The 57,671-nt window shown below is 71.7% G+C and carries 46 protein-coding genes and 2 pseudogenes (2 of these 48 only partly in view); 23 read left to right on the top strand and 25 right to left on the bottom strand.

Annotated features, from left to right (window positions below):
- Together NOO62_RS06460 and NOO62_RS06455 are read right to left on the bottom strand one after the other, a co-directional pair.
- On the bottom strand, positions 1-149 hold the 5' portion of the coding sequence (locus NOO62_RS06460; protein WP_268769947.1) for a hypothetical protein. 898 nt of this gene lie to the left of the window's left edge; the window shows 149 of its 1,047 coding nt (coding positions 1-149); the start codon lies at positions 147-149; its stop codon lies off the left edge, out of view.
- 73 nt (positions 150-222) lie between these two features.
- The gene (locus tag NOO62_RS06455; protein ID WP_268769946.1) at positions 223-1,272 is read right to left on the bottom strand and encodes a hypothetical protein; all 1,050 of its coding nucleotides are present in this window, start codon (positions 1,270-1,272) and stop codon (positions 223-225) included.
- Between the two features lie 81 nt (positions 1,273-1,353).
- On the opposite strand from NOO62_RS06455, the gene NOO62_RS06450 reads away from it, so the two are divergent.
- From NOO62_RS06450 to NOO62_RS06435, 4 genes are all read left to right on the top strand, one after another.
- Positions 1,354-1,812, top strand: coding sequence for a DUF4442 domain-containing protein (locus NOO62_RS06450; protein WP_268769945.1), 459 nt, complete (start codon positions 1,354-1,356; stop codon positions 1,810-1,812).
- A 376-nt stretch (positions 1,813-2,188) separates the two neighbouring features.
- Positions 2,189-4,675: a beta-glucosidase family protein gene (locus tag NOO62_RS06445; protein WP_268769944.1), complete on the top strand. Its 2,487-nt coding sequence runs from the start codon at positions 2,189-2,191 to the stop codon at positions 4,673-4,675.
- Positions 4,672-6,276 (top strand): carboxylesterase/lipase family protein, encoded by a 1,605-nt coding sequence (locus tag NOO62_RS06440; protein ID WP_268769943.1) that lies wholly within the window; start codon positions 4,672-4,674, stop codon positions 6,274-6,276. Before NOO62_RS06445 ends, NOO62_RS06440 begins: the two co-directional genes overlap by 4 nt.
- An 88-nt stretch (positions 6,277-6,364) precedes the next feature.
- Positions 6,365-7,060, top strand: a complete 696-nt coding sequence (locus tag NOO62_RS06435) for a DedA family protein (RefSeq protein WP_268769942.1) — start codon at positions 6,365-6,367, stop codon at positions 7,058-7,060.
- A gap of 16 nt (positions 7,061-7,076) precedes the next feature.
- Here the strand turns inward: NOO62_RS06435 and NOO62_RS06430 are convergent, their stop codons facing one another.
- Entirely contained in the window at positions 7,077-7,610 is a 534-nt protein-coding gene (locus NOO62_RS06430) for a gamma carbonic anhydrase family protein (RefSeq protein WP_268769941.1), read from the bottom strand.
- 154 nt (positions 7,611-7,764) lie between these two features.
- On the opposite strand from NOO62_RS06430, the gene NOO62_RS06425 reads away from it, so the two are divergent.
- Together NOO62_RS06425 and NOO62_RS06420 are read left to right on the top strand one after the other, a co-directional pair.
- Positions 7,765-8,502: an acyltransferase gene (locus NOO62_RS06425; RefSeq protein WP_268769940.1), complete on the top strand. Its 738-nt coding sequence runs from the start codon at positions 7,765-7,767 to the stop codon at positions 8,500-8,502.
- Between the two features lie 131 nt (positions 8,503-8,633).
- Complete coding sequence (locus NOO62_RS06420) at positions 8,634-9,218, top strand: helix-turn-helix domain-containing protein (RefSeq protein WP_268769939.1); 585 nt, start codon at positions 8,634-8,636, stop codon at positions 9,216-9,218.
- A gap of 16 nt (positions 9,219-9,234) precedes the next feature.
- On the opposite strand, the gene NOO62_RS06415 is transcribed toward NOO62_RS06420, so the two are convergent.
- Entirely contained in the window at positions 9,235-10,437 is a 1,203-nt protein-coding gene (locus NOO62_RS06415) for a CaiB/BaiF CoA transferase family protein (RefSeq protein ID WP_268769938.1), read from the bottom strand.
- 140 nt (positions 10,438-10,577) lie between these two features.
- Here NOO62_RS06415 and istB point away from each other — a divergent pair, with 140 nt between their 5' ends.
- The 5 genes and pseudogenes from istB to NOO62_RS06390 all read left to right on the top strand — a co-directional run bounded on the left by istB (position 10,578) and on the right by NOO62_RS06390 (position 15,919).
- Positions 10,578-11,828, top strand: a complete 1,251-nt coding sequence (istB, locus tag NOO62_RS06410) for an IS21-like element helper ATPase IstB (protein ID WP_268775489.1) — start codon at positions 10,578-10,580, stop codon at positions 11,826-11,828.
- Between the two features lie 248 nt (positions 11,829-12,076).
- The gene (locus NOO62_RS06405) at positions 12,077-12,829 is read left to right on the top strand and encodes a GNAT family N-acetyltransferase (RefSeq protein ID WP_268769937.1); all 753 of its coding nucleotides are present in this window, start codon (positions 12,077-12,079) and stop codon (positions 12,827-12,829) included.
- Complete coding sequence (locus NOO62_RS06400) at positions 12,826-13,647, top strand: lysophospholipid acyltransferase family protein (RefSeq protein WP_268769936.1); 822 nt, start codon at positions 12,826-12,828, stop codon at positions 13,645-13,647. The genes NOO62_RS06405 and NOO62_RS06400 overlap by 4 nt, the downstream gene beginning before the upstream one ends.
- Before the next feature lie 150 nt (positions 13,648-13,797).
- A pseudogene (locus NOO62_RS06395) lies at positions 13,798-15,225 on the top strand (alpha-amylase); the annotation flags it as partial.
- Positions 15,226-15,556: 331 nt separating this feature from the next.
- On the top strand, positions 15,557-15,919 hold the full coding sequence (locus tag NOO62_RS06390) for a hypothetical protein (protein WP_268769934.1): 363 nt from the start codon (positions 15,557-15,559) through the stop codon (positions 15,917-15,919).
- On the opposite strand, the gene NOO62_RS06385 is transcribed toward NOO62_RS06390, so the two are convergent.
- Genes NOO62_RS06385 through NOO62_RS06315 form a run of 14 tightly spaced genes read right to left on the bottom strand, consistent with a single transcriptional unit; the run spans position 15,890 to position 34,496 of the window.
- Positions 15,890-16,840: an FAD-dependent oxidoreductase gene (locus NOO62_RS06385; protein ID WP_268769933.1), complete on the bottom strand. Its 951-nt coding sequence runs from the start codon at positions 16,838-16,840 to the stop codon at positions 15,890-15,892. The genes NOO62_RS06390 and NOO62_RS06385 overlap by 30 nt on opposite strands.
- 37 nt (positions 16,841-16,877) lie before the next feature.
- Positions 16,878-17,945 carry an ROK family protein gene (locus tag NOO62_RS06380; protein WP_268769932.1) on the bottom strand — a complete coding sequence of 356 codons (1,068 nt, stop codon included), beginning with the start codon at positions 17,943-17,945 and terminating at the stop codon, positions 16,878-16,880.
- Positions 17,926-18,345 (bottom strand): cupin domain-containing protein, encoded by a 420-nt coding sequence (locus tag NOO62_RS06375; RefSeq protein WP_268769931.1) that lies wholly within the window; start codon positions 18,343-18,345, stop codon positions 17,926-17,928. The genes NOO62_RS06380 and NOO62_RS06375 overlap by 20 nt, the downstream gene beginning before the upstream one ends.
- The gene (locus NOO62_RS06370; RefSeq protein ID WP_268769930.1) at positions 18,338-19,534 is read right to left on the bottom strand and encodes a sedoheptulose 7-phosphate cyclase; all 1,197 of its coding nucleotides are present in this window, start codon (positions 19,532-19,534) and stop codon (positions 18,338-18,340) included. The genes NOO62_RS06375 and NOO62_RS06370 overlap by 8 nt, the downstream gene beginning before the upstream one ends.
- Positions 19,512-21,638: a 4-alpha-glucanotransferase gene (gene malQ / locus NOO62_RS06365; protein WP_268769929.1), complete on the bottom strand. Its 2,127-nt coding sequence runs from the start codon at positions 21,636-21,638 to the stop codon at positions 19,512-19,514. Before malQ ends, NOO62_RS06370 begins: the two co-directional genes overlap by 23 nt.
- The gene (locus NOO62_RS39090) at positions 21,635-24,838 is read right to left on the bottom strand and encodes an HAD-IIB family hydrolase (RefSeq protein WP_321170555.1); all 3,204 of its coding nucleotides are present in this window, start codon (positions 24,836-24,838) and stop codon (positions 21,635-21,637) included. The genes malQ and NOO62_RS39090 overlap by 4 nt, the downstream gene beginning before the upstream one ends.
- Positions 24,839-24,853: 15 nt before the next feature.
- The gene (locus tag NOO62_RS06350; RefSeq protein WP_268769928.1) at positions 24,854-25,780 is read right to left on the bottom strand and encodes a carbohydrate kinase family protein; all 927 of its coding nucleotides are present in this window, start codon (positions 25,778-25,780) and stop codon (positions 24,854-24,856) included.
- Positions 25,777-26,913 (bottom strand): sugar phosphate nucleotidyltransferase, encoded by a 1,137-nt coding sequence (locus NOO62_RS06345; RefSeq protein ID WP_268769927.1) that lies wholly within the window; start codon positions 26,911-26,913, stop codon positions 25,777-25,779. Before NOO62_RS06345 ends, NOO62_RS06350 begins: the two co-directional genes overlap by 4 nt.
- Complete coding sequence (locus NOO62_RS06340; RefSeq protein WP_268769926.1) at positions 26,906-29,053, bottom strand: glycosyltransferase; 2,148 nt, start codon at positions 29,051-29,053, stop codon at positions 26,906-26,908. The genes NOO62_RS06345 and NOO62_RS06340 overlap by 8 nt, the downstream gene beginning before the upstream one ends.
- Positions 29,047-30,537 carry a phosphotransferase gene (locus NOO62_RS06335; RefSeq protein WP_268769925.1) on the bottom strand — a complete coding sequence of 497 codons (1,491 nt, stop codon included), beginning with the start codon at positions 30,535-30,537 and terminating at the stop codon, positions 29,047-29,049. Before NOO62_RS06335 ends, NOO62_RS06340 begins: the two co-directional genes overlap by 7 nt.
- A 5-nt stretch (positions 30,538-30,542) precedes the next feature.
- The gene (locus NOO62_RS06330; protein ID WP_268769923.1) at positions 30,543-31,355 is read right to left on the bottom strand and encodes an ABC transporter permease; all 813 of its coding nucleotides are present in this window, start codon (positions 31,353-31,355) and stop codon (positions 30,543-30,545) included.
- Positions 31,352-32,176: an ABC transporter permease gene (locus NOO62_RS06325; RefSeq protein ID WP_268769922.1), complete on the bottom strand. Its 825-nt coding sequence runs from the start codon at positions 32,174-32,176 to the stop codon at positions 31,352-31,354. The genes NOO62_RS06330 and NOO62_RS06325 overlap by 4 nt, the downstream gene beginning before the upstream one ends.
- On the bottom strand, positions 32,173-33,195 hold the full coding sequence (locus NOO62_RS06320; RefSeq protein ID WP_268769921.1) for an ATP-binding cassette domain-containing protein: 1,023 nt from the start codon (positions 33,193-33,195) through the stop codon (positions 32,173-32,175). Before NOO62_RS06320 ends, NOO62_RS06325 begins: the two co-directional genes overlap by 4 nt.
- Positions 33,192-34,496 (bottom strand): aspartate aminotransferase family protein, encoded by a 1,305-nt coding sequence (locus tag NOO62_RS06315; protein WP_268769920.1) that lies wholly within the window; start codon positions 34,494-34,496, stop codon positions 33,192-33,194. The genes NOO62_RS06320 and NOO62_RS06315 overlap by 4 nt, the downstream gene beginning before the upstream one ends.
- Positions 34,497-34,744: 248 nt before the next feature.
- Between NOO62_RS06315 and NOO62_RS06310 the strand changes: the two genes are divergently transcribed.
- Positions 34,745-35,812 (top strand): glucose-1-phosphate thymidylyltransferase, encoded by a 1,068-nt coding sequence (locus tag NOO62_RS06310; RefSeq protein ID WP_268769919.1) that lies wholly within the window; start codon positions 34,745-34,747, stop codon positions 35,810-35,812.
- Positions 35,809-36,813: a dTDP-glucose 4,6-dehydratase gene (gene rfbB / locus NOO62_RS06305; RefSeq protein WP_268769918.1), complete on the top strand. Its 1,005-nt coding sequence runs from the start codon at positions 35,809-35,811 to the stop codon at positions 36,811-36,813. The genes NOO62_RS06310 and rfbB overlap by 4 nt, the downstream gene beginning before the upstream one ends.
- Positions 36,814-36,848: 35 nt before the next feature.
- Here the strand turns inward: rfbB and NOO62_RS06300 are convergent, their stop codons facing one another.
- Positions 36,849-37,868 carry a LacI family DNA-binding transcriptional regulator gene (locus NOO62_RS06300; protein ID WP_150182517.1) on the bottom strand — a complete coding sequence of 340 codons (1,020 nt, stop codon included), beginning with the start codon at positions 37,866-37,868 and terminating at the stop codon, positions 36,849-36,851.
- 371 nt (positions 37,869-38,239) lie between these two features.
- Between NOO62_RS06300 and NOO62_RS06295 the strand changes: the two genes are divergently transcribed.
- The 7 genes and pseudogenes from NOO62_RS06295 (at position 38,240) to pulA (ending at position 48,606) form a co-directional block, all read left to right on the top strand.
- Positions 38,240-39,511: an extracellular solute-binding protein gene (locus NOO62_RS06295; RefSeq protein WP_268769917.1), complete on the top strand. Its 1,272-nt coding sequence runs from the start codon at positions 38,240-38,242 to the stop codon at positions 39,509-39,511.
- A 23-nt stretch (positions 39,512-39,534) separates the two neighbouring features.
- Entirely contained in the window at positions 39,535-40,545 is a 1,011-nt protein-coding gene (locus NOO62_RS06290; RefSeq protein ID WP_268769916.1) for a carbohydrate ABC transporter permease, read from the top strand.
- Complete coding sequence (locus NOO62_RS06285) at positions 40,542-41,405, top strand: sugar ABC transporter permease (protein WP_268769915.1); 864 nt, start codon at positions 40,542-40,544, stop codon at positions 41,403-41,405. The genes NOO62_RS06290 and NOO62_RS06285 overlap by 4 nt, the downstream gene beginning before the upstream one ends.
- A gap of 110 nt (positions 41,406-41,515) precedes the next feature.
- A complete protein-coding gene (locus NOO62_RS06280; RefSeq protein WP_268769914.1) occupies positions 41,516-43,165 on the top strand; it encodes a glycoside hydrolase family 13 protein in 1,650 nt (549 codons plus the stop codon).
- Positions 43,162-44,217: a LacI family DNA-binding transcriptional regulator gene (locus NOO62_RS06275; protein ID WP_268769913.1), complete on the top strand. Its 1,056-nt coding sequence runs from the start codon at positions 43,162-43,164 to the stop codon at positions 44,215-44,217. Before NOO62_RS06280 ends, NOO62_RS06275 begins: the two co-directional genes overlap by 4 nt.
- 130 nt (positions 44,218-44,347) lie before the next feature.
- Positions 44,348-45,745, top strand: a pseudogene (locus NOO62_RS06270) (alpha-amylase); the annotation flags it as partial.
- Positions 45,746-45,891: 146 nt separating this feature from the next.
- The gene (gene pulA, locus NOO62_RS06265) at positions 45,892-48,606 is read left to right on the top strand and encodes a pullulanase-type alpha-1,6-glucosidase (protein WP_321170554.1); all 2,715 of its coding nucleotides are present in this window, start codon (positions 45,892-45,894) and stop codon (positions 48,604-48,606) included.
- Between the two features lie 57 nt (positions 48,607-48,663).
- Here the strand turns inward: pulA and NOO62_RS06260 are convergent, their stop codons facing one another.
- Together NOO62_RS06260 and NOO62_RS06255 are read right to left on the bottom strand one after the other, a co-directional pair.
- On the bottom strand, positions 48,664-49,725 hold the full coding sequence (locus NOO62_RS06260) for a chitinase (RefSeq protein WP_268769912.1): 1,062 nt from the start codon (positions 49,723-49,725) through the stop codon (positions 48,664-48,666).
- A gap of 144 nt (positions 49,726-49,869) precedes the next feature.
- Positions 49,870-50,325, bottom strand: a complete 456-nt coding sequence (locus NOO62_RS06255) for an Lrp/AsnC family transcriptional regulator (RefSeq protein ID WP_268769911.1) — start codon at positions 50,323-50,325, stop codon at positions 49,870-49,872.
- Between the two features lie 108 nt (positions 50,326-50,433).
- Here NOO62_RS06255 and NOO62_RS06250 point away from each other — a divergent pair, with 108 nt between their 5' ends.
- The 3 genes from NOO62_RS06250 (at position 50,434) to NOO62_RS06240 (ending at position 54,518) form a co-directional block, all read left to right on the top strand.
- Complete coding sequence (locus tag NOO62_RS06250; protein WP_398979808.1) at positions 50,434-51,489, top strand: asparaginase; 1,056 nt, start codon at positions 50,434-50,436, stop codon at positions 51,487-51,489.
- Between the two features lie 127 nt (positions 51,490-51,616).
- A complete protein-coding gene (aspA, locus tag NOO62_RS06245; RefSeq protein WP_268769909.1) occupies positions 51,617-53,074 on the top strand; it encodes an aspartate ammonia-lyase in 1,458 nt (485 codons plus the stop codon).
- 133 nt (positions 53,075-53,207) lie between these two features.
- Positions 53,208-54,518, top strand: coding sequence for a phosphatase PAP2 family protein (locus NOO62_RS06240; RefSeq protein WP_414930973.1), 1,311 nt, complete (start codon positions 53,208-53,210; stop codon positions 54,516-54,518).
- 7 nt (positions 54,519-54,525) lie between these two features.
- Here NOO62_RS06240 and NOO62_RS06235 read toward each other — a convergent pair whose 3' ends face one another.
- From NOO62_RS06235 to NOO62_RS06220, 4 genes are all read right to left on the bottom strand, one after another.
- Positions 54,526-55,218 carry an HAD family hydrolase gene (locus tag NOO62_RS06235; RefSeq protein ID WP_268775487.1) on the bottom strand — a complete coding sequence of 231 codons (693 nt, stop codon included), beginning with the start codon at positions 55,216-55,218 and terminating at the stop codon, positions 54,526-54,528.
- A gap of 40 nt (positions 55,219-55,258) precedes the next feature.
- Complete coding sequence (locus NOO62_RS06230; RefSeq protein ID WP_268769908.1) at positions 55,259-55,753, bottom strand: Lrp/AsnC family transcriptional regulator; 495 nt, start codon at positions 55,751-55,753, stop codon at positions 55,259-55,261.
- A gap of 92 nt (positions 55,754-55,845) precedes the next feature.
- A complete protein-coding gene (locus NOO62_RS06225; protein WP_268769907.1) occupies positions 55,846-57,159 on the bottom strand; it encodes a ricin-type beta-trefoil lectin domain protein in 1,314 nt (437 codons plus the stop codon).
- A 114-nt stretch (positions 57,160-57,273) separates the two neighbouring features.
- On the bottom strand, positions 57,274-57,671 hold the 3' portion of the coding sequence (locus NOO62_RS06220) for an MFS transporter (RefSeq protein WP_268769906.1). The gene runs 1,123 nt beyond the window's last position; only the last 398 of its 1,521 coding nucleotides appear in the window; the start codon falls outside the window, past its right edge; its stop codon occupies positions 57,274-57,276.

The following is a 57,671-nucleotide window of genomic DNA, read 5'->3' as shown; positions in this document are numbered from 1 at the left end:
GGCTGCTGCCCCTGCTGATAGGGGTTCGGTGCCTGGTATCCCGGCTGCTGATAGGGGTTCGGCTGCTGGTACCCCGGCTGCTGGTACGGGTTCTGACTCCGGTCCTGCGGGTTCTGCTCGCCCCCGGGCGGCTGCTGTCCTGACCACATGGCCGGACACGATACGGGGACCGGTCCTGGAAGATCACAACGGCCCCGAGTCCGGGCCGGGACGCGTCGGAGGTCAGTCCTGGACGGGCTCGTACAGACGCACCGTCGCGACGATCTCCCGAACCGTTTCGTCCGGCAGTTCGTCCTTGACGCCCTTCGCCCCGTGGAAGGACCAGGAGGCGAACCCTCCCTCGGGCGTCTTGAAGGCGAACACCGCGGCCTTGCCGTCCGAGCCGCACTTGCCCCGCTTCTCGGCACCGGCTGAACTCGCGGTCACCAGGGTCCCCTTGAGGCCGGACCCGGTGGTGTACACCTCGGTCGGCCCCATCGTGACCTTCTTCCGGTCCGGCTGCGTGTAGACGCCGTAGACCCAGTTGACCGCGTCGTGCCGCGCGGCCCCCTCGGTGCTCTTCACGCCGCGCCCGCCGCGCGTGCCCGCGGCCGCCACGGCCGTGTCGTCCTTGATGCCGTCCTTGTCGTCGTCGCTCACGCACCACTTCTCCTTGAAGTAGGCGGGGGCGGCGTAGGCGGCGAGGAACGGTGCCGTGTCGTCCTCGGCGTCCTTGTCCTCCACGACTCCGCCGGCCCAGTCCCGTGATTCGAGGGACCACTCGGGCGGCACGTCGAACGCGATGCCGAGCTTGGGGTTGACGACGACCTTCCAGCCGGGAACGGTCGGCTCGGGCATGCCGTCTCCGGTGCGCGGGTTGGCGGAGGCGGAGGCGGAAGCGGAAGCGGTGGCGTCCGGCGAGGCGCTGGACTTCGCCGGGCCCGGCTTCGCGGAGTCGTCCTTGTCGCCGCCGAGCAGCAGGGCGCCGGTGACGCCCGCGGCGACGACGACGGCGCCCGCGGCGACCATGGCGATCAGCTTGGTGCGGCCGCCGCTGCCCTTGTCGCCTTGCGGGGGCTCGGGCGCCGGCCCCTGCGGGCCACCGGGCATCGTCGGGGCGTTCCACGTGGCTTGCTGCCCGTAGGGGTTGGGCTGCTGGTAGCCCGGCTGCTGGTACGGGTTCTGCCCCTGCGGGGTCTGGCCCGGCTGGTTCTGACCTTGCGGGTTCTGGCCCGGCTGGTTCTGACCCTGCTGGTTCTGCCCGCCCCCGGGTGACTGCTCTCCATGCCACATGGGCGTCAACCATAGGTGACGGTGATCTGCGTGCGGACAGGTCCTGGTCAAGGAACGCTACCCGTGGGTAACATCGCGGCCATGAGCGCAGACCAGATGTCGATCGGCGAGATGCTCGCCGCCACGGTTCCGATGGCCCGGACCCTGAACCTCGAATTCCGGGAGACCTCGCCGGGCAGGGCCGTGGTGGCCCTGCCCGACCAGAGCGACTACCACAACCACGTCGGCGGACCGCACGCCGGCGCCATGTTCACGCTGGGCGAGTCCGCGAGCGGGGCGATCGTCCTCGCCGCGTTCGGCGCGGAGCTCTCGCGGGCGGTCCCGCTCGCCGTCAGCGCCGAGATCGCGTACAAGAAGCTGGCCATGGGCCCCGTGACGGCGACGGCCACGCTCGGCCGCCCGGCCGCCGACGTGATCGCCGAACTCGACGCGGGCGAGCGCCCCGAGTTCCCGGTCGCGATCGAGATCCGCCGCGAGGACGGCGCCGTCACCGGCGAGATGACGGTGGTGTGGACGCTGCGCCCCAACAACCCCAGCTGAGCCACCCGGCCCCAGCTGAGCCACCCGGCCCCAGCTGAGCCACCCGGCCCCAGCTGAGCCACCCGGCCCCAGCCGGGCCACCCAGTCTCAGCCGCGCTACCCAGCCCCGCCCGAGCACCCCTGCTCACTCGAACGGATGCGCACAGGCCCGTGGTTGTGTCCCCAGGACGCAACCACGGGCCTTGTTCAACTCATTGACACGAGTCATCCCCGGACATAGTTTTCCCGCCGCCCCTCGTGGTGTCTAACGGCGCGTCAAGTCCTTCTGTCGCATAGTGCGTTCAAAGGGCGAACGACGACCCGCCATTGGCACGTGTACACGCTTCGTTTCGAACAGTCGTGTTCGCGCACCAGACACAGAAGGAAGTGACGGCTCATGTCCCGTTCCGTGTCCCGGCGGTCGGCTCTCAAGCTGGCCGGCGGTGCGATCACCGTGGCCGCCGCGGCCACCGCCGGAGTGGCGGTGCCCTCGCACGCGGCCGCCCGGAAAAGACAGGGCCCCGGCGTGGGCCCCAGCGTCGAGTCCCTCGTCGGCAGGCTCACCCTCGACGAGAAGATCTCCCTGCTGCACGGCGCCACCGACCCCAAGGCCCTCGGCCAGGCGGGTTACGTTCCCGGCGTGCCGCGGCTCGGCATCCCGCCGCTGCGGCTCGCCGACGGGCCCGCGGGCGTCCGCGTCGCGGCCCGCGCCACCGCCCTGCCCGCCCCCGTCATGCTCGCCGCCGCCTTCGACCCGGCACTCGCCCGGCGCTACGGCCAGGTCATCGGCCGCGAAGGACGCGCCCTGAAGCAGGACGTCCTGCTGTCCCCGATGGTCAACCTGATCCGCACCCCGTACGCGGGGCGCAACTTCGAGACCTTCGGCGAGGACCCGCTGCTCGCCGCCGACATGGTGTCCGCGGAGATCAAGGGCATCCAGGGCGAAGGGCTCATCGCCACCGTCAAGCACTTCGCCCTGAACAACCAGGAGAAGGACCGCATGTCCGTCGACGTGCGGGCCGACGAGCGGACCATGCACGAGACGGAGCTGCGCGGGTTCGAGGCGGCCGTCGCCGCGGGCACCGGCGCCGTCATGGGCGCGTACAACAAGGTCAACGGCACCTTCGCCTGCGAGAACAGGACGCTGCTCAGCGACATCCTGCGGGAGCGCTGGGGCTTCGAGGGGTGGGTGATGACCGACTGGTCCGCCCAGCACAGCACCGCCGCCGCCCTCGCCGCGGGGCTCGACATGGAGATGCCCGAGGGCGTCTATTTCGGCGCCGCCCTGAAGAAGGCCGTCAGGAACGGCACCGTTCCCGAGCCGCACGTCGACCGCTCCGTCCGCCGCGTCCTCGGCGTCATGGAACGGTTCGGTCTGCTGGGCGGGAGTGCGCCGCCCCGCCCGTCGCGTGATCCGAAGGCCGGGGCGGCGGTCGCCCTCGACGTCGCCAAGGCGGGCGCCACCCTGCTCCGTAATGCCCACGGCGCTCTGCCGCTGAGAGGGCGCGCCGCCCGCGACATCGCCGTCATCGGGCCCACCGGCCGCTACCCCTTCGTCAGCGGCGGCGGCAGCGCCCATGTCATCCCCGACCGGGCGGACAGCCCCCTCCACGCCATCAGGGCACGGGCCGGACGCGACGCCGACGTCACGTACGCGCTGGGCGAGGACCTCTACGGCAAGGCGATTCCGCGGCGCGAGCTCAGCCCCGGCCTCGACGCCGAGGGCCAGCGGGTCGCCGCGGGCGAGGAGTGGACGTACGCCGGGACACTGACCCCGGCCGAGTCGGACGAGTGGACGCTCGTCATCCACTACTCGGGAGAGCGGCCCAAGGTGGAGCTGGACGGCGTCGAGCTCTACCCGAAGCAGCCGGGCGTCGGCGAGTTCTTCTCCGGCGGGCTCGTCTCCACCGCACCCGACGGGCTGAACGTGCGGCGGGCGACGCTGCCCCTCACCCGCGCCGGGCACCGGCTGCGGATCAGGGCCAAGGGCGGCGACCGGGGCCAGACGTTCCGGCTGCGCCGGGTCACCGGCGCCACCCGCGGAGCGGACGTCGGCGCGGCGGCGCGGGCGGCGCGCGGCGCGCACAGCGTCGTCCTCTTCGCGTACGAGGACGCGACCGAGGGCCAGGACCGCACGACCATCGCCCTCCCCGGCCATCAGGAGGACCTGATCAGGGCGGTGACCGCAGCCAACCCCCGTACCACCGTCGTCCTCAACACGTCGTCGGCCACCTCCATGCCGTGGCTGGAGCGGACCGCCGCCGTGCTGCAGATGTACTACCCCGGCCAGGAGGGCGCGGCCGCCACCGCCGCCGTCCTGTTCGGCGACTGCGACCCCGGCGGGCGGCTCACCCAGTCCTTCCCGGTGGACGACGACCACCACCCGATGGCGGGCAACCCGCTCCGTTACCCGGGGGTGGGCGGCGTCGAGGAGTACTCGGAGGGCATCCTCGTCGGCCACCGCTGGTACGACGCCGAAGGGGTGCGGCCGCTCTTCCCCTTCGGGCACGGACTCTCGTACACCACCTTCGACTACCAGGATCTGGCCGTACGCACGGTGGGCCGGGGCCTGGACGTGACCTTCACCGTGCGCAACACCGGGAAGCGGGACGGCATCACCGTCGCCCAGGTGTACGTCGGTCCTTCGCCCGACCTCGCGATGGACCAGGCCGCGCGCGTGCTCGGCGGCTACGAACGGGTCGCGCTGCGCGCCGGGCAGCGGCGGCGCGTGACCGTCCACGTCGACCGCAGGACCCTGTCGGCGTGGGACGCCGAACGCCACGACTGGGTCCTCGGAACCGGTCGGCGGGCTGTTCAAGTGGGCACGTCGGCATCGAAGTTGATGCTCTCCGCGGACACCGTCATCAAGGGAGCCGGATCATGAGAAGCCGGATACGTCGCGCCGCCTCCGTCGTCGCCGTCCTGGCGGCCGCCGCCGCGGCCTCCCTCGCCCCGCTCCCCGCGCGAGCCGCGGACGGCGCGTTGGTGCGCACCGACGCCGGGTGGGTGCGGGGCGAAACCACCGACGAAGGGCGGCAGTTCCTCGGCATCCCCTATGCCCGGCAGCCCGTCGGCAGCCTGCGCTGGAAGGAGCCCCGGCCCGCCAAGCCCTGGGAAGGGGTGCGCCGAGCGACCTCCTTCGGCAACCGGTGCGTGCAGAACGCGAGTTGGGACCCCGGGTACGAGAACCCCAGTCACACCGAGGACTGCCTCGACCTCAACGTCCATACGCCCAGGGGGCAGGCCGAGCGGCAGCTCCCCGTGATGGTGTGGCTGCACGGCGGCGGACTCACCGCGGGTGCGGGCGAGGACATCGTGCCCGATACCTTCGCCCGCACCACCGGCACCGTCGTCGTCACCGTCAACTACCGCCTCGGAGCCATGGGGTTCCTCGCCGCCGCGGGTCTCGACGACGAAGCGTCCGACGGCGTGTCCGGCAACTACGGACTGCTCGACCAGCAGGCCGCACTGCGCTGGGTGCGCGCCAACATCGGCCGGTTCGGCGGCGACGCGGACCGCGTCACCATCGCGGGCGAGTCCGCGGGCGGCCGATCCGTCTGCACCCTGCTCGCCGCGCCCACCGCCCGCGGCCTCTACCGCGCGGGCATCGTGGAGAGCGGGGCGTACGGCGACTGCGCGGCCCGCGAGCGCGAACCGGCAGCCCGCGACGGCGCGGCCTTCGCGAAAAAGGCGGGCTGCCCGGAACCGGCCACCGCCCTCGCCTGTCTGCGGAGGAAGCCCGCTAAGGACATCCTCGCCGCGCAGGCCGGCTTCGACTGGGGCCCGGTCACCGGCGGCGCCTTCCTGCCCTCGCAGCCCGCCGAGGCGTACGAGAACGGGGGCGCCGCCCGCGTGCCCGTGCTCAACGGCGCCAACAGCGACGAAGGCAACCTCTTCGCCTTCGCCCGCTTCGACGGCGCGGGCGCCCCGCTCACCGCCGAGCAGTACCCCGGCGCGGTCACCGACGCGTACGGCCCCGACCTGGGCAGGCGCGTCCTGAAGGCGTACCCGCTCACGGAGCACGCCTCGCCCACGCACGCGTTCGGCGCGGCGACCGGGGACCGGATGTTCGCCTGCACGGCCCTGCGCATGAACACGGCCCTGGCACACCGCGGACCCGTCTACGCCTACGAGTTCGCCGACCGCACCTCACCGCCCTTCGCGTCGCTGCGCGAGCTGGACACCGACTTCGACTTCGGCGCGACCCACGTCAACGAAGTCCAGTACCTCTTCAAACACTTCGGTCTCGCCTCGCCGCTCGACAAGGAACAGCGGGCGCTCGCCCGGCAGATGGTCCAGTACTGGGGTTCGTTCATCCGCACCGGCGTGCCGCGCGCCGACGGCGGGCCCGCCGCCCCCGACCAGCGCACACGCCCCGGGCAGCTGCTCTCCCTGCGCACCGCCTCCGAGGGCGGCACCGGCATCAGCACCACGGTGCACGCCGCACACCGGTGCGACCTCTGGGACGCCGTACCGGCCGGATGATCCCGTCCGGGTAGGCTGCCCGGCGTGCGTGCGCGGCCGAGCAGGCGCGCACGCCGGGCACACACACTCGACACGGGAGGAACCGGCGTTGCACGTCCAGGAGTGGCTGGAGCAGGTACCAGCCGTCAGCATCTACGCGCTGGTGGGGCTCGTCATCGGCCTCGAAAGTCTGGGCATCCCGCTGCCCGGCGAGATCGTCCTCGTCTCGGCGGCGCTCCTCTCCTCCCAGCACGGTGACATCAACCCGGTGATCCTCGGGGCGTGCGCCACCGCGGGCGCCATCATCGGCGACTCCATCGGGTACGCCATCGGGCGCAAGGGCGGCAGGCCGCTCCTCGCCTGGCTGGAACGGAAGTTCCCCAAGCACTTCGGCGCCGCGAACGTGGCGACCGCCGAGCTGTCCTTCCAGAAGTGGGGCATGTGGGCGGTCTTCTTCGGCCGCTTCATCGCCCTCCTGCGCATCTTCGCGGGCCCGCTCGCGGGTGTTCTGCGCATGCCGTACTGGAAGTTCCTGATCGCCAACGTCCTCGGCGGCATCGTCTGGGCGGGCGGCACCACCGCCGTCATCTACTACATCGGCGTGGTCGCCGAGGACTGGCTGAAGCGGTTCTCGTACGTGGGACTCGGCATCGCCGTGCTCATCGGCGTCGGCTCGATGCTGTTCGTCAAGCGCCGGGCGAAGAAGGTGGCGGCGGAGGCGGAGGCCGAGGCGGCAGCGGCGGCGGCCGGTACCCCGGTGGCACAGGCCTCGGCGGCCGAGCCGCAGCCCGTCCCCGCCGACTGACCCTCTCCCTCCCCGGTCAGCCCGCCGCGTGCGTGTCGCGGTGGGCCTTGGCCAGCTCCACGTACAACGTTCCGTTGAGCGAGATGCCCTCGCGCTCCTCGTCGGTGAGCGGCCTGCGCACCTTGGCGGGCACGCCCGCGACGAGTGAGCCCGGGGGCACCTGCATGCCCTGGGGCACCAGCGCCTGGGCGGCCACCAGCGAACCGGCGCCGATCACCGCGCCGTTCAGGACGGTGGCGCCCATGCCGATCAGCGCGTCGTCCTCGACGGTGCAGCCGTGCAGGACGGCGTTGTGGCCGACCGAGACGCGCTCCCCGATGCTGATGGGGAAGCCCGGGTCGACGTGCAGGCTGCAGTTGTCCTGGATGTTGCTGTCGGCGCCCACGACGATGGGCCCGCAGTCGGCGCGGAGGACCGCGCCGTACCAGGTGCTCGCCCCGGCCTGGAGGGTCACCTCGCCGATCACGACGGACGTCGGCGCGGTGAACGCGTCCTGGTCGATCTTCGGGTCCTTGCCGCCGATGCCGGTGATGAGTGCCTCGTGGCCCATCGGTCCGCTCCCTTGTCCGTACGTCCGTGTGGACGTCTGTGTCGCGTCGCGCCTGACGGCACGGTACGGGACGGGGGAGCGGGCGCCGCCGTGTGGGGTGAAGATCACAGGCCGGGGGCCTGCGAGGGGTGGAGGCACTGAGTAACGTGAGCCCGTGCCGAAGAACAGGAACACGTTCTCATCCCTTGCCGCCGCGCCCCGCAGGATCGCGCAGCGCGCCGTCCACGCGGGCTGGGACTGGGTGCAGCGCACGGGCGCGGTGACCGCCGCGCACCCGGGGCGGCTGCGGTTCGGGGCGCTCGGCGAGGGCACGAAGCTCGCGTTCCCGCAGGGCACGGTCTTCGGGGAGCCGTGGATCAGGATCGGCGACCACTGCATCGTGGGCCAGCACGTCACGCTCACCGCGGGCATGATGCCCGACCTCGACCTCGGACCCGACCCGATCCTGCGCATCGGCAACGGCGTCGTGCTCGGCCGGGGCAGCCACGTCATCGCGGACACGACGGTCTCCATCGGCGACGACTGCTACTTCGGCCCCTACGCGTACGTCACCTCCACCAACCACTCCTACGACGACCCGCACACGCCCATCGGCAAGCAGTGGCCGCGGATGGACCCGGTGGAGATCGGGCCCGGGTGCTGGGTGGGTACCGGGGCGGTGATCCTGCCGGGGGCGCGGATCGGCCGGAACGTGGTGGTCGCCGCCGGGGCGGTGGTCCGGGGGGAGGTGCCCGACCACGCCGTGGTGGCCGGGGCGCCCGCGAGGGTCGTCCGGACGTGGGACGCGGAGCAGGGGTGGCAGCCGCCGCTGCGGACACCCGCGCCGGTGCCGATCCCTGACGGGGTCACACCGGAACAGCTCATCGCCCTGGGCGAGTTGGGTGAGACCTGAGACGGGGCGTAACGGTCGGCAGAGGCCTCGCGGTACTCGCAGTACAGTGTGTTGAACCATCCGGGGTCATCGGATGCACCACGCCGTAGTTCAGTATCGTGAACCCTGTCATCCAGAATATTGGACGGAATGTGTCGGACCTCGACCAGCTGACCCAGTCGCTCGCCCGCAACCTCAAGCGCTGGCGCAACGAGCGGGGCTTCACGCTCGACGCACTCGCCGCCCGCGCGGGCGTGAGTCGCGGCATGATCATCCAGATCGAGCAGGCCAGGACCAACCCCAGCGTCGGCATCACCGTGAAGCTCGCGGACGCGCTGGGCGTCAGCATCACCACCCTCCTCGACTACGAACAGGGCTCGCACGTGCGGCTGGTGCCGCCGGAGCAGGCGGTCCGCATGTGGTCCACGGAGGCAGGCAGCAGCACCACGCTCGTCGTGGGGGCCGAGGCACGCGGGCCGTTCGAGCTGTGGTCCTGGCGCCTGATGCCGGGCGAGGGCAGCGACTCCGACGCGCATCCGCCGGGCACCATCGAGCTGCTGCACGTCACGCGCGGCGAGCTGACCCTCGTCGTGGACGGCACCGAGCACGCCGTCGCCGCCGGAACGGGCGCCACCTTCGAGGCCAACGTCGCGCACGGCTACCACAACAAGGGCGCCGAGCCCGTCGAGATGACCATGTCGGTCTCGGTGCCACCCGCGCACGCGGGTTCCTACTGACGGGGCGACGGAGAGCTCAGCGGCAGATCCCGTCCTCACGCAACCGGGCGACGTCGTCCGGGGTGCGGCCCAGCTCGGCGAGGATCGCGGCGGTGTGTTCGCCCGCCTCCGGCACCGGGTCCATGCGCGGGGTGACCCCGGAGAGGTCGGCCGGGGGCAGCAGGGCCTGTACGGGGTCGGTCGTGCCCGGTACGCGGATGTCCCGCCAGCGTCCGCGCTCGGTGAGCACCGGGTGGGCCAGGAACTCGTGGACCGAGTTGACCCCGGCGTTGGCGATGCCCGTACGGTCGAGGAGCTCCATGGCCGCCTCGCTGCCGAGCTCCGCGAACCGCGCGGAGATGATCGCGTCGAGCGCGTCGCGGTGCGCCACCCGGTCGGACCCGGTGGCGAAGCGCGGATCGTCGGCCAGCTCGGGACGGCCGATGAACTCACGGCACAGAGCGACCCATTCGCGCTCGTTCTGCACCGACAGGAGGACGTCCTTGCCGTCGGACGCCGTGAACGGGCCGTACGGCGCGACCGTCGCGTGCCGGGCGCCGACGCGGGGCGGCTGGGTGCCGCCGTACCGCGTGTAGTAGGCGGGCTGACCCATCCACTCGGCGAGCGCGTCGAAGAGGGACACCTCGACGGCCGGGGCCCGCCCCGTCGTCGCCCGCGTGTACAGCGCCGACAGGATGCCGCTGTACGCGTACATCCCCCCGGCGATGTCCGCGACGGAGATCCCCGCCCGCGCCATCTCGTCCGGGGTGCCGGTGAGCTGGAGCAGCCCGGTCTGGCACTGCACGAGCAGGTCGTACGCCTTGCGGTCCGCCCAGGGCCCGTCCGTGCCGTAGCCGCTGACGGTGCACGTGATCAGGGACGGGTGGCGCTCCCGCAGCTCCTCGGCCCCGAACCCGAGCCGCACGGCGGCGCCCGGGGCGAGGTTCTGCACGAACACGTCGGCGCCCGCGACGAGCTCTTCGAGGATCGCCAGGCCCCGCTCCGACTTGAGGTCGAGCGTGATCGACTCCTTGGACCGGTTGAGCCAGACGAAATAGCTGGCCTGCCCCCGCACGGTCGTGTCGTACCGCCGGGCGAAGTCACCGCCGCCCGGCCGTTCGACCTTGATGACCCTGGCCCCCAGATCGGCGAGCTGCCGGGTGGCGAAGGGTGCGGCGACGGCCTGTTCGAGGCTGACGACGGTGACACCGGCGAGGGGCAGGGGAGGGGGAGGTGGCATGCGGGGTTTCCTGTCCGACTGGATTTCTATTCATCCCAACGGGTGGCTCGAATTCAGATTGTCGGCGGCGGACCACAAGAATGACCAACCTCACGGCCGTTGGAGGTCTCGTGTCCCGCTCCACCTCGTCCCCGCCGAAGATGACCACACTGGGGTGTGCGCTCTTCGCGACCCGGTGGCTCCAAGCGCCCCTGTACTTCGGCCTGGTGGCCGCGCAGGGCGTGTACGTCTTCAAGTTCTTCAACGAGTTGTGGCACCTCATCCATCACGTGATCAGCGGCCACGCGGACGAGACGCACGTCATGCTCGCCGTCCTCAAGCTCGTCGATGTGGTGATGATCGCCAATCTGCTGATCATGGTGATCGTCGGGGGGTACGAGACGTTCGTCTCGCGGATCGGACTGCAGGGCCACAGGGACCAGCCCGAGTGGCTCTCGCACGTCAATTCCAACGTCCTGAAGGTCAAGCTGGCCACCGCCATCGTGGGCATCTCGTCGGTGCACCTGCTCCAGATGTTCGTCGACGTGCACCACACGCCCCGGCACGACCTGCTGTGGGGGACGGTCATCCACATGGCGTTCATCGCCTCCGCGGCGATCCTCGCCTACATGACCGGGCCCATGGCGGCCCACGAAGCCAAGGCGCGCGCCCCCAAGGAGACCGTGAAGGAGAGCGGGCGGGCCGTCGCCATCCCCGCGCAGCGGGACGGCGGGGCCGACGGGGGAGGCGGTGACGGCGGGGCGGCGGCCGAGCTCTCGACCGGCGCCGAGGAGCGCATCGAGGCCGCCGGTTTCCCCGCGAGAAAGGTCCTGGAAATGTTCGACGAGGGACATCTGCGGGCGCCCGAGCCGCAGGTGATCACCCGCATCGGCAAGGTCGACTTCGTCGCCCGCAAGGCGAACGTGATCCTGCTCGGCGGGCCCGGCACGGGCAAGACGCACCTGGCGGTCGCCCTCGGCGTACGCGCCTGCCAGGCCGGCCACCAGGTGCTGTTCGCGACCGCCGCCGAGTGGGGCACCCGGCTCGCCGAGGCGAAGGCCGCGGGGCGGCTGCGCAAGGAACTGACCCGCCTGGACGCGTACCCCGTGCTCGTCGTGGACGAGGTCGGCTACGTCCCCTTCGACTCCGACGTCGCCCGTCTCCTCTTCCAGCTCGTCTCGCACCGCTACGAGCGGGGCTCGCTGATCGTCACCGGCAACCGGCCGCTCGGCCACTGGGACGAGGTGTTCGGCGACAGCGCGACGGCGTCCGCGACGGTGGACCGGCTGGCCCACCACGCGGAGGTCATCACCCTCGACGCGGACAGCTACCGCACGCGCCGCCTGGACAGCACGCAGGTCGTGGGGGCGGGCGGGACCGGGTCCGGAGGCGGATCCGCCCCCGCCTTCTGAACCCGGAAGCCTGCGTCATGACCCCGGCCGGGTGGTCCGATTCGGACGCGAGCCCGACGACGGGCCGACGCACGCCTGAAGCGCGCAGTTCAGGCGGCGCCGCCACCGTGCTGCTTGGGTGCCGGCGCGGAGCCGCGGCGGCACCCCACTGCTGACTCCCCGTCCCCGTCGTCGTCCCCACCGAAGCCTCCGACGCCTTCCCCACCGAAATCTCCGTCGTCCCCATCGACCCGAGAAACGGAACCGTCATGCCCTCGACGCCGCTCGTCGCGACACCCACCGGCTCGTACGTCACCTCCATCGCGGACACCACCGAACAGGTCAGGGCAGCCCAGCGGCTGCGCCACCGCGTCTTCGCCGAAGAGCTCGGCGCCGTCCTCGACACGCCCCTGCCCGGCCACGACATCGACGCCTTCGACGACCTCGCCGACCACCTGATCGTCACCGACACCGCGACCGGCGACGTCGTGGGCACGTACCGAATAATCCCGCCCGGCCGGGCCGACCACTCCTACTCCGACGGCGAGTTCGAGCTCGTCGCACTCAACGCCCTGCGGCCCTCCACCGTCGAGGCCGGCCGGTCCTGCGTCCACCCCGACCACCGCTCCGGCGCCGTGATCACCCTGATGTGGTCCGCACTCGCCCGCTACGTCCTGCTCTCCGGCCACCGGTACCTCGCGGGCTGCGCCTCCGTGCCGCTCGCGGACGGCGGGCGGGCGGCGACCGCGGCCTGGCTGCTCGGCACCGCCAAGCACGCCGCGCCGCCCGAACTGCGCGTGCACCCCCGGCGCCCGTGGACCCCCGCGGGCCCGACGCCGGAACGCCCGGCCTACGCCGACCTGCCGCCCCTGCTGCGCGGCTACCTCCGCCTCGGCGCGTGGGTGTGCGGAGCCCCCGCCCACGACCCGGAGTTCGACGTCGCGGACTTCTTCGTCCTGCTCGACACGGAACGGCTCAGCGCCCGCCACCGCCGCTACTTCCTCGGAGAGGACACGCGATGAGCGCGTGGACGGTCGACTCCGGCTGTCCTGCCTCCTGCGCCACCGACCCGGACCCACGCGTGCCGCTCGGTGAACTCGCGCGCCGGTACGCCACGTTGACGTACGCGCTGACCCGGGCCGTGGCCCGCGGCGACCGGCTCGCCGAACCTTCGGTCCTGCGGGCCGAGGCCCGTGGGGTGCTCGGTGCGCTCGGGGTGGGCGTCGAGGGCATCGCGGGCGTCGGGGGTGCCGAGGGAGCGCCGTTCAGTGTGCGGGCAGGTGGTGTGGGCACTCTGGTCGTCGCCAACCACATCTCCTGGCTCGACGTCGTCGCCCTGCTCGCCGTCGAGCCGGTGAGCGTCCTCGCCAAGCGCGAGGTCGGACGGTGGCCGGTGGTCGGCGCGCTGGCCCGGCGCGCGGGCACGCGGTTCATCGACCGGGACGGCAGTCCGCGCGGACTCCCGGGCCTCGTCACGGAGTTGGCCGACTCGCTGCGCGGCGGCACGTCGGTGCTCGTCTTCCCCCAGGCGACGACCTGGTGCTCCGCTTCGGGCGGCCGGTTCCGGCGGGCGTCATTCCAGGCGGCGGTCGACGCGGGCGCGCCCGTCCGCCCGGTGACGGTCGAGTACCGCCAGGGCGGCGGGCCGAGCACGTCCGCCGCCTTCCTCGGCGAGGAGGACTTCACCTCTTCGCTGCGCAGGGTGGCGGGCGCCCGCGGCCTGCGCGTACGGGTCACCGCACACGCTCCTGTGCGGGGCGCCGACCGGCGGGTGCTGGCCGACGCGGCGCGGCGTGCGGTCCTTGGGGGCGGAGTCACGGTCGGGAAGTGTGTTGCGTGAGGGGTTGACCCTTCAACTGAGGGCTCTTAGGGTCCCGTTGCAACAAGTTGCTGCAAGGAGCCAGGAGTTTTCAGGAAGCCGTCAAAGGCGACTCACCCCTCACGCCACCTCACCCCACCCCCACGCCCATCCCCCCACAGGAGGCTTTCGATGCACGGACGTATATCGAAACCCCGCAGGATCGCCGTCATGAGCGCCGCACTGGTTGCCGGAGCGGCGGGCAGTCTCGCCGTCGGAGCCCAGCAGCCCGGCCAGGCCGCGCCCGCCGGGAAGAGCCGCGCCGCGGACGCCGGCAAGGACGTCACAGCGGTGATGTTCGAGTGGAACTTCGACTCCGTGGCCAAGGCGTGCACGGACACGCTCGGCCCGGCCGGTTACGGGTACGTCCAGACGTCGCCCCCGCAGGAGCGTCTGGACGGCCCCTCGTGGTGGACCGCCTACCAGCCGGTCAGCTACAAGATCGCCTCCCGGCTCGGCGACCGCGCGTCGTTCAAGAGCATGGTGGACACCTGTCACGACGCGGGAGTCAAGGTCGTCGCCGACACGGTCATCAACCACATGACCAACGCGCAGGGCACCGGCTCCGGCGGCACGCGCTTCACCAAGTACGACTACCCCGGCACCTACGGGGACGCCGACATGGACAACTGCAAGAAGGAGATCCAGGACTACACCAAGCGCGAGGAGAGCCAGAACTGCGAACTCGGCGGCCTCGCCGACCTGGACACCGGAGAGGAGCACGTCCGCAAGACCATCGCCGGATACATGAACGACCTCCTCTCACTCGGCGTCGACGGTTTCCGCATCGACGCGGCCAAGCACATGCCCGAGGACGACCTGAAGGCGATCAAGTCGCAGCTCACCGACCCGGACGTGTACTGGAAGCAGGAGACGCTGCCCGGGCCCGGTGAGGAGGTCCAGCCCGGTGAGTACATCGGCACCGGCGACGTGCAGGAGTTCAACTACGCGTACGCCCTGAAGGGCGCCTTCGAAGGCGGCAGCCTCGCCGGGCTGAAGAACATCGCCGACGGCAAGCAGCCCTCGAAGAACGCGGGTGTCTTCGTCGCCAACCACGACACCGAGCGCCAGGGCAGCGTCCTCACCTACAAGCAGGGCGCCCCGTACACCCTGGCGCACGTCTTCGCCCTCGCCTTCCCGTACGGCTCGCCGGACGTCCACTCCGGGTACGCCTTCACCAGCAAGGACGACGGTCCGCCCGCAGGCGGCAAGGCGGACTGCTCCAGCGACGCGTGGGTGTGCCAGCACGCGCGGCCGCAGATCGCGAGCATGGTCGCCTTCCGCAACACCGCGGGCGACGCGGAGGTCACCGACTGGTGGGACAACGGGGGCGGCGCCATCGCCTTCGGCCGCGGTGACAAGGCGTTCCTCGCCATCAACGCGGGGGACGGCGAGGTGAAGGAGAACCTGAAGACGTCGCTGCCCGCGGGCGAGTACTGCGACGTCCAGTCCGGCAAGCCCGTCACCGTCGACAGCGAGGGCCGACTGGCCGCGACCGTCGCCGCGAAGAGCGCGCTCGCCGTGCACGTCGGCGCGGAGAGCTGCTCGGGCGCCAGCAGCTGACGCTCCGGTGCCGGCTCCCTCCGGCGCCGCCGCCCCGCGTTCTTTCCGCGCGGGGCGGCGTTCGTCGCCGCTTGCCCGGAAAGGTCCCTATCGGTGGCGGAGTTGAGGGAGTACGCTGAGTAACAGCCCACGGTCTGTTGTTGTTACCGCTGCGATGACCTTCCGGCTACCTATCGGGCCCGGAGTGTGCCCTTACGCCAGCGGCTGCTCTCAGCGGAACAGTGCTTCCGCCTCGTAGCACCGCGTGAAGGACCCCCACGGTGGATGTGATGTACACGTCCACCGCTGCCCGTCCCTTTTCACGGCGCACCAAGGCATCGGATCTGCCATGCGCGACTACTTCGCGGACGACCTCCTGCTCATCATGCCCACCACCCACAGCCCCGGCGTACGACTGTCCGGCGAGGTCGTGAGCAGCCATCGCGGGCCCCTGGCCCTCGCCCTGACCGACCAGACCCAGGCGGGCGACCCCGGCCGGGCGCGAGCCGACGAGATCCTCATCGACCTGACCGGCGTCCGCTACCTGGCCAACAGCGGCCTGGAGACCCTCATCGCCTTCGCGGTCCATCTGCAGCCGCCGCAGTGCCTGGTGGTGCGCGCCACCGCCGACCTGAACCTGCACGACCGGATCGTGGCGCGCGGCTGGGACCGGATCGAGACGCTACGGCTCGAGGACGTCTCCTGCGCGTAGCGGAAACGCGGCGGCCAGGTCGCGTGCCCCGTCCCGTACCCCGCGTACGGTGACGGCGCGCGTGGCGGGCAGCCCAGTCAGCAACTCGGAGACGAGGCAGGCGTTCTCGGGCCGCGAGGCGTAGCGGCCGCGGGCCTTCGGTACCGGCACGACCAGACCGGCCGGGGCGCCGAGCGCCTCGGCGATCACCCCGGCCCATTCGGCGCGGGTGACCCGGTCGGGGCCGCCCAGGTGCAGGACCGGCGGAAGAGGGTCCGGGGCGGCGAGGAGTGCGGCCACGACGGCGGCCACGTCGTCCACGTGGACGGGAGTGGTCCAGTGGTCGTCGGGTGCCTCGACGGACGCGCCGTCGGCCAGCCGGTGGGCGCACGCGGCGAAGAAATTCAGCCACTTGCCGGCGTCGGCGGGCTCATGGCCGTACACGAGGCTGACCCGGAGGCAGACCGCCCGCGCGGAACCGCCGAGGAGCCGGCGCTCGGCGTGCCGTTTGGCGCGGCCGTAGGCGTTGGCGGGGGAGACGGGGGTGTGCTCCGTGTTGTGCCACGCGTGGCCGTCGAAGACGTTGTCCGTGGAGATCATGACGGTGCGCGAAGCGGCGTCGTACGCGGCGAAGTTGGCGGTGACGGCGGCGTGCGCCGCGTCCGCCTCCTCCGGATGTTCCTCGCACCAGGTGACGTCGGAAGGGCCGTGCACCAGGACGATCCGCTCCGGCCGCAGCCGGGCCAGGAGCCGGGTGCAGGCCTCGGCGTCGGTGGCGTCCAGCGCGGACCACCGGGCGCCGTATTCCTCGGGTGGCGTGGCCGGGCGCCCGCGCGAGACGAGGGTGACGTCGTCCCCGGCACGCGCGAGGCGCCGGGCGATACCGGTACCGACGAATCCGCTGCCGACGATGAGCGTGCGGGGGGTGGTCGTGCGGGTCATGCGGGGGCCTGTCTGTGAGGGGCGGGGAGGGACGGCGTTACGCGGTCGCCCCACCGGCCGTGCTGATCGTCCTGGTCGTCCTGGTCGTCAGAAGGCGGCCCGCGCCGAGCAGGCCGTGGTCGTCGTCGGGGGCACCGAGGGATATCAGAGCGTCCACGTGGTCCGCGGCGAGGCCGAAGCAGCCCTGGCGGACCAGCTCCTCCACCAGCAGCGCCCGGTACCGCTCCCCGACCGCCAGAGCGAAACCGCCCATCAGGATGAAGCGGCACACCCCGATCGACGTGAAGACCGCCGAGACGGCTTGGGCGAGCGGTACGAGCGTGCCGCGGAGCACCCCCGTGGCGAACGGGTCGCCCTCCGCGATCGCCTTGGCCAACGCCGGATTGCCGATCGCGTCCGGGTGACCGCCCCCGCAGAGGGCGGCGAGACGGGACGCGGCGAATTCGGCCGGGTCCGCCACCGCCGCGCGCCGGGCCGCCGCGAGCACCCCGCGCCCGGAGGCGACGGCACCCAGGTGGCCACGGCCGCCGCAGTCGCACAGCGGCGCGTCGGGCGAGGGGTCGCAGACCCAGTGACCCAGTTCGCCGCCGTGCCCCGCGGGGTCGACGAGCACATCACCGCCGCGGAAGACCTTGTTGCCGATGCCCGAGCTGACGGTGAGCAGACAGAACGGCTCCGGCTCCGTGGCCGCGTACCGCCAGGCCGCCGCCGTGAGATCGTTGACGACGGCGACCGGCACCCCGATCCGCTCGCCCAACAGCGCGCCGAGGGGCAGCGGTGCGCCGCGCAGCCCCCACACTGTGGGCGCCGCGACGACCAGGCCATCCGCCGTCACCGGCCCCGCGAAGGCGATACCGACCGCATGCGGCACCCCACCCGTACCGGCGCCGTGCCGGTCGACCTCGCGCACGATCTGCTCCACCACCCGCTCCTGCAGCTCCGGCACGGACGCGTCCGGGTGCAGCACCTTGCCCTCGACCGGGACGCGGCGCACCCGTGAGAGGCGGCCGGTGGCCGGGGCGTAACTCCCGATCCGCAGCGTGGTCCCGCCCACGTCGAGCACGGTGAAGGACTCGGGCGGCCGGTCAGCTTCCTTCGTCGTCACGCACTGCCTCCTCGAAGACCAGCAGGTGCAGATCCGTGGCGTCCTCGGAGTCGTTGTACAGGCCGTGCTCGCCGTAGGGGCGATTGACGACGACGTCCCCCGTTCCCACCCGGAACTCCGCCCCGTCGCGGAACATCAGCCCGCTCCCGGCGAGCACGACGTACGTCTCACGGTCCGCCCCGTGCCGGTGCCTGCCGATGGACGTACCGGGCGGCAGGACCGCCAGATCGATGAAGTCCGCACCGGCTGCGCCCTCCGCGCGGGCGAAGACGCGGTGCGCGAGGATCGTGCCGAGGCCGCCGTGGTCGTGCTCCTTGGCGGTCAGCAGATCCTTTACGTTGACCGTGCGTTGCTGCACTCCCGCGGTTCCCGCCGTGGTGGGCGGCGTGTGCTCAGCCATCGCGCCGCACCGCCCGGTCCGCCAGCGCGTCCAGAGCCGCCCGCAGCGTCTCCGTCGGGAGGTGCTCCAGCTCGTCGACGAAGGCCGCCTTGCCCAGCGCGGTCGGCACGACCAGGTGCAGCTTGCGGCCCCGGCGCTGCCACGACGCCCGCAGAGCCTGCGTCATCAGCTCGGGCGTGCAGGTGGCCGGGTCGTACACGGGCAGGCCGATCCCCTCGAGCAGGGCCACGATCCGCTCGCACGTGTCCTCGTCGGTGAGCCCGAGCAGCCGCGCGACGTGCGCGGACAGCGCCATGTCGACGGCGACCGCCTCGCCGTGGGCCAGCCGGTGGCCGCCCGCCGTCTCGATCACCGGGCTGAACGTGTGGCCGAAGTCGACGAGCCGGGCGAGCTCGTGCTCGCGCAGGTTCGGGCAGAGCTCCTCCATCATGAGCCGCATGGAGGTGCGGACGATGTACGTCTCCACGTCGTCGCCCGGGACCGCCGCGCCGGACGGGCCGCGGCGGAACGCGTCCGGGTGCCGCTCCAGCGTCCTGAACAAGTCGCCGTCGAGGATCACCGCCATCTTCACGATCTCGGCGAGGCCGCAGCGGATCTCGCGCGCCGGCAGGGTGTCAAGGAGCGCCGGGTCGTTGAGGGAGGCGTGGGCGGGGTGGTAGGCGCCGAACATGTTCTTGCTGTGCAGGGCGTTGACGCCGGTCTTGACGCCGACGCCGACGTCGACCTGCCCCACCAGGCTGGTGTTGACCTTGATGTAGCGGATGCCGCGTGCGTACATGGACGCGGCGAAGCCGACGATGTCCGCGACGATGCCGCCGCCCACCGCGAGCATCACCCCGTGCCGGTCCAGGCCCGCCGCCTTGGCGGTCGCGCAGACCGATTCCACCGAGTTCAGCGACTTGTTGTGCTCGCCGGTGGCGATGGTGTGCACGCTCCAACTGCCGGGCTCCAGGCGGGTGGTGAGGTAATGGCGGAGCTGCCTGCCGTAGATTCGGTCCACGGTGGGTCCGATGAAGGCCACCACGCGGCGGCCCGCCACGTACTCCGCGAGCAGCGGGTTGTCCGGGTGGAAGACCCCGCCCGTGACGTCGACGCGGTAGCCGGTGCCGTCCGGTGCGAGCAGGTCGAAGCCCCCGGCGTCCTCACGGACACCTGTGGTCTCCGCCTCAGCAAGAACCTGGCCTGCCATGACTCTCCTTGGTGTTGTTCTCAGTGGTGTCGTGCGCGAGGACGTCCGCGGTGCCGGGCGCGAAGACGTCCGCCAGGATCCGGACCAGCGTGGACGCGGGAAGCTCCTCCAGCGGGACCGGGCGTCCCCGTGCGTCCGCCACCGGCAGCCGCCAGTTGGGGTGCACCGTGGCCGTGCCCGGCAGGTTCTGCGGTCGCCGGTCGCCCGTCGCGTCCGGCAGCCAGACGCCGAGCATCCGGGCCGGAGTGCGCCGCAGGAACCGGTGCAGCGCGGCGACCTCGCCGTCCGGATCGGGCAGCAGGCCCAGCCGGGTCAGCTCGGCGAGCCAGCCGTCGCGCTCGGCCGCTGCCGCCGCCTTCTCCTCGGCCTCCGGCCGGGTCAGCAGCCCGAGCCGCGCCCGCAGGTCCACGTGCTCGCCGGAGAGCCAGGCCGCCGTCGTCGGCAGGTCGTGGGTCGTGAGCGTGGCCAGACAGTTCGCCCGCCACTGGTCGGGCGGCAGCGGACCGTGCCGGCCCGCGGAGCCGCCCAGGTACTCGAAGCGCTGCACGGACGTGCCGAGCATGCCGCGCCCAGCGAGCTCCTCGCGCATGCCGTCCTCGACGGTGCCGAGATCCTCGCCGATCACCGCGGCGCCCGCGCGGTACGCCTCCAGGGCGAGGACGCCGAGCATCGCGTCCCGGTCGTACCTGACGTATGTGCCCTCCGTCGGCGGCCGCCCCTCCGGTACCCACCACAGCCGCGAGAGCCCCATGACGTGATCCACGCGCAGGGCCCCGGCGTGCCGCAGCCCGGAGCGGAGCAGCTCGGCGAAGGGCCGGTAGCCCTCCGCCGCGAGGGCGTCCGGCCGCCACGGCGGCTGGCCCCAGTCCTGGCCACGCCGGTTGAAGTCGTCCGGCGGCGCGCCCACGCTCATGCCCGCGGCCAGGCAGCGTTGCAGGGCCCAGGCGTCGGCCCCCTCCGGCGCGACGCCGACCGCCAGGTCGTGGACGAGTCCGACCGGCATGCCCGAGCCGACCGCCGCGGCCTGTGCGGACGCCAGCTGCTCGTCGGTGATCCAGGCGAGCCACCGGTGGTGGTCGACGGCCGCGGAGAGCTCGTTGCGGGCCCGCGCCACGGCGGGGGAGCGGGGGTCGCGCAGCTCGGCGGGCCAGGACCGCCACGCCCGGCCGTGCACGTCGGCGAGCGCGCACCACGTGGCGTAGTCGGTGAGGCCCTGCCCCTCGCGCTCGACGAACGCGGCGAAGGCCGCGGCCCGCCCTGGCAGCAGTGGTACGTCGCGCACGGCTCGCAGCGCGCGCTGCTTGAGCTCGCGCACGGCCTCGCGGTCGATGAGTGAACTCCCGTCCAGAACGGCGACGTTCAGCCGTCGCGCGCGGGCGACGAGGTCGTCCACGGCGGGGCGCGCCGCCGGGTCGAGGTAGGCGTACTCCGGCACCGCCTCCACGCGTACGTGCATGGGGTCGGCGAAACGCCGTGAACTCGGCCGGTACGGGGACGGGTCGGGCAGCGGCCCCGGCTCCACCGCGTGCAACGGCCCGAGCTGGACGAACCCCGCGCCGAGCTCCCGCCCCGACCAGGAGGCGAGCTCCGCCAGGTCGCCGAGGTCGCCCATGCCCCAGGAGCGGTGGGAGAGGACGGAGTAGAGCTGGATCAGGAAGCCCCAGGTGCGGCCCGCGGGGGTGGGCAGGCGGTCGGGCACGGCAAGGAGGGGTGCGTGCGCCCGCTGTCCGCCGGGGGTTCGGACGTGGAGGATGTGGTGGCCGGGTGGGAGGGTGGGGGAGAGGCCGCTCGTGCCGCCGGACTCCAACCGCACGTGTGCTTCGGTGTGCTGCGTGAGGTGGGCGGGGAGGGGGCGGGTGCTGTTCGGGGTGCCGTCTCCGGGGACGCGCAGCACCACACACGGGGGCAGCAGTCTCTCTGCCTGCCCGCGTCGGTGGGTCTCCAGGGCCACGCGTGCCGCCGCCTCTGTCGACGCGTCCACGCCGCACGCCGCGAGGACGGCGACCAGCGTGTCCGGGGCGACGTCGACGCGGTGGCCGCGGTCGGTGGTGTAGGCGGTGGCCACTCCGTGGGCGTGGGCGAGGGCGGTGAGTGCGTCGGTCATGCGGGTGCCCCCGGTCTCGGTGTCTTCGGCGTCGGGGTCGGTGCCGGTGCGGGGTTCCGTGCCGATGCCGGTGCCGGTGCTGGTGCCGGTGCCGGGTTCCGTGTCGGGGTGAAGAGCCGTTCCAGGACGACCGCGACGCCGTCCTCGTCGTTGCTCGGCGCGACCTCGTCGGCCATGGCGCGCAGCTCCGGATGGGCGTTGGCGACGGCCACGCCGTGGGCCGCCCAGGCGAGGAGGGGAATGTCGTTGGGCATGTCGCCGAACGCGATGGTGTCCGCGGCCGTGAAGCCGAGGAGCCGGGCCGCCCGTGCGACCCCCGCGCCCTTGGTGGTTCCCAGGGGCAGCACCTCCACCATGCCCTTCACGGAGTGCACGACGCTCACGTCGTCGCCGCACAACTTCTCGGTGACGCCCGCCAGTTCGTCCTCCGGTACGTCCGGGTGGTGCAGGACCAGCTTGTCGATGGGGGCGGACCACAGCTGTGCGCGGTCGGCCGTGACGTCCCAGCCGTGCCGGACCCGTTCACCGAAGCGCGGCGTCACCTTGAACCGGCTTTCGGGCGGCGCCGTGACGACCCCCAGCTCCAGCGTGCCGAGCGCGTCCTCGACCCGGTCGACCACCGACCTGGCCAGGTCGAGGTCGAGCCGTGCGGAGTCGAGGAGCCGGTCCGCGCCCGCGTCGTACAGCTGCGCGCCCTGCCCGCACACCGCGATGCCCCGGTAGCCGAGCGCGGTGAGGAACTCCCGGCAGGCGGCGGCGGGCCGCCCGGTGACGACGAGGTGGTGCGCGCCCGCCCCGGTGGCCAGGGCGAGGGCGCGACGGGTGCGGTCGGACACGGACAGGTCGCCGCGGAGCAGGGTGCCGTCGAGGTCGGTGGCGACGACCCGGTAGGGCGGCGGCGCCCCAGTGAACGGGACGGCGTCCCAGGCGACCCGCCCCGAGCGCAAAGTCACCATGACGACGAGCTCCCGCCCCACGGGCAGCCGGTCGAGAACCCCGTGGAACGTGCCGTCGCCCGCGGCCCGCAGAGCCACGAACCCGACCCCGCTCCCGACGGGCACGGCCTCATCCGAGGCGACCGCTTCGGCGACGGACTCCCGCACCGCCTCGGACCGTGACGCCTCGGACCGTGACGCCCCGGACCCCACCGCCCCGGGCCCCGCCACCCCCGTCGACTCCACCACCACCTCCACGCGCTCCGCCCCGGCATGGACGTACTCGACCCGCCACCCGCGACCGTCTCCCTCAGGACTCGGCGTCACCCGGCACCGCTCCGCCAGCCGTGCCGTCCAGTCGTCGCGCCCCGCCGTCTCCGCGAGTTCCGCGCCCCGCGCGAAGTCCGCGCGGGCATAAGCCGCTTCGAAGAGCCGCTCCACCGCGAGCCCGTCCAACGGAGCGCACCGCGCGTACGCGGCCGCGTCGCCCCTTTCGGCCGCCGCCCCCGCGATCAGCTCCCCGTGTCGTGCGAAGTCCGCGTCGTCCAGCGCGTCGAACCAGCCCCACGCGATGGCGTCCTCGGCGGGGAAGGGCTGCCGTTCGCCGCGCAGCAGCGTGTCGAACGCGGTGAGGCGCAGTTCCGCGCTGCCGGGCCAGGTGAACCGGCGGGCCACGCGGCGGGCGTTGGCCGACAGGCGGTCGTACGTGTCCGGGTCGCCCCGGAAGACCGCCGCGGCCTCACGTATTCGGTCGGCCAGTTCGCGGGCGAGTACGGGGTCGTCGTCGCGGAACGAGCCGCGTACGGAGAAACCCGTCGCCGTCGGGTCCGTGAGCGGTCGCGCGTGCCCGAAGTGGCCGGTGACCCGCTGATCCGTGGCGATCGGCACCGCCCCGCACGCCATCGCCTCGGCCTGGGCGATGAGGAAGCCGTCCAGTTCGTACTTGGAGGGGTTGACGCAGAAGTCGGCGCAGGCGGCCTGTTCGAAGAGGGTGTCCTCGTCGGCGAGGCGCCAGTCCAGGTGGACCTGGCCCGGGTAACGGTCGGCGATGCCCTGGAAGTAGGCGTTCGCGGCGGCGGGCCCGGCGGGGGAGGTCTCGCCGCCTCCGCCGGTCGCGCAGCGGATGACGAAGCTGATGTCCGGGTCGGTGGCGAGGACCTCCTCCACCGCGCGCATCAGCTCCAGCTGGCCCTTGTGGTGCACGGCGTAGCGCGCCGCGTGGAAGAAGACGGGGCGCGCCGGGTCGAGGCCGAGCCCGCTCAGGACGGCGGCGCGGTCCACCCCGGCAGGGTCCCGGGCGAGCCAGCTTTCGGCCACCCCGCAGCCGCCCATGAGGAGCTTGTGCGGATGGGTGCGGAGTTCGCGGGCCACCGGAAGCGTGGCGAAGAGCGCTTCGAAGGGGGTGCCTTCGAAGGTGCTGCAGTAGGCGCGCTGGCCGGGTGAGACGAAGTCGACGAGGTCCGCGTGCGCGGCGACCAGGGGGAACACGCCGACGTGGTCGGGCCTGCGCTCCTGGTGCATGCGCGTGCCGGCGAGGGCCCGCGCGATGGTCGCCACCGGAGAGTCCTCCGGTGGCGGGGGGCCGTCGAGCGCGTCCAGGTCGATGCCCGCACCGGCGCCGAGGAGCGCGAGGAGGCGCTCCACCTGCGGGCGGTGGACCTGCTGTCCGACGGGCGCGTTGGCCGCGACCGTGCTCACGGTGCGGAACCGCGGATCGGCGGCGAGCACGGGCGGCAGCAGGTAGTGGTAGTACGGCTCGAAGCCGTGCACGATCGCGGGCTCGGGGCCGGACGTCCCCGGGGCGGGGCCGAGCGGCAGACCGGACCTGATGAAGCGCACCCCCTCCACCTGGAACACCAGCGGCTTGAAGTGCGCGAGGTCCCGGCCCTCAAGGCCGGGCGGCGGGTAGAGCCGGTCGGGCAGCAGGTCCAGGTGGGCGTTGGACAGGAAGTAGACGTCCACGCCGTCCAGGCGGAGCCGGTACGCGCGCGTGGTCAGCTCGACGGCCACCTCCGCCGGGTGGCCGGGCCACACCGCCGGGTCGAGGACGAGCGGCACCACGTGGTCCGCGCGGTAGTCGAGCTCCTCGATCGGGAACGTCTCCCGGAGCCGGTCGAGGTGGCCGTGGGCCGGGGTGATCACGGAGACGCGGTGGCCGCGCGCGGCGTACTCCCGCGACAGGTTCCACACCAGCGGCGAGAGCCCGCCCCGCATCAGACGGTTGTCGAAACCGCCGCACTCGTACGAGAAGTTGATGATGTGCACGTGCGCGCAGCTCCCTCAGCCGGTGGCGGCGGCGCTCGCGCGCGCACACGCGCCACGCAGCCCCGGCAGGTCGATGAACTCGGTGTGGGTGCCCGCGCTGCCGCAGGCGAAGGCCCCCGAGACGGACCCGGCGAGCACGCACTCCTCCACCGGACGCCCCTCGAAGAGGGAGTGCAGGAACGCGGTGACGAAGGCGTCGCCCGCGCCGTTGCTGTCGACCACGGGCCGCTCCGGCCGCACCGCGGGGAAGTGCCGCACCTTCGCGTCGCCGCGCACCAGGACGTGGCAGCCGTCCGCGCCGTCGGTCGCGACGACGAGGCGTGCCCTGCCCTCGTCGAGGACCGAGTGCAGCACCTCGTCGAGCCGGTCGTGGATCGCGGCCGCGCTGAGGAAGACGTGGTCGGAGGCGAGCGCGTACGCACGGTGGTGCGGATTGCGCCCGTCCCAGTCGTGCAGGTCCGTCGAACAGGTCACGCCGAGCCCGCGGATGTCGTCGTACATGTCGCGGTTGACGCCGGTGATGGAGAGGTGGACGTGCCGGGCCCGCTCCAGGTACGGCAGGTAGAAGTCGCGCGGCAGCCGCAGGTCCGCGGGGTGGCGTCCGTCGTAGAAGGAGAAGCGGCGGCCCTGCGGGTCGACGAGGTTGACGCCGCGCGGGGTGCCGTGCGGCGAGAGGAGGTGGCTGAAGTCCAGGCCGCGGTCGGCGTACGCGTCGAGGACGGAACGGCCCTGCGCGTCGTCCCCGAGGAAGTCGATGAACTTGGTGGCCAGGCCGAGCGCGTGCCAGCCGAGCGCGACGCCGTTCCCGGTATGCGCCACGTAGTCGTACACCGGCGGCACGAACACGGAGTCGCCGGGCGGCAGTTGCAGTGCCTCGACGCGCACGATGGTGTCGATTCCGGCGCCGCCGACCACGAGGACGTCGTACTGCGGCTCACTCATGCGCGTACTCCTTCTGTCTGCTGGATGTGGCCGTCCTCCAGGACGACGGCCCCTTCGATGTCGGCGCCCGCGGGGATCGTGGCGCCGGGCAGCACCACACTGCGCCGCACCCGGGCGCCCGCGCCGATCCGCACGCCGGGGAAGAGCACGCTGTCCTCCACACGGCCGTCGTTGACCAGGTCCGAAGGCACCACCGACGAGCGCACCCCGAACTGGTCGGCCACCCACGCACGCCGCACGTCCGGCGCGACGGTCCACGGCATGCGCCCGACGGGCAGCCCGGCCGTGGGCGAGGCCGCGAGCTCCAGGTGCGCGCGGTGGTAGCGCTCGACGGTGCCGATGTCCTCCCAGTGCCCCGCCACCTCGTGGCCGCGGATGTGCTCACCGGCCGCGAGCATCGCCGGGATCACGTCCCGGCTGATGTCGTGCTGCCAGTCGGTGCCGTCGAGCCGCTCCAGATACCGGCGCAGGACCGCGGCGTCGAAGACGCAGAACGCCGCGAAGACCAGGTCGCTCGTGGCGACGTCCGGCTTCTCCACGAACGCGGTGAGCCGCCCCCGCGCATCGAACTCGACCATGCCGAACAGGTGCACCCAGCGCGGGTCGATGCGCTGGTACGCCAGGGTGAGCGCCGCCCCGGAGGCGCGGTGGGCGTCGATCAGCGGACCGTAGTCGAAGCGGTAGACGTGGTCGGCGTGCAGTACGAGGACGTGCTCGGGGCCGGGCCGGGTGCCGTCCCCTTCGAAGACGTACGCGCTCTTGCGGATCAGCGCGTCCGCCGTGCCGCGCTCCAACGGCCAGGTGCGGTCGGGCAGTTCCGCGGGGACGCGGGTGCCCGCCGTGGCGTACGCGGTGTCGTACGGGCCGAAGTGCACCCGGAAGTCCGGCCGCTGGTTCCACACCCGGTGCAGGTCGTCCATCAGCTGCCTCTCCTCGTACTGCGAGAGCAGCAGCACCTCGCCGAGGCCGGAGGCCCGCGCGTTGGCGAGGCTGAAGTCGATGAGCCGGCAGGCCCCGCCGTACGGCACCAGCGGCTTGAGCCGCCCCGTCCCGAGCGGGCCCATGCGCCGTCCCTCGCCGCCCGCGAGCAGCACGGTACGGACCGTGCGCGTCGTCGCGTCCCGGTCAGCCACGGCGCACCTCGTCCCAGGTGACGCGCCCGGAGGCGAGGGTGAGGAGCAGCCGGGCGTCACCGGGCCGCTCGGGTGCAGGGCCCCTGAACTCGCCGGGGCCGGTGCGTTCGAGGAGCTCCACGCGCGGCAGCGCCCGGCCGTCCGCTCCGGGCTCGGAGGGGATGACCAGCTCGACGCGCTCCGCGTGCGGCAGCCGGTACACGATCCGGCCGTCGTCGCCCGCCCGGCAGCGGCCGCGCAGCCGGTCCACGTCGCGCCGTCCCACCGCTCCGCCCGGTCCCCGTTCGAGGACCCGCTCGCAGGCGGCGAAGTCGGCCCGCTGCCAGGCGGCCGCGAAGATGCGGCGCGCGGCGTCGGCGTTCAAGGGGGCGTGACGTTCGTAGACGTCCACGGCGCCGTGCGCGACCGCCGCTTCCGTCACCGCGGCGCTCTCCACGTCCCGCAGCTGCTCGAACCAGCCGTGACGCAACGCCAGTTGGACCGGCGGCTCGGCCGGCTCACCCCGCCAGAGGCGGCCGAACGCGGCCAGATGCAGGTCCGCGCACCGCTCCCACGTGAACTCGCGCGCGACGGCGGACGCCCGCTCCGACAGCTCCCGACAGCGGTCCGGCTCCTGCGACCACAGCGCCACCGCCTCCCGGAACCGGTCGGCGAGCGCCGAGGTGAGCAGCTCGTCGCCCTCGGCGAACGACCGGTTCACGGCGAAACCGGTACCCGTCGACGGGCCGTCGGCGTGCCGGAAGTGCGCCATGCCCTCCTGCGCGGTCGCGATGGGCACGGCGCCGCACACCATCGCCTCGCCCTGCGCGATGAGGAACGTGTCCATCTCGAACTTGGACGGGAAGACGCAGAAGTCGGAGCTCGCCGCGTACGCGAACACCCGCCGCTCGTCGACCCGCTCCCACTCCAGGTGCAGCCGCCCGGCGTGCCGCCGCGCGACCTCATGGAAGTACGGGTCGTCGATGCCCTCTCCGGCGATGCAGCGCAGCACGAAGTTGGCGGCGAGCCCCTCGGAAAGGACCCGGTCCACCGCCCGCACCAGCTCCACCTGGCCCTTGTGGTGGACCGCGTAGCGCGCGTTGTGGAAGAAGGTGGGCAGCGCGGGATCGAGGCCGAGGCCGCCGAGCACGTCCCCCCGGTCGACCTCGGCCGGGTCCATGGCGAGCCACTCGTCGGAGATCGCGCAGCCGCCCACGAACATCTTGTGCGCGTTGCGCCGCACGACATCCGCCATGGGGAGCCGCTCGAAGAGGGCGGCGAAGGGGGTGTCGCGGAACGAGGCGTAGAAGTCGAGCTGGCCGGGCGAGAGGAAGTCGATCAGGTCGGAGTGCTCGGCGGTGAGCTCGTAGAGCGCGACGTGGTCCGGCGGATAGGCGTAGTGGAGGTGGGTGAGCTGCTGGTACTGGAGCACGGCAGCCGGGTACGCGCCCTCGCCCCCCTCCCCGGCCACCGGCAACTCCACCTTCACGTCGAGGAGTTCGAAGAGGCGCCGCACCTCCGGCCCGTACACCTTCTTCGCGATCGGCATGTTGCTCTGCACGGTGCTGACGACCAGTTTCATGGCGTCGTCGCGCAGGGCGGCAGGCAGCAGATAGTGGTAGTACGGCTCGTGCGCGTGCACCAGGGCCCGCTCCTCGCCGAACCAGGCGCGCAGGAACCGCACGCTGTCGGCCTGGAAGACGAGCGGCTTGAAGAAGACCAGGTCACGACCCTTGGCGGAGTACGGCGGATAGAACGTCGTCGGCAGCCGGTCGAGGTAGTCGTTGGAGAGGAAGTACAGGTCGACGCCGTCGAGCCGGATCCGGTGCGCCGTCGTGCGCAGCTCGATCCCGGTCTCGGCCGGGAATCCACGCCAGACCCGTGGATCCAGGGCGAGGGGAAGGGTGTACGCGTCCTCGTACGGCAGGTCCTCCACGTAGTAGCGCGGCCGCAGGTCGTCCAGACGGCCGTGCGCGGGCGTCACGATGGAGACCCGGTGGCCGCGCGCGGCGAAGGCCCGGGAGAGGTTCCACAGGTACACCGAGGTGCCGCCCTGCAACAAGGTGTGGTCGAACCCGCAGCACTCGAAGTAGGTCTCGATGATGTGCATGCGGGGCCCGACCGTCGGAACGACGTTCTCGGGGGGCTCGGGGGTCAGCACGGCCTCACGTCCTCGGAGTCGCGGTGGGCGCCGCTGCCGCCTTCGCCGAGCCGCAGGGCGTGGCGCAGGTCGATCGCGGCGTGATAGGGGCGCGTGTGCGCGTGGTTGTAGGCCAGTTCGTGGAGGAGCCGGCGCAGATACAGCAGTCGCCGGAGCGGTCCGTCGGACGCGGGGCCGAGGAGCAGCTCGCGCACGCGCTCCCGCCAGTGGTCCGCGACCTCGAACGCCTGGCGCAGTTCGTCCTGTTGGGCCGGGGAGAGGTGCGGTGCGCCGTCGAGCGAACCGAGCATGGTCTCCAGGGAGTCGAGGCCCAGACGGTTCGCGGCCTCGAACGCGGCCTCGTCCGCCGCGAAGTACTCCAGGCCGCGCTGCAACGCCACGACGTCCTCGAGCGGTGACTGCGCGGCCCAGCCCGGCGCGGTGGGAGTGGTGCTCGGGGTGGAGAGGTCGATGAGGGTCGGCGGGTTCCACAGCAGGTGGGACAGGTGCAGGTCGCCGTGGCAGGGGCCGCCGCCCGGCCAGGAGGGCCCCGACCGGACCAACTCGGCGCGCAGCGCGGCCGCTTCCGCTTCCAGTGCCTTGAAGGCGTCCCGCACCGCCGGTGCGGGCAGCGCCGGATCCGCGGTCGTGTGGTCGTGCAGGTCCGCGAGCCGCTCCTCGGCCTGCACGAGCCGTTCGCCGGCCGGATAGGCGGGCTGCGGCGTTCCGTCGCCGAGGCGGTCGGCGAGCTCGGTGTGGAAGCCGCGCAGGAAGCGCCCCGCCTCCCGCAACTGCTGCTCCAGCGGCCGCAGATGGCGTCGCGCCACCGCCACCGGCGCATCGTGGGCCAGGAGGCGCGACAGGGCGGGCCACAGGGCTCGCAGGTTCTGCCGCAGCGGTACGTCGATGCCCTCGCCCGGCACGTAGCGGTAGACGACGCCCAGTGGGTGGCGGGTCCCGGAGCCGGGGTCGGTGTACGTGTAGTCGCCCGCCCACTCCGGGGTGCGTCCCGTGCCGTTCATCAGCCGCAGCAGGTCGGACTCGCGGACGTCGTCGTCGAGGGTGCGGTACGTCTTGTGGATGTGCGGGACGCCCTGGATCTCCACGAGCGACAGGGCGTTGGACGACCAGCCCTGCTCGAAGGGGAGCGGCCGCACCTCGGGCACGGCACCGGCCGCGGCGGCACCGGCCGGGGCGCCGCCCGCGCTGCGGAACTCCACGGTGCCGCCGCGCTCCGTCCGCACCGTTCCGCCCGCCAGCGTCCTGAGCACCGCATCCGTATGGAACTCCGCGACGTCATGAGCCTCCCGCCCGCCCCGGACGTCCACCGGCACGAAGAACCGCCGGCCCGCCGCGGGCCCGCCGACCGCCGCCACGACGAGCAGCAGCGCCGCGGAGCCGAGCACGGCGTGGTCGACGCGCTCGTACCGGTCGGCCTTGCGCCCGTCCTCGGACATCCACGGCGCCGCGCGCAGCAGCGCGGCCAGCTCCTCGTCCCGGATCACGAACCTCAACTCCCAGTCATTTCGTACGTGTTGATGCCGCGCCGCCACACGCCGAGAGCCAGCAGCAGCGACAGGGCCGTCACCACGGGCAGCCACCCCAGGAGCGCCGTGTCGCCGGAGAGCAGATAGACGGCCGGGACGTACGAGGTGAAGGCGAACGGCAGCACCCAGGTCAGCAGGGCGCGCAGCGACGCGTGGTAGATGTCGAGCGGGTACGCCGCGAACTCCGACACCTGGCTCGCCGCGTACATCGCGGGCAGGCTCGTCACCGTCCAGAACGACAGCGACGCGAAGAACAGCTTCACCGCCGTGTGGATCAGCGCGCCGCAGACCACGAGCAGCGGGGCGAGCGCCCACTGCGCGGCCGTGGGGTCCAGGTCGAGCGAGGTGCCCGCGTACGTCACGAGGGCGGCGCCGACGACGAGCTCGCCGAGCGCGTCGGGGTGGAAGAAGCGCTCGGAGAGCAGGGAGAACAGCGGGTTCACCGGGCGGATCAGATAGCGGTAGAACTCGCCGCGCTGCACCAGCTTGCGGCCCAGCTCCCACAGCTGATCGGTGAAGAGGTGGTCGAGGCCGCGCGGCAGAAGGGAGAAGCCGAGCAGGAAGAGCACCTCGTGGTACGACCAGCCGCCCACGGCCGGCACCTGCCGGAAGACCAGGCCCACCACCGCCGTCTGGATGCCGACCCGCACCAGGAAGGCCCCGGCGCCGAGCGCGAAGTCGAGACGGTACGCGGCGAGGCGGTGCAGGCCGGCCCCGCCCAGGAACCAGGAGAGCCTGACGTACCAGAGTGCCGTGCCGAGGCGTGTGCGCGTCATCCGCCGAGCACCTCGAGACGGCCGAGCGCGGCCCGCCACAGCACCGCGCACAGCACCGTGAGACCGACCACCCAGCCCACCTGCTGGGCCAGCACGGCGACGGCCCCGCCCACCCCGTCGTACCTGCCGAGGAGCAGCGTCAGCGGACCGTCGACCATCCCTCTGAAAGGCAGGGCGGTGGCGACCGCCGCCAGCGGGCCCGGCATCAGCGCGATCGGCACCAGCTGCCCGGCGAAGAAGGCCACGACGCTCTGCTTCACCATGCGCACGCCCCACGTGTTCGTGGTGACGAAGCCCGTCATGCCGGTCAGCAGGTTCACGCAGAACGCGATGAGCACGGAGAGGACCGTCGACACGGCGAACAGTGCGGCGTCTCCCGGCCGCGGTGCCGTCAGCGGCACCAGGAACGAGAAGAGCACCAGGACCGGCACCCCGACGAGGACGGCGTTGGCCGCGACCACCGGCAGGCACGCGAAGAGCCGCACCAGCGGATAGCTGACCGGACGCACCAGCAGCACGGCGACGTCCCCGCGGTAGACCTCGGCGGCCACCTCGTCGTCGACCCGGTTGGCGTGCAGGACCTGCAACACCTGGGCCACCAGCAGATACGTGGTGATGCCCGCCGGGGTGAAGCCGCCAGGGCCGGTGCCGCCCGGCGAGTCCGCGTACACCGCACGCCACAGGAAGACGGTGACCGCGGCGCCCGCGGCGGCGGTGACGCCCGTGACGACGAACATCGAACGGTACTGGAGCAGGGACTGGAGGCCGCCGGTGGCGAAGGGGACGTAGCGCCCGACACGCGGGGCGATGCGGGTCTTCACGGGCGACCGCCGACGGGCGAGGGCGAGGGTGCCCGGCCGTAGATCTGCCGCAGCACCTCTTCCAGATCGGGCTCCGGGGCGTAGCAGTCCACGAGGTCGAAGTGGTCCAGGAGGAAGGCGAGGACCTGGCGCGAGGCGAAGAGGCCCGCCGGATAGTCCACGCGGATGCGCCCGCCGTCCTCGACATTCGCCCGTACGCCGGGCAGGCCACGCTCGATCAGGCCGAGCGCCTCGTGCGGCGCCGGGCCGCCCCGGTGGTCGAAGCTGACGGAGCGGTCCGCGGCCGTGCGCAGCAGGTCCTGGATGGAGCCCTGGTGGACGACCTTTCCGTGGTCGACGACCAGCGCGCTGTCGCAGATCGCGGCGATGTCGGCGATGTCGTGGCTGGTGAGCACGACGGTCGTGCCGAGCTCCCGGTGCGCACGGTTGACCAGGTCGCGCACCGCCGTCTTGAGGACCATGTCGAGCCCGATCGTCGGCTCGTCCCAGAAGACGACGGCGGGGTCGTGCAGCAGGCTCGCGGCGATCTCCGCGCGCATCCGCTGGCCCAGGCTCAGCTGGCGCACGGGGGTGGTGCCGAGGGCGTCGATGTCGAGGAGTTCGCGGTAGAGCGCGAGGTTGCGGCGGTAGACCGGGTCGGGGATGTCGTAGACGCGGCGCAGGATGCGGAACGAGTCCGGCACCGACAGGTCCCACCACAGCTGGCTGCGCTGCCCGAAGACGACGCCGATGGAGCGGGCGTTCTGCCGCCGGTCGCGGTACGGCTCGATGCCGGCGACCAGGCAGCGTCCTGCCGTCGGCGTCATGATGCCGGTGAGCATCTTGATCGTGGTGGACTTGCCGGCTCCGTTGGCGCCGATGTACGCGGTCTTCGAACCGGCGGGGATCTCGAAGGAGACGCCGTCCACGGCGCGTACGGTGCGGTACTCGCGGGTGAGCAGCGTGGCGAGGCTGCCGAGCAGGCCGGGCCTGCGTTCAGCGATGCGGAACTCCTTGGTGAGGTTCTCCGCGACGATCACGCCACCACCTGCTTGACCGCTTGCTCGATGGCGCGGTCCAACAGGGCGACGCCCTCGTCGAGTTGTGCCTCGTCGAGCGTGAACGGCGGGGCGAGGCGGATGATGTGCCCGCCGAACGCCGTCCGCAGGCCCAGGTCGAGTGCGGCGGAGTGGACCGCGCGGGCGAGCTCGGGCGCGGGCGTGCGGCTCTCCCGGTCGGTGACGAACTCCAGGCCGTACAGGAGCCCGAGCCCTCGTACGTCACCGAGCTGCTCGTACCGCGAGTGCAGGGCCGTGAGCCGCTCGCCGAGCAGCTCGCCCAGCCCGTGGGCACGTTCCGTCAGACCGTCGCGTTCGATGACGCCGAGCGTGGCGTGCGCCGCCGCGATCCCCAGGGGATTGCTCGCGTACGTCGACGCGTACGAACCGGCCGTGGCCGCCTCGGGGGAGCGCAGCAGCTCCGCGCGCCCGGCGAGCACCGCGAAGGGGAAACCGTTCGCCATGCCTTTGGAGAGGACGACCAGGTCCGGTTCGACCCCGACGAGCTCGGAGGCGAGGAAGGCGCCGGTGCGGCCGCCGCCGGTCAGCACCTCGTCGGCGACGAGCAGCACTCCGTTCGCGCGGCAGGCCTCGGCGATCCGCTCCCAGTAGCCGGGCGGCGGGACGACGACGCCCGCCGCGCCCTGCACCGGTTCGAAGACCAGCGCGGCGACGTTCGGCTTCTCGGCGATGTGCTTGCGCACGAGCGACGCGCACCGCACCTCGCACTTCGGGTAGGTCAACTCCAGGGGGCAGCGGTAGCAGTTGGGGGCGTAACCGAGGACGCTGTTCCCGGCGAACGCCTGGTGGCCGATGTCCCAGTGGACCAGCATCCGGGCGCCCATCGTCTTGCCGTGGAAGCCGTGGCGCAGCGCCCCGATCCGGTTGCGGCCCGCGGGCGCGGTCGCCTGCACCACGCGCAGGGCCGCCTCGACGGCCTCGGCGCCGGTGGAGAAGAGTGCGTAGGTATCGAGGTGGGCGGGGAGCAGCCGGGCGAGCAGTTCGAGCAGTGCGGCCCGTTCGGGGGTCGCGGCGTCGTGCACGTTCCACAGCCGTCCGGACTGCGCGGTGAGCGCCTCGACGACCTCCGGATGGCAGTGGCCGAGCGACTGGGTGAGCGTGCCGGCCGCGAAGTCCAGGTACTGGTTGCCGTCGAGGTCGGTGAGGAGCGCGCCCGAACCCTCGGCGAACACGCGCTCCCCGGCGGCGGTCTCCTCCGAGGCGCCGGGCGCGAGGTGCCGGGCTTCCCGGTCGAGCCGTGCGCGCTGCCGGTGACCTGTCACTGCTGCCCCCCACTCCGGTCGATGTGCGTGGTGCCGTGAACTGCCCGGATCGGCACCGAAGTTGAGCGGTGGAACCGGCGATGCGCACCGAGTCAAACAAAGCCGCCCCAAGATTGGCAAGAGATTGCTGAAACTTTCAGTGGGCTCTTGCGGTCGTACGGCCCGCTCTGCTTGAGTCGAGACCTCGCAAGCGAGGAGGGACCCGTGAGAACGCATCCCCAGGCCGCCCCGCCCCGCGGACGGCTTCCTTGAAAGCCCTGGTGCTGGCCGGCGGAACGGGCAGCAGGCTGCGCCCCTTCACCGACACAGGTGCCAAGCAACTGCTGCCCATCGCCAACAAACCCGTGCTCTTCTACGGGCTCGAAGCCATCGCCGCCGCCGGCATCCGTGAGGTGGGGATCGTCGTCGGCCGACGCGGCGGCGAGGTCCGCGCAGCCGTCGGCGACGGCAGCGCCTTCGGCCTGCGCGTCAGCTACCTCCACCAGGAGCGGCCGCTCGGCCTCGCCCACGCGGTGCTCATCGCGCGGGGGTTCCTCGGCGACGACGACTTCCTGCTGTACCTCGGCGACAACTACCTTCAGGACGGCCTCACCGGCTTCGTCGGGCGGGCCACGGCCCACCCGGGCGCCGCCCGCCTCCTCCTCACCCCGGTCGCCGATCCGACGGCGTTCGGCGTCGCCGAACTCGACGCCCGCGGCGACGTGATGGGTCTGGAGGAGAAACCCGACCGGCCGCGCAGCGACCTCGCCCTGATCGGCGTGTACGCCTTCGGCAAGGACATCCACGAAGCGGTACGGGCGATCAGGCCCTCCGTGCGCGGCGAGCTGGAGATCACCGACGCCGTGCAGTGGATGCTCGACCGGGGGCTGCGGGTGCGCGCCGAGACCACCACCCGGCCCTGGCGCGACACCGGCAGCGTCGACGACCTCCTGGAGGTCAACCGCCAGGTCCTCGACAGCATCGAGGGCCGCGTCGACGGCAAGGTCGACCCGGAGAGCACCGTCCTGGGCCGGGTACGCCTCGCCGAGGGTGCCGTGGTGCGCTGCTCGCGCATCGTCGGCCCCGCGGTGATCGGCGCGGGCACCGTCATCAGCAACTCCAGCATCGGCCCGTACACCGCCATCGCCGAGGACTGCCGGATCGAGGACAGCGCCATCGCCCACTCCGTGCTGCTGCGCGGCGCGGACGTGGAGGGCGCTTCCCGCATCGAGTCCTCGCTGATCGGGCGCGGCGCCGTCGTGGCCCCCGCTCCGCGGCTGCCCCAGGCCCACCGACTCGTCATCGGCGACCACAGCAAGGTGCAATTGACCTCATGAACCACGCCGACCCCACGGGCCGCCGCGGCCGCCGCATCCTCGTCACCGGCGGCGCCGGCTTCATCGGCTCCGCGTACGTCCGGTCACTCCTCGGCCCCGCGGGCCCGCCGGGCATCGAGGTGACCGTGCTCGACAAGCTCACCTACGCGGGCAGCATCGGCCGCCTCGACGAGGTGCGCTCCCACCCCGGGTTCACCTTCGTGCGCGGCGACGTCTGCGACGCCCGGCTGGTCGGCGAACTGGCCGCGGACCACGCCCAGGTGGTGCACTTCGCCGCGGAGTCGCACGTCGACCGCTCGATCACGGACGGCTCCGCGTTCACCCGCACCAACGTGCTCGGCACCCAGACCCTGCTCGACGCCGCGCTCCACCACGGCGTCGCGACCTTCGTCCACGTCTCCACCGACGAGGTGTACGGATCGATCGCGCGGGGTGCGGCCACCGAGGAGGATCCACTGCGGCCCAACTCCCCGTACGCGGCGTCGAAGGCCGCCGCCGACCTCATCGCCCTGGCCCAGCACCGCACCCACGGCCTGGACGTCCGCGTCACCCGCTGCTCCAACAACTTCGGCCCGCACCAGCACCCGGAGAAGCTCATTCCGCGCTTCCTGACGGCCCTCCTGAACGGGGAGAACGTGCCGGTGTACGGCGACGGGCTGCAGGTGAGGGACTGGCTGCACCTGGACGACCACGTCCGCGGACTCGAACTGGTCCGCACCCGGGGGCGGGCGGGGGAGATCTACAACATCGGCGGCGGCACCTCCCTGACCAACCTGGCGCTGACGGAGCGGCTGCTCGCCCTGTGCGGCGCCGACGCCGGGCGCATCACGCACGTCACGGACCGCAAGGGACACGACCGCAGGTACGCCGTGGACCACACGAAGATCAGCACCGAGCTCGGCTACCTGCCCGGCACCGACTTCGACGCGGCGCTCGCCGAGACGGCCCGCTGGTACCGGCACAACCGCTCGTGGTGGCAGCCGTACGTCGCGGCGGCGTGAGCGCCTGTGTCATCACCCCGTCCGGGTGGCGCCGCCTACGCCTTGCGTCCCGACCCCGTGGAGCCACGTACCACCAACTCCGGCATGAAGACGAACTCGCCGTGCGGCGCCGGTGTCCCGCCGATCTCCTCGAGCAGCGCGCGGACCGCCGCCTGGCCCATGGCCTGTACGGGCTGGCGGATCGTGGTCAGCGGCGGGTCGGTGAACGCGATGAGCGGCGAGTCGTCGAAGCCGACGACCGAGATGTCCCGCGGCACGCTCAGGCCCAGGTCGCGGGCGGCACGGATGGCGCCGAGCGCCATCATGTCGCTGGCGCACACGACGGCGGTGCAGCCCCGGTTGATGAGAGTGGTGGCCGCGGCCTGGCCGCCCTCGAGGGTGTAGAGGGAGTGCTGGATCAGCTCCTCCGACGCCTCGTCGTCCAGGCCGAGGCGCTCAAGCAGCCCGAGCCGGAAGCCCTCGATCTTGCGCACGACGGGCACGAACCGCTTGGGGCCGACCGCGAGACCGATACGGGTGTGGCCGAGCGAGGTCAGGTGTGTGACGGCCAGGCGCACGGCGGCGCGGTCGTCGGTGGAGACGAAGGGGGCCGCCACGTCCGGCGAGAAGCCGTTGACGAGGACATAGGGGACGCCCTGGGCGCGCAGCACCTCGTACCGCTCCATGTCGGCGGTGGTGTCGGCGTGCAGGCCCGAGACGAAGATGATGCCGCTGACGCCGCGGTCCACGAGCATCTCGGTGAGCTCGTCCTCGGTGGAGCCGCCCGGCGTCTGCGTCGCGAGGACCGGCGTGTACCCCTGGCGGGTCAGGGCCTGCGCGATGACCTGCGCGAACGCGGGGAAGATCGGGTTGTCCAGCTCCGGCGTGATGAGGCCGATGAGCCCCGCGCTGCGCCGGCGCAGCCGTACCGGGCGTTCGTACCCGAGTACGTCGAGGGCGGCGAGCACCGCCTCGCGGGTGCCGACGGCCACCCCGGGCTTGCCGTTGAGTACGCGGCTCACGGTGGCTTCACTGACCCCCGCGTGGGCTGCGATGTCGACAAGCCGTGCGGTCATGGCACTGGACTGTACCTGCCATCGGGGTGATTGCACACTGCCCGTGAATCTTCGTGGAAGCTTGCGGAAAGAGCTGTCTTGCAAGAGTCTTGCAGTCGCCTTCATCGCTCTCGGTGTTCCCGCGTGTCCCTGTTTCTCCGCGCGCTCACACGGATGCCAGGCGCCCCGCGACCCTGTCAAGCGCAGACCGGGGCACGGTAAGGACACACAGATGTAACGATCGCCGGTCCTTGCAGAAATTTACCGCAAGGTCTTTCGGCGACATTCCAACGCTGTTACGTTCCTGGCAACCCGGCGCCGCCGTCCAGAGCGGCCAGCAGGAGGCACCTCTTCGTCTCCCCGTGATTCCGGGATCAGTTGAAGGAGTTCACATGCGGCGTGGCATTGCGGCCACCGGGCTGATCGCGGCCCTGGCCATGACAGCGGCAGCGTGCGGGGGCGACGACGGAGGCAGCGGCGGGAGCAAGGACGGGAAGCTCTCCGGCACCGTCACCTTCTGGGACACCTCGAACGACGCCGAGAAGGGCGCGTACGAAAAGATCGCCAAGGGCTTCGAGAAGCTGCACCCGGACGTCGAGGTCAACTATGTGAACGTCCCGTTCGGCGAGGCCAACGCCAAGTTCAAGAACGCCGCGGGCGGCAACTCCGGCGCCCCCGACGTGATGCGCACCGAGGTCGCCTGGACCCAGGACTTCGCCTCGCTCGGCTACCTCGCCCCGCTCGACGACACCGTCGCGCTCGACCAGGCGGACGACTTCCTCCCGCAGGCCGCGGCGAGCACGAAGTTCAAGGGCAAGACGTACGCCGCCCCGCAGACCATCGATACCCTGGCGCTCTTCTACAACAAGAAGATGCTCAAGGCCGCCGGCGTCGACGTGCCCAAGTCCTTCGACGACGTGAAGTCCGCCGCGAAGAAGATCAAGTCCAAGTCCGGCAGGACCGGCCTGTACCTGCGCGGCGACGACCCGTACTACTACCTCCCGTACCTCTACGGAGAGGGCGGCGACCTCCTCGACACCAAGAACAAGAAGGTCACGGTCGACGACCCCGAGGGCGCCGAGGCCTTCTCGGTGATGAAGGACCTCGTCGACTCCAAGGCGGCCGTCACCGACGCGAGCGACGGCTACAACAATCAGCTCAACGCCTTCAAGGACGGCGACGTCGCCATGGCGCTCGACGGCCCGTGGTCCATCGAAGGCGCACTGAAGGGCAAGGAGTTCAAGGCCGACAAGGGCAACCTCGGGGTCGCCCCGGCCCCGGCCGGCAGCAAGCGCCAGGGCGCCCCGCAGGGCGGCTGGAACCTCGCCGCCTACGCGGGCTCCGGCAACCTCGACGCGTCCTACGAGTTCATCAAGTACATGAGCTCCGCCAAGGTGCAGCAGCAGACCACCGAGCAGCTCAGCCTGCTGCCGACCCGCACCTCCGTCTACGACGTGAAGTCCGTCAAGGACAACCGGATGGTGCAGTTCTTCAAGCCCGCCGTCGCCAAGTCCGTGCAGCGGCCGTGGATCCCGGAGGCCAACGCGCTCTTCGAGCCGATCCGCCTGCAGCTGGAGAAGGTGCTCAGCGGCAAGTCCTCCCCCGAGAAGGGCGCCCAGGGCATCGGTGACGCCTACCGCAAGCTCCTCAAGAACTACAAGTAGGAAGAGGGAGGGCTGACCGACCCATGGCTGTCGAGACCGGCCAGCCGGTGGTGAAGGCCGCGGATGTCAAGGGCATCCGCGGCCGCGGCCCCCGGCCCGGCAAGAACCCAGGGCGGCTGCGCCGGGCGTTCGCCACTCACTGGTACGCGTGGGCCATGGTCGCCCCCGTGGTGACCGTGATCGGCGTGATCGTCGGCTACCCGCTGGTGCGCGGCATGTACTTGTCGACGACCAACGCCAACGAGGCGAACGTCGAGCGGCACATCGGTGTCAACGACATCCCCGCCACGTACGAGTCCGTCGGGCTCGACAACTACCAGGCGATCCTCTCCGACGGCGTCTTCTGGGACCGCCTCAGCTGGACCGTCATGTGGACCGTCTCCTGCGTCGCGCTGTCCTTCGCACTCGGTCTCGGGCTCGCCACGATGCTCAACCGCAAGCTGGCGGGACGCACCTTCTACCGGATGGCGCTGATCCTGCCGTGGGCGGTCCCGGCCTTCGTCTCCGTCTTCACCTGGCGCCTGCTCTTCAACGAGAAGAAGGGCCTCCTCAACAAGATCCTCGCGGGCGGCGGCATCGACGCCATCCCGTGGCTCAACGACCCGACCTGGGCGAAGATCTCCGTGATCACCGTCAACGTCTGGCTCGGCGTGCCGTTCATGCTCGTCGCCATGCTCGGCGGCCTGCAGTCCATCCCGGGTGAGCTGTACGAGGCGGCCGAGATGGACGGCGCCAACGCCTGGCAGCGCTTCCGCCACATCACCCTGCCGGGGCTGCGGACCGTCGCCAGCACGGTGATCCTCATCAGCGGCATCTGGACCTTCAACATGTTCCCGGTGATCTTCCTGCTCACCAGGGGAGGACCAGGAGACGCCACCGAGATCCTGGTGACGTACGCCTACCGGCTCTCGTTCGTCGTCAGCCCACGCGACTTCGCGGGCTCCGCCGCCTGGGGCGTTCTCATCCTCGCCCTCCTCTCGATCATCGCGGTGGCCTACCGCCGCGCGCTCCGCAAGCAAGGAGAGGTGTGGTGACCACCGTGGAAACGAAGCAGCGCAAGTCCAGGGGGCGCGACGAGCGCGGCCCGCTCGCCTCGGCCGGCCTGCACCTGACCCTGCTGCTCGCCAGCGCCATCGCGGTCCTGCCGCCCCTGTGGCTCCTGGTCACGTCGTTCAAGCCGGAGAGCGAGGCCTTCTCCACCGACCTCGTGAAGGACTTCACCTTCGGCAACTACGACCACGTCCTGAACGACACCGAGTTCCCGAACTGGCTCCTCAACTCCGTCATCGTGGTGGGCCTGACCACGGTGATCGGCGTCTTCATCGCGGCGACGACCGGGTACGCGGTGAGCCGCTTCAAGTTCCCCGGCATGCGGCCGCTGATGTGGCTGCTCCTGATCACCCAGATGTTCCCCGTCGCGGTGCTCATTGTGCCGCTGTACAACCTCCTCGCCAGTCTCGGGCTGCTCAACCAGCCCGTCGGGCTCGTCGTCACGTATCTGACGATCGCCGTGCCGTTCTGCGCCTGGATGATGAAGGGGTACTTCGACACCATCCCGGTCGAGATCGACGAGGCCGGACGGGTGGACGGACTCAACCCGTTCGGCACCTTCTGGCGGCTCATCGTGCCGCTCGCCAAGCCGGGCCTCGCCGTCACCGGGTTCTACAGCTTCATCACCGGCTGGGCCGAGGTCGCCTACGCGTCCGCCTTCATGACCGGCGAGGAGAACCTCACGCTCGCCGGCGGCCTGCAGACCTTCGTCAACCAGTACACGAGCGACTGGGGTTCGCTGACGGCGTCCGCGGTGATCGTGGCGGTGCCCGCCGCGGTGATCTTCGGCTTCGCCCAGCGCCACCTGGTCTCCGGTCTGACGGCGGGCGCGACGAAGTCCTGAGGCGTCCGGCCGCGCCGCACTCTCACCCGCACAGTGCGCACGCCACGTCGGCGGCGCCGGACCGACACCGTCCGGCGCCGCCCCCACCACACTCGATCCCCAGGGAAGACATGACCCAGCATCTCGCTGCCCCTGCCGCCCCCACCACCGAGACGCGCACGGACTGGTGGCGCGACGCGGTGATCTACCAGGTGTATCCGCGCAGCTTCGCCGACGGCAACGGCGACGGCATGGGCGACCTGGAGGGCATCCGCAGCCGGCTGCCGTACCTCAGGGACCTCGGCGTCGACGCCGTCTGGCTCAGCCCCTTCTACGCATCGCCACAGGCCGACGCCGGCTACGACGTCGCCGACTACCGCGCCATCGACCCGATGTTCGGCAACCTCCTCGACGCCGACGCGGTCATCCGCGACGCCCACGAGCTCGGCCTGCGCATCATCGTGGACCTGGTGCCCAACCACTCCTCCGACCGCCACGACTGGTTCCGCCGCGCGCTGGGCGAAGGCCCGGGATCACCGCTCCGGGACCGCTACCACTTCCGCCCCGGCAAGGGCGCCGACGGCGAACTCCCGCCCAACGACTGGGAGTCCATCTTCGGCGGCCCCGCGTGGACCCGGGTGCCCGACGGCGAGTGGTACCTCCACCTCTTCGCGCCCGAGCAGCCCGACTTCAACTGGGAACACCCCGCCGTCCGGGACGAGTTCCGCTCGATCCTGCGCTTCTGGCTCGACATGGGCGTCGACGGCTTCCGCGTCGACGTCGCCCACGGCCTGGTCAAGGAGGCCGGCCTGCCCGACATCGGCCGCCACGACCAGCTCAGACTGCTCGGCAACGACACCATGCCGTTCTTCGACCAGGACGGCGTGCACGAGATCTACCGCAGCTGGCGGCAGGTCCTGGAGGAGTACGCGGGGGAACGCATCCTCGTCGCCGAGGCGTGGACGCCGACCGTCGAGCGGGCCGCCCAGTACGTGAGGCCCGACGAGATGCACCAGGCGTTCAACTTCCAGTACCTGGGCACCTCCTGGGATGCCGCCGAGCTGCGCGACGTCATCGACGTGTCGCTGGCCGCGATGGGTCCCGTGGGCGCCCCCGCCACCTGGGTCCTCTCGAACCACGACGTGACCCGGCACGCCACGCGCCTCGCCAACCCGCCGGGCCTCGGCACCCAGCTGCGCACCGCGGGCGACCGCGAGCTCGGCCTGCGCCGCGCCCGCGCGGCGACGCTGCTGATGCTGGCGCTGCCCGGCTCCGCGTACCTGTACCAGGGCGAGGAACTCGGCCTGCCCGACGTCACCGACCTGCCCGACGAGGTGCGCCAGGACCCGTCGTTCATCCGCGCCGAGGGGCAGGACGGCTTCCGGGACGGCTGCCGGGTGCCCATCCCGTGGACCGCGGAAGGATCGTCGTACGGCTTCGGCACGGGCGGCAGCTGGCTCCCGCAGCCCGAGGGCTGGGGCGAGCTGAGCGTGCAGGCGCAGACCGGCGACCCCGGCTCGACCCTGGAGCTCTACCGCAGCGCGCTCGCCGTGCGCCGCGCGGAACCGGGGCTCGGCGCGGGCGGCGCCGTCGAATGGCTCGACGCCCCCGAAGGCGTGCTCGTCTTCGCCCGAGAGGGCTTCGTGTGCACCGTGAACACCACCGCGGAGACGGTCAGGCTCCCGGCTCCCGGCCGCGTGCTGCTCGGCAGCGAGGAGGCGGAGGTCTCGGACGGAGCCGTGCACCTGCCCGCCGACACCACCGTCTGGTGGGCGGTGTGACGCTGCCCTCCGCGCCGCGGGACGCCCACCGGGGCGCCCCGCGGCTCCTGGACATCGCGGCCCAGGCCGGCGTCAGTGAGGCCACCGCGAGCCGGGTCCTGAACGGCAAGGCGGGGGTCGCGACCGGCACCAGGCGCCGGGTCCTCGCCGCCCTGGACGTCCTCGGCTACGAACGGCCCACCCGGCTGAAACGGCGCAGCGCCGGACTGGTCGGCCTGGTCATCCCCGAGCTGACCAACCCGATCTTCCCCGCCTTCGCGCAGGTCATCGAGCAGGTCCTGGCAGGACACGGCTACACCCCGATGCTCTGTACGCAGATGCCGGGCGGCGCCACCGAGGACGAGCTGGTCGAACAGCTGGAGGACCGCGGGGTCAGCGGCATCATCTTCCTGTCGGGTCTGCACGCCGACATGACGGCCGACACCGCGCGCTACCGCGAACTGGCGCACCGCAAAGTGCCGTTCGTCCTCGTCAACGGCTACAACGAGGACATCCCGGTGTCCTTCGTCTCGCCCGACGACCGCTCGGCGGTGCGGATGGCCGTACGCCACCTCGTCGACCTCGGGCACGAGCGGATCGGGCTCGCCATCGGCCCGACCCGGTACGTGCCATCGCGCCGCAAGGCGGAGGGGTTCACGGCGGCCCTGCACAGCATGCTCGGCCTGCCGCAGGCGGAGGCCGAACGCCTCGTGCAGCGCACCCTGTTCACGGTCGAGGGCGGGCAGGCCGCGGCCGGCGCCCTCCTCGATCTCGGATGCACGGCGATGGTGTGCGGCAGCGATCTGATGGCACTCGGCGCCGTCAGGACCGTGCGCGACCGCGGCCTCACCGTGCCCGGCGACGTCTCCGTGGTCGGCTTCGACGACTCCCAGCTCATCGCCTTCACGGACCCGCCGCTGACCACCGTGCGCCAGCCGGTGCAGGCGATGGCGACCGCCGCGGTGGGCGCACTCCTGGAAGAGATCGACGGAAACCCCGTGCAGCGCACGGAGTTCGTCTTCCAGCCGGAGCTGGTCGTGCGCGGTTCCACCGGAGTCTGTCCAGAGGGTTGACCCCATGCGGGGGGCGCCATACCGTCCAACCCGCAACAACTTGTGCTGACTTGCTGCAAGGAATTGCCGAGAAGGATCTTGCCGGAGGAAGCACTTGCTGAAGGTTCCCTCAACGCGCAGGAGGTACCCCATGACCGGCCGGACCACCAAGAGCCGCAGACCCGTCGCGACCGCGCTGGCCCTGATCGCGGGTGTCGCGGGCAGCGTCGTCGCCGGGGCCCCTGCGGCCCAGGCCGCCCCGCCCGGCGGCAAGGACGTCACCGCCGTCCTCTTCGAGTGGAACTTCAAGTCCGTCGCCAAGGCCTGTACGGACCGGCTCGGCCCGGACGGTTACGGGTACGTGCAGGTCTCCCCACCGCAGGAGCGCCTCCAGGGCGACGCCTGGTGGGCCGCGTACCAGCCGGTCAGCTACAGGATCGGCACCCGGCTCGGTGACCGCGCCGCGTTCAAGGACATGGTCGACACCTGCCACTCGGCCGGTGTGAAGGTCGTCGCCGACGCGGTGATCAACCACATGACCAACGCGTCCGGCACCGGCTCGGCGGGCTCGCGCTTCAGCAAGTACGACTACCCGGGCACGTACTCGTCCGCCGACATGGACGACTGCAAGGCCGACATCAGCAACTACCAGGACCGCTGGAACGTCCAGCACTGCGAGCTGGGCGGCCTCGCCGACCTCGACACCGGCGAGAACCACGTGCGCGGCCGCATCGCCACGTACCTCAACGACCTCCTCTCGCTCGGCGTCGACGGCTTCCGCATCGACGCGGCGAAGCACATGCCCGTCGACGACCTGAAGAACATCAAGTCACGCCTGAGCAACCCGGGCGTCCACTGGAAGCAGGAGACGCTGCACGGGGCGGGCGAGCCCGTCTCCCCGAGCGAGTACACCGCGACCGGCGACCCGCAGGAGTTCCGGTACGCCTGGGACCTCAAGCGCGTCTTCAACAACGAGAAGCTCGCCTACCTGAAGAACTACGGCGAGGGCTGGGGCTACATGCCGGGCGGCACCAGCTCCGTGTTCGTCACCAACCACGACACCGAGCGCCACGGCCAGACCCTCAACTACAAGGACGGCGCCAACTACACCCTCGCGCACGTCTTCATGCTGGCCTGGCCCTACGGCTCTCCCGACGTCCACTCCGGCTACGAGTTCAGCAACAACGACGCCGGATCGCCCAACGGCGGCCAGGTGAAGACCTGCTACAGCGACGGCTGGAAGTGCCAGCACGCCTGGCCGGAGATCCGCAGCATGGTCAAGTTCCGCAACACCGCACGCGGCGCGTCGGTCACCAACTGGTGGGACAACGGCAACAACACGGTCGCCTTCGGCCGCGGCGACAAGGCATACGTCGTCATCAACCACGAAGGGTCCACCGTCAACCGCACCTTCCAGACCTCCCTGGCGGCGGGCACGTACTGCGACGTGCAGAGCGGCAGGAGCGTCAGCGTGAACGGCTCGGGACAGTTCACGGCGGCCGTCGCCCCGAACACGGCCCTCGCGCTGCACACCGGGGCCAAGAACTGCTGACCGGCCTCCTCCCAGGGCCGGTCCCGCGCAAGACCGGCCCCCCCCATAGACCGGCCGCCCGGCCCATCCGTGTCCCCGCTGCCGGGCGGCCGTACCTCCCTTCCCCAGCCCCCCAGCCCCCCAGCCCTGAAGGAGAAACCGCCGTGACCGGCTCCCCGCGCCGCGCCGCCGTGACCGTGGCCCTCGCCCTGCTCGCCGCCACCGTGCCCCTGACCGCGACGGCCGTGCCGATGGCACCGTCGACGCCGTCCGCCGCGGCCGAGCAGGCCGACCCGCTGGACCTGTCGAAGTCGCGGGCCCAGTGGATCGACAGGAACACCCTCGCCTGGGACGCGGACACGGGGAGCCGCCACGAACTCCTGTACGCAACCCGCGGCGGCCTCACGGTCGAGGGCGGCGACATCGGGGGAGCGGCGACGCACCGGCTGCGCCTCACCCCGGCCGACGGCGGCCTCACCGGCGCCCAGAAGGCCAAGTACCCGCACCTCAAGGGCTACGCCGCCTTCACCGTCGACCCCCGCGACCGCCACCTGGTCCGCGCCGCCCTCACCGGCCAGCTCGTCGCCACCGCCCGCTCCGCCGACGGCACGCTGCGCTCCGCGACCGGCGTGCAGACCCAGGGCGTCCTCGACGACGTGTACGGCACGGCCGCCGCCAAGGCCACCCTCGGCCCGCGTTTCACCCACGGCCGCGTCACCCTCGCCGTCTGGGCGCCCACCGCCCAGCGCGTCTCCCTCGACATCGGCGGCCGCACGGTGACGATGCACCGGGACCGCGCCTCCGGGGTCTGGTCGGCGACCGGGCCGGGCAGCTGGTCGGGCAAGGCCTACCGGTACGTCGTCAAGGTGTGGGCGCCGAGCGTCCGCAAGGTCGTCACCAACAAGGTCACCGACCCCTACTCCACCGCGCTCACCACCGGCTCCGAGCGCAGCCTCGCCGTCGACCTGACCCACGCGGAGCTCGCCCCCAAGGGCTGGGCCGGGCTGCGCAAGCCGAAGGCGATCCCGCTGCGCGCCGCGCAGATCCAGGAGCTGCACGTCAGGGACTTCTCCGCCGCGGACCGCACGTCGGACCACCCGGGCCAGTACCTGGCGTTCACGGACAAGAAGTCCGACGGCATGAAGCACCTGCGCCGCCTGGCCCGCGCCGGCACGTCGTACGTACACCTGCTGCCCGTCTTCGACATCGGCACCGTCCCGGAACGCGCCTCCGACCAGGCCACCCCCGACTGCGACCCGCCCGCGTACGCCCCGGACTCCGACGAGCAGCAGGCCTGCGTCACGAAGAGCGCGGGCAAGGACGCGTACAACTGGGGTTACGACCCCCTGCACTTCACGGTGCCGGAGGGTTCGTACGCGAGCGACCCCGAGGGCACCCGCCGCACCGTGGAGTTCCGCAAGATGGTGCAAGGCCTCAACGGCTCGGGGCTGCGCACGGTCATGGACGTCGTCTACAACCACACCGTCGCGAGCGGCCAGGCCGACAAGTCCGTGCTCGACAGGATCGTGCCCGGCTACTACCAGCGCCTTGACGCCGACGGCGCGGTCACCACCTCCACGTGCTGCGCCAACACGGCGACCGAGAACACGATGATGGGCAAGCTCGTCGTCGACTCGCTCGTCACCTGGGCCAAGGAGTACAAGGTCGACGGTTTCCGCTTCGATCTGATGGGCCACCACCCCAAGGCCAACATCCTGGCCGTCCGCAAGGCACTCGACGCGCTGACCCCGGCGAAGGACGGCGTCGACGGCAAGAGCATCGTCCTGTACGGCGAGGGGTGGAACTTCGGAGAGGTCGCCGACGACGCCCGCTTCGTCCAGGCCACCCAGAAGAACATGGCGGGCACCGGCATCGCGACGTTCTCCGACCGCTCGCGCGACGCGCTGCGCGGCGGCGGCCCGTTCGACGGCGACCCGGGCGTACAGGGCTTCGCCAGCGGCCTGTACACGGACCCCAACTCCTCCCGCTCCAACGGCACCCCGGCCGAACAGAAGGCCCGCCTCCTGCACTACCAGGACCTCATCAAGGTCGGCCTGACCGGCAACCTCGCCGACTACACCTTCAAGGACTCGGCCGGACGCAGGGTCAAGGGCGCGGACGTCGACTACAACGGCGCCCCCGCCGGATACGCGGCGCGGCCGGGCGACGCGCTCTCCTACGCGGACGCGCACGACAACGAATCGCTGTACGACGCGCTCGCCTTCAAGCTGCCCGCAGGCACGGCGACGGCCGACCGGGCCCGCATGCAGGTCCTCGCCATGGCGACCGCCGCCCTCTCCCAGGGCCCGGCGCTCTCCCAGGCGGGAACGGACCTGCTGCGCTCCAAGTCCCTGGACCGCAACTCCTTCGACAGCGGCGACTGGTTCAACACGGTCAACTGGGACTGCCGCGCGGGCAACGGCTTCGGCCGAGGCCTGCCCCCGGCCGCCGACAACAAGGACAAGTGGCCCTACGCCAAGCCCTTGCTGTCGTCCGCGTCCACGCTGACCCCGGACTGCGAGACGATCAACGGCACGTCGGGTGCGTACCGGGACCTGCTGCACATCCGGACGACCGAGCCCGCCTTCTCCCTCGCCACGGCCGGGAAGGTCCAGTCGGCCCTGTCCTTCCCGCTGTCCGGCACGGACGACGAGACCCCCGGCGTCATCACCATGAAGCTCGGCGACCTCGTGGTCGTCCTCAACGCGAGCCCGCAGACCCAGCTACAGCGGGTCGACGCCCTGCGGGGCACCCGCTACGCCCTGCACCCGGTCCAGGCGTCCGGCGCGGACCGCACCGTGAAGTCATCGACGTACGACCGGAGTTCAGGCGCGTTCACCGTCCCGGCGCGAACGGTCGCGGTCTTCGAGCGCGGCTGAGCGTTCCCGATCGGCGTCAGGCGTTGCAGGGGAGCGGGGGCGGCCGTGTCCTCGGGGTCAGCTGATCCGCTTGAAGTTGTCGCCGAACGTCCAGCCCTTCGATCCGTCCCAGTTGATCGACCACGTCATCAGGCCCTTGAGGGCGCCGTTGTAGCGGTTCCAGGCCTGGGTGACGAGGCTCGGGGACATGTAGCCGCCGCCTGCGCCCGGTTGGGCGGGGAGGCCGGGGACCTGCTTGTCGTAGGGGACCTTGATGGTGGTGCCCTGGATGTTCAGGCCCTTGTTGAGGCAGTCGGTCTGAGCGGTGAAGCCCTGTACGGTGCCCGCGGAGTAGGAGTCGCCGGAGCAGCCGTACATGCTGCCGTTGTAATACTGCATGTTGAGCCACCACAGGCGGCCGTTGTCCGCGTACTTCTTGATGATCGGCAGATACGCGCCCCAGATCGAGCCGTAGACGACGCTGCCGCCGGTGACGTACGCCGTCTCGGGGGCCATCGTGAGGCCGAAGCCCGCGGGCATGCGGGCGAGCACGCCGTCGATGATGCGGATGAGGTTGGACTGCGAGGCCGACAACTGGTTGATGTTGCCGCTGCCCACCAGGCCCGTCTCGATGTCGATGTCGATGCCGTCGAAGTTGTACTTCTTCAGGATCGGCACGATCGTCTCGACGAAGCGGTCGGCGACAGCGGTGGAGTTCAGGTCGATGCCCGCCGTGGCGCCGCCGATGGACATCAGGATGGTCGCGCCGTCCGCCTTCGCCTGGCACATCTCGGCGGGCGTCGCGACCTTCACCGTCGCGTCCATGCCGTCCTCCCACAGGACGGTGCCGTCGGAGCGGATGACGGGGAAGGCCGCGTTGATGACGTTGTAGCCGTGCTGCTTGATGCGGCTGTCGGTGATGGGGGTCCAGCCGAACGGCGGGTGCACGCCGTTCGACGCGCCGTCCCAGTTCTCCCAGTACCCCTGGAGCACCTTGCCCGCGGGCTTCGGCTTGACCGCGCAGGTGTCGGCCCGCGGTGCGGCGGGAGTGGGGGCGGGGGCCGCCGCGGCGGCGGGCAGCTGTGCGACACAGGCCAGTGCCAGGGCTGACCCCAGCAGGCTCAACGTCCGACCGATCACGCGGTGCTCCCTGGGTGCGGTGGGGGATGCGGAGACGTGCCTCGTGCGGTGCGTCAACCTAGGCTGGTATAGACCTGGCGTCAATAGGTCTGTACCAAAGGGAGGTTGGAGGGGGCGGGGGCTGGTGGAGCCCGTGGGTCGCACTCAGTTGTCCACCGGCAGGCCCTGCGGTTCCTTGATCCGCTTCATGATGATCTGCGAGTTGACCTCGGTCACCCCCGCCAGCGTGGTGAGCCGCTCGATCCAGAGCCGCTCGTACGCGGCGAGGTCGGCGACCGCGATGCGCAGCAGGCAGCCGGGGCTCCCGAACAGCCGGTACGCCTCGATGACGTCCGGAATGTCCTGGAGCGCGGCCTCGAACGCCTCGACCGTCTCGCGGTCGCGGCGCACCTCGATGGAGACCAGTACCTCGAAGCCCCGGCCGACCGCTTCCGGGGAGACCACCGCGCGGTATCCCTGGATGACCCCGTCCAGCTCCAGCTGGCGCACGCGTCGCATGCACGGCGACGCGCTGAGGCCGACCCGCGCGGCCAGCTCCTGGTTGGTCAGTCGGCCGTCGTTCTGCAGCTCGCGCAAGATGCTGCGGTCGATCTCATCCATGGCGCAATTATTCACCACGCATGTTGCACACGTCTTCGATTTTGGCAAACACATTGCGCAATGTTCGACCTATCCTTGCGGCGAGGCTGCCCACCACCCGGGGGGCTGATGGTCCTCAAGTTCCCTGGGAGGTACACAGACGTGGAAGCACGGGCGCGACGGATCGTCGTCATCAGCACCGGCGGGACGATCGCGAGCCGCTGGCAGGGGACCGGTTTCGCCGCCGACGCACCCGGCCGCGAGGTGCTCGCCACGGCGGCGATACCCCAGGACATCACCTCCGAGGTCATCGACCTGTTCAACGTGAACAGTCCGCGCCTCACCTCCGCGCAGCAGCTCACCCTCCTGCGCACCGTGCACGAGGTCCTCGCCGACCCCGGCGTCGACGGCATCGTCGTCACGCACGGCACGGACACGCTCGAAGAGTCCGCCTTCCTCCTCGACCTGCACCACGACGACCCCCGGCCGGTCGTCTTCACCGGAGCGCAGAAGCCGCTCGGCGCGGAGGACGGTGACGGGCCCGGCAATTTGTACGACGCGCTGCTCACGGCGGCGACCGTGCGGGACCTCGGCGTGCTGGTCGTCTTCGACGGCAAGGTGCATGCGGCGCGCGGCACGGTGAAGACCCAGACCCTCGCCGCGGACGCCTTCGCCGATCCTTCCGGGCCGCCCGTCGGCAAGGTCGGCTTCGGCAAGGTCTCTGTCCTGCACCGACCGTGGCGTCCTGCCCCGTTGCCGCTGCCCGCGGCCGATGCGACGCTGCCGCGCATAGACATGGTCATGCACCACGTGGACGCCGATCCGCTCTTCGTGGAGACGGCCGTCGCTGCGGGCGCGCAGGGCATCGTGCTCGTCGCCACGGGGGCGGGCAATGCGACGCCCGAGTTCGTCGGCGCCGTCACGGCGGCGATCGAGCAGGGCGTCCTGGTTGCCCTGACCACCCGTGTCCAGGGCGGGCCCGTCACCGAGATCTACACGCACGGCGGGGCGGTCGATCTCGCGGCGGCCGGAGCGGTGCTCACGGGGACGTTGCGGGCGGGGCAGGGGCGGAGCGCGGTGCTTGCGGCGCTTCTTTCGGCCTCCGGCCCGGAGGAGCGGGCTTCGGCTCTGCGGCATGTGGTGGGTTCGGCGGCCCTGGACGGGGGAGAGGCCGCGGCTGCCTGAGCGTCTTCGTCTGCGGGCCGGATGTGGCGGGTCGCGCAGTTCCCCGCGCCCCTGACCGGCACTCGGCCGCCCCCCCCGAACACAACAAAGCGGCGCCCCCGCGCCCGGAAAAGATCACGTACGCATCATGAGCACCACCCCCGCCCCCGTCCCCACCCCCATCCCGGGCCCCATCTCCACTTCCGTCCCCACCCCCACCCTCCGTCGCGAGCACGATCTGCTGGGGGAGCGTGACGTGCCGGCCGATGTGTACTGGGGGATTCACTCCCTCCGTGCCACGGAGAACTTCCCCATCACGGGCATCCCCATCTCCGTGTACCCGCACCTCATCGACGCGCTCGCCGCCGTCAAGGAAGCCGCCGCCCGCGCCAACGAGGAGCTGGGGCTGCTCCCGAAGGCGAAGGCCGACGCCATCACCGGCGCCTGCCGGGAGATCCGCTCGGGGCACCTGCACGATCAGTTCGTCGTCGACGTCATCCAGGGCGGCGCGGGCACCTCCACCAACATGAACGCCAATGAGGTCGTCGCCAACCGGGCGCTCGAGCTCCTCGGGCACCCCAAGGGCGCGTACGAGCATCTGCACCCCAACGAGGACGTCAACCTCAGCCAGTCCACCAATGATGTCTATCCGACCGCCGTGAAGGTCGCGACCGTCAGCGCCGTGCACGGACTGCTGCGTGCCATGGCGGTCGTGCAGGACGCGTTCGCCGCGAAGGCCCTGGAGTTCCGCGACGTACTGAAAATGGGTCGCACCCAGCTCCAGGACGCCGTGCCGATGACGCTCGGCCAGGAGTTCTCCGCGTACGCCGTGATGATCGACGAGGACCGCGCGCGGCTCGCCGAGGCCGTCGAGCTCATCCACGAGATCAACCTCGGCGCCACCGCCATCGGCACGGGCCTCAACGCCCCCGCCGGATACGCGGAGACGGCCCGCCGCCACCTCGCCGAGATCACCGGCATGCCGCTGGTGACCGCCGCCAACCTGGTCGAGGCGACGCAGGACTGCGGCGCGTTCGTGCACCTGTCCGGCGTCCTGAAGCGGATCGCGGTCAAGCTCTCCAAGAGCTGCAACGACCTGCGGCTCCTCTCGTCCGGGCCGCGCGCGGGGCTCAACGAGATCAATCTGCCGCCCGTGCAGGCCGGGTCGAGCATCATGCCGGGCAAGGTCAACCCGGTCATCCCCGAGGTCGTCAACCAGGTCGCCTTCGAGGTGATCGGCAACGACATCACCATCACCATGGCCGCCGAGGCGGGGCAGCTCCAGCTCAACGCGTTCGAGCCGATCATCCTGCACTCCCTCGCCAAGAGCATCACCTCGCTGCGCGCCGCCTGCCTGACGCTCGCCGAGCGGTGCGTGACCGGCATCACCGCCAACACGGAGGTGCTGCGCGCCTCGGTGGAGACCTCCATCGGCCTGGTCACCGCGCTCAACCCGCACATCGGGTACACCGCGGCCACCGAGATCGCGCAGGAGGCCCTGAGCACGGGCCGGGGCGTCGCCGAACTGGTACTGGAGAGGGGTCTGTTGCCCGCGGAGCGCCTCGCGGAGCTGCTCACCCCGGAGCGGGTGGCCGGAACTGCCTGACCGGGGCACCCTCGGATAGCATGATCCGGCCCCGGCGAGAGTGGACTATTTCAGCCCACGCACCTAACAAACGGCCAGACCATTGATATCTGAAGCACCGCGGATATCTCCGCGCAAAGACCGCACCCAGCTGATCTCGGCCCTGCGCCGCCCCCGGGTGGTGCTGTGGACCGCGGCGGGTGTGGTGACCCTCGGGTTCCTCATCGCGCTGGAGATCGCCTCGCGGCACTACGGCCTGCCGGGGCCGATCGCCAACCAGGCGAGCGAGGTGATCTTCGCGCCGAAGTCGGGGCCACTCCTGTACGCGAGCATGGCGCTGATGATGGTGGTGCTCACCTGGCGGCAGCGGTTCATCGCCTTCGGCGTCGCCGTCGGCATCGACGTCGTCTTCTTCCTGGTGCGGCTTGCGGTCGGCGCCGACATGATGTTCGGCAACGGCGCGCTCTGGGTGATTCTGGGCTGCGGGGTCATCGCCGTCACCCGCCGCACCGGGCCGGAACGGATCCTGCTCCTGAAGGGCGTCGGCCTTGGGCTGCTGCTCGTCGCGGGGCGCAAGACCGGCGACGCCTGGCTGCTCATCACCTCGAAGACCCGCCCGACCGTCCTCGACCCGTACGTGGCCGTCGCCGACCACGCGCTGGGCAACCCGTCGTGGCTGGTGGGCCGGGTGGTCGAGGCCACCGGGCCGGTCGGCTCGACCGTCCTGGACTGGGTCTACATCCAGCTCGCGGTGGCCGCGGTCTGCGTCTCGCTGTACCAGCTGCGCAACGTCGCCACGGAGGGCCGCTTCCCCGGCCACTACCTGGTGCGCACCTTCCTGGTGATCGGCCTGGTCGGACCGGCCATCTACATGGTCTTCCCGGTGGTCGGGCCGATCTTCGCCTACGGTGACGGGGCCTTCGGCACCGGCGGCGGCCAGTGGGCGCTCGCCGACCTGTGGCCGCACACGCTGCCGCCGCTCACCACCCCGCACGAGATGCCGTACGACGGGATCACCCCGCGCAACTGCATGCCCAGCCTGCACACGGCATGGGCCACCGCGATCTTCATCCACTCCCGCAAGGGGCCGCGCCTGCTGCGGTACGCGGGTACCTTCTGGCTCATCGCGACGCTCGGCGCCACCCTGGGCTTCGGCTACCACTACGGCGTGGACCTCGTCGCCGGTGTCGTGTTCGCGTTCACCATCGACGCGGCGATGCGGTCCTTCGACCGCGGCTGGGACCGGTCGGCCGTCCGGCTCGTCGCCTACGGCACCGGCGTCTTCGCCGCGCTCCTCGTGTCGTACCGCTATCTGCCGATGCAGATGGCCGAGTACCCGTGGGTGGCGGGACCGCTGCTCATCCTCGCGATGGCCTCGGTGGTCCAGGGCTACATGTGGACGACGAAACTGTGGGAGCCGAAGCCCGCACCGGTCGAAGCGGAGCCGCAGCCCGAGCTGGTCTGAGGCGTCCTCACCGACTGTCACCTGCCGCCAGTACGTCGAGCGCCGCCCGCGCCGTGAACTCCTGCTGTCCGCCCCGGAACAGCAGCTCCGCACCCGCGAAGGCCGGGTCGTCCGCGTGGGCGGCGACGTAGGGGATCGCGACGCAGCGCATGCCCGCCGCGCGCGCCGCCGCGGCACCCGGCGCCGCGTCCTCGAAGACCACGCAGTCCGCGGGCTCCGCGGCGAGGAGTGCGGCCGCCGCGAGGAACACGTCCGGCGCGGGCTTGCCGCGCGGGACCTCCTCGGCGGAGACGAACGTCGTCAGCTGCGCGTCCAGGCCCGTCCCGGCGAGGATCGCCTCGATCGCCACGCGTGAGGAACCGGACGCGACCGCCATCGGCACCCCCGCGTCGTGCAGCAGCTCGACGAGCTTGCGCATCTCCGGGTAGACGGGGGTCCGGGCGCGGGCCAGCGCCAGGTAGCGGCGGTCGAGGTCGGCGAGGAGCTCGGAAACCGGCGCCGCTATCCCGTACTCCCGCCGCCAGAGCGCGAGCGTCTCGTGGGAGCTGATGCCGACGTACTGCTCGTTGTCGGCCCAGGTGTACTCCCGGCCCGTGAGGTCGGCGAGCAGGGCCCGCGAGGCTTCGTAGTAGTTGGGCTCGCTGTCCACGAGAGTGCCGTCGAGGTCGAAGACGACCGAGGTCCTGCCGAAGGTGCTCATGACCTCCAGCATGCCAAACAGCCAGGTCAAGCCGGTCCGCTCACCCTGGCCCGCCGAGGGACCCGCCGACCGACCTGCCCACCGACTCGACCAGCGGGAGCAGTCGGTGCGGCACCCGCTCCCGCAGCGCCATCTCCGTCCGCGTGCGCACGACCCCCGGCAGGTTGATCAGCTGCTGCACGACGTCCTCCAGGTGCCCGTTGTCGCGGGCCGCGACCCGCGTCAGCAGGTCGCCGCCGCCCGTGATCGAGTGCGCCTCGATGATCTCCGGCACGGCGGCGAGCGCGTCCCCCACCTCGTCCAGGTGCCCCTGTGTGACCTCGATGTGGACGAACGCGAGTACGGGGTGACCGAGCGCCGCGGGGGAGAGGAAGGGACCTGTGCCCGTGATCACGCCGTCCCGCTCCATGCGGTCGAGCCTGGCCTGGAGGGTGCCCCGGGCGATGCCGAGGACGCGGGCGTACTCGCGCAGGCTGGTGCGGGGCTGTTCGAGCAGCAGCCGCAGGATGCGGGTGTCGAGTTCGTCGACGGCCATGGTCCGAGGTTCTCCCAGGTGGGCGGGGGTGATCGCAGGTGACTGTAGCCGCTCCGGCCGTGCCTGCGGACGCCCCCGCCCACCGTGGCGCGCTACTTGGGCGTGACCCAGATCTGCCGCTTGTACGTGTTCGCCGCGTACAGCTGGACCTTGGTGCCGTTGGCGGTGGAGCCGCCCTTCACGTCGAGGACCTTGCCGGACGCGACGTGCACGATCTGGCCCTTGGCGTTGACCTTCCAGCGCTGGGACGCGCCGCCGTGGCAGTCGGAGAGAGCGATCTTGTTGCCGTTGGTGCTCGCGTTGCGGTAGTTGTCCAGGCACTTGCCGAGCGCGCGGATCGTGCTGTCCTTCTGCAGGATCCAGGACTGCCCGGGGCCGCTGTTGCAGGTGTGGATCTGGATCTGCGTGCCGTTGGCCGCCTTGCCGCCCTTGGCGTCCAGGCACTTGCGGCCGAGGCCGGTCACCTTGCCCTGCGGGGGCAGCGCCGCGCCGCCGCCGCGCGCCAGGTGGCGCAGGCCCTGCATGTCGTACTGCTGGACGTACGTCCCCGCGCGCTTGTCCTGGTACGCGTTGGTGGGCGTGCACATCACCGGGAACTGGCCGGAGTCCGACCCCTTGACGCAGTCGCCGCGGGTCGCGCTGCGGTTGGCGTGCGCCAGGCCCATCGTGTGCCCGAGCTCGTGGCTGATGTGGTTGCGGAAATACGTTTCACCCATGGACGGGGCGGGCTTGCCGGCCGACGTCAGGAACTCGTCGTCGATGTAGGCGTGCCCGCTGGTCACCGTGTCGGCGACGGACGAGGAGTAGAAGCCGCAGCTCAGGTTCTTGCTGCCGGAGCCGTCACGGACCACCTTCCAGCCCTGCGAGCCCCCGTCGCTCGGAGGGACGCAGGGCCGGTGCAGCACGCCGACGATGATCTCGCCCTTGGGCCGGACGTAGTCCCAGCCGACCGGCTGCGTGTCGACCCTCACCGGGAGCGTCGTGACGCGCTGGAGGTCGGCGGCGGACTTCTTCACGTACGGGGCGAGCCAGTCCGCGGACTTCTTGTCGTAGAACTTGATGGTGTAGCCGGTGGTGAGGTACTTCGACGCGCCGCCCGACTGCCAGCCCGTGCCGTGCGGGGCGGCGGCCGCGGCACGCCCGGACGAACCCGACGGCGCCGCGGAGCGGGCCACCGGCGCCGACTTCAGGGACATGACGCCGTCCTCGAACGCCGTACCGTCGGAGCGGGTGGCGCCGAAGTCCTCGGCCCCGGCGGCCGGGTGCACCGCCACCGGCTCGTCGTCGCCGCCGGTGCCGAAGGCGGCGGGCGACAGCTGGACCCCCGCCACGACGGCCGCCGCCGCGCCCACGCCGGCCATCGCCATGCGGCGCCTGCGGGCGCCGCGCTTACGTATGGAACTCAATTCCCCGTTGTCCTCTCACCGTCGAGTCACTGCCGACTCACTGTCGAGTCACTGTCGAACAGACCCACCGATGATAGGCGTGAACTGGGGGACGGCTGTTGCCAGTTGTGGCGGTCAGTGCGCGTCCTCCGTGGGGCGCAGGTTCTTCGGGATCTTCGCCCAGGTGAGCGCCGCGGCGGCGAGCGGCAGCGCGGCCGCCATCAGGAACGTCGGCGTCATCCCTGAGGTGAACGCGTCGGCGGCCCGCGACAGGAGCTCGGCGCCTGCCGGACCCGTGAGTTCGGACGCCACCCGGGCCGCCTCGCCGATCGAGTCGCTCACGGACGCCGAGGTGTCCGCCGTGAGACCGAGGTCGGGCAGGTTCACGCGGTACAGCGCGGTGGCGATGCTGCCGAGCACGGCCACGCCCATCGCCGCGCCCAGCTCGTAACAGGTCTCCTCGACCGCCGCCGCGCCGCTGACGTCCTCGGCCGGGGTGGCGGCCATCAGCGTCACTGACGCGGCGGTCGTCG

The sequence above is a fragment of the Streptomyces sp. Je 1-369 genome (genome assembly GCF_026810505.1).
In the GTDB taxonomy this organism is placed as follows: Bacteria; Actinomycetota; Actinomycetes; order Streptomycetales; family Streptomycetaceae; genus Streptomyces.
The sequence above is the reverse complement of the archived record's forward strand: the minus strand, read 5'-3'. Positions and strand labels throughout refer to the sequence as shown.

Excerpts from the sequence above, each read along its gene's own strand:
- NOO62_RS06455 (WP_268769946.1), bottom strand. The coding sequence starts at position 1,272 with ATGTGGCATGGAGAGCAGTCACCCGGGGGCGGGCAGAACCAGCAGGGT.
- NOO62_RS06450 (WP_268769945.1), top strand. The coding sequence starts at position 1,354 with ATGAGCGCAGACCAGATGTCGATCGGCGAGATGCTCGCCGCCACGGTT.
- NOO62_RS06445 (WP_268769944.1), top strand. The coding sequence starts at position 2,189 with ATGTCCCGTTCCGTGTCCCGGCGGTCGGCTCTCAAGCTGGCCGGCGGT.
- NOO62_RS06440 (WP_268769943.1), top strand. The coding sequence starts at position 4,672 with ATGAGAAGCCGGATACGTCGCGCCGCCTCCGTCGTCGCCGTCCTGGCG.
- NOO62_RS06430 (WP_268769941.1), bottom strand. The coding sequence starts at position 7,610 with ATGGGCCACGAGGCACTCATCACCGGCATCGGCGGCAAGGACCCGAAG.
- NOO62_RS06415 (WP_268769938.1), bottom strand. The coding sequence starts at position 10,437 with ATGCCACCTCCCCCTCCCCTGCCCCTCGCCGGTGTCACCGTCGTCAGC.
- istB (WP_268775489.1), top strand. The coding sequence starts at position 10,578 with ATGACCACACTGGGGTGTGCGCTCTTCGCGACCCGGTGGCTCCAAGCG.
- NOO62_RS06405 (WP_268769937.1), top strand. The coding sequence starts at position 12,077 with ATGCCCTCGACGCCGCTCGTCGCGACACCCACCGGCTCGTACGTCACC.
- NOO62_RS06400 (WP_268769936.1), top strand. The coding sequence starts at position 12,826 with ATGAGCGCGTGGACGGTCGACTCCGGCTGTCCTGCCTCCTGCGCCACC.
- NOO62_RS06390 (WP_268769934.1), top strand. The coding sequence starts at position 15,557 with ATGCGCGACTACTTCGCGGACGACCTCCTGCTCATCATGCCCACCACC.
- NOO62_RS06385 (WP_268769933.1), bottom strand. The coding sequence starts at position 16,840 with ATGACCCGCACGACCACCCCCCGCACGCTCATCGTCGGCAGCGGATTC.
- NOO62_RS06375 (WP_268769931.1), bottom strand. The coding sequence starts at position 18,345 with ATGGCTGAGCACACGCCGCCCACCACGGCGGGAACCGCGGGAGTGCAG.
- NOO62_RS06370 (WP_268769930.1), bottom strand. The coding sequence starts at position 19,534 with ATGGCAGGCCAGGTTCTTGCTGAGGCGGAGACCACAGGTGTCCGTGAG.
- malQ (WP_268769929.1), bottom strand. The coding sequence starts at position 21,638 with ATGACCGACGCACTCACCGCCCTCGCCCACGCCCACGGAGTGGCCACC.
- NOO62_RS06350 (WP_268769928.1), bottom strand. The coding sequence starts at position 25,780 with ATGAGTGAGCCGCAGTACGACGTCCTCGTGGTCGGCGGCGCCGGAATC.
- NOO62_RS06330 (WP_268769923.1), bottom strand. The coding sequence starts at position 31,355 with ATGACGCGCACACGCCTCGGCACGGCACTCTGGTACGTCAGGCTCTCC.
- rfbB (WP_268769918.1), top strand. The coding sequence starts at position 35,809 with ATGAACCACGCCGACCCCACGGGCCGCCGCGGCCGCCGCATCCTCGTC.
- NOO62_RS06300 (WP_150182517.1), bottom strand. The coding sequence starts at position 37,868 with ATGACCGCACGGCTTGTCGACATCGCAGCCCACGCGGGGGTCAGTGAA.
- NOO62_RS06295 (WP_268769917.1), top strand. The coding sequence starts at position 38,240 with ATGCGGCGTGGCATTGCGGCCACCGGGCTGATCGCGGCCCTGGCCATG.
- NOO62_RS06290 (WP_268769916.1), top strand. The coding sequence starts at position 39,535 with ATGGCTGTCGAGACCGGCCAGCCGGTGGTGAAGGCCGCGGATGTCAAG.
- NOO62_RS06280 (WP_268769914.1), top strand. The coding sequence starts at position 41,516 with ATGACCCAGCATCTCGCTGCCCCTGCCGCCCCCACCACCGAGACGCGC.
- NOO62_RS06255 (WP_268769911.1), bottom strand. The coding sequence starts at position 50,325 with ATGGATGAGATCGACCGCAGCATCTTGCGCGAGCTGCAGAACGACGGC.
- NOO62_RS06250 (WP_398979808.1), top strand. The coding sequence starts at position 50,434 with ATGGTCCTCAAGTTCCCTGGGAGGTACACAGACGTGGAAGCACGGGCG.
- aspA (WP_268769909.1), top strand. The coding sequence starts at position 51,617 with ATGAGCACCACCCCCGCCCCCGTCCCCACCCCCATCCCGGGCCCCATC.
- NOO62_RS06235 (WP_268775487.1), bottom strand. The coding sequence starts at position 55,218 with ATGAGCACCTTCGGCAGGACCTCGGTCGTCTTCGACCTCGACGGCACT.
- NOO62_RS06230 (WP_268769908.1), bottom strand. The coding sequence starts at position 55,753 with ATGGCCGTCGACGAACTCGACACCCGCATCCTGCGGCTGCTGCTCGAA.